Source organism: Pseudomonas sp. WS 5410, assembly GCF_012985645.1.
In the GTDB taxonomy this organism is placed as follows: domain Bacteria; phylum Pseudomonadota; class Gammaproteobacteria; order Pseudomonadales; family Pseudomonadaceae; genus Aquipseudomonas; species Aquipseudomonas shahriarae.
Genome location: NZ_JAAQWS010000015.1, coordinates 1 through 56384, shown reverse-complemented (window position 1 = coordinate 56384; position 56384 = coordinate 1). Strand labels below are relative to the sequence as shown.

Sequence of the window (56384 nt, the reverse complement as noted above, 5' to 3'; positions counted from 1 at the left end):
AAGGGACGCTGTAATGACCGCCATGACCCGTCGCCTGGATCGTCCTGGATTCATGCCACGTCTGTCTTCCCACCATTTGCTGCGCCCACGCCTGGCCGAGCCGTTGCGGGGTACCGAGGCGCGGGTCCGGTTGCTGTGCGCGCCGGCCGGCAGCGGCAAGAGTGCCTTGTTGGCCGAATGTGCCCTGCAGGCCCCGGCGAGCTGCCAAGTGTATTGGTTGCCGCTCAATGGCGCGGCTTTGGCCCCGCTGGATTTCTGCCAGCGCCTGGCCCAGAGCCTGGGCCTGGCGTTTGTCGACGAAGCCAGCTTGCTGCTGGACCTGAGCCGCTGGCAAGCGCCGGCCTGGCTGTTTCTCGATGACTATTGCCGGGTGTCGGCACCGGCCCTGGATGCCTTGCTCGACCGGGTGCTGACGGCCAGCAGCCCGGCTTTGGTCTGGTGGCTGGGGGCGCGTCGCCGCCCGGCCTGCAATTGGCCGCGGCTGTTGCTCGATGATGAATTGTGGGAGTGCGGCGGCACCGAGTTGGCGTTCGATCAGCGCGAGGTCCAGCAACTGCTCGAGCATCACGCCGCCGCCGGGCAGACTGCCGACAAGGTCCTGCAATTCAGCGCCGGTTGGTGCGCTGGGGTGCGTATTGCCCTGCTGGAAGGCGACAGCCATCCCGACAGCGGCGCCTGGCATGGGCGTTCCCAGACCCTGCTCGACTATCTGCAGCACGAGCTGTTCAGCACCCTGCCTGAAGAGCTGGAGGAGGCCTGGCGCGTACTGGCGCACTTGCCACGTTTTAACCAGGGGCTATGCGAACACCTGTTTGGCTTTGGCGATGGCGCCGACTACCTGCGTGAACTTCAGGCCCTGGGGGCGTTTATCGAGCCCTGGGAAGACTCGCCGGACTGGCTGCAGGTCTTCACGCCCCTGGCCCAGTTGCTGCGCGACGAACCCTGGCCGGCCCGGCGCTCCTGGCACCGGCGCGCCTGCCAATGGTTCAGCGCGGCCCAGGATTGGCAGGCGGCGTTCGAGCAAGCGCTGTTGGCCGAGGAGTACGAAGCGGCGGTGAGCCTGTTGGAGCACTTCAGTTTCGAAGACCTGTTCCGTCAGCAAAACGCCGTGTTGTTGTTGCGCCTGCATGAGCAGCACGGTGACGAGTTGATGCTCGGCTCGGCGCAACGGGTGGGGCTGGTCACCGCGGCCTTGCTGTTTGCCGGGCGTTTCGAGCAGGCCGCGCAATGTGTTGATCAACTGGCACGTTTCACCCCGCAACCCACGGCCGCCTTGCAACGGCATCTGCTGGCGCGCTGGCAGGCGCAGTGGGGGTGGTTGTTGCATCTGGGGGGCGAAGCGGTGCGGGCCCGCGCACACTTTCTCGATGCGTTGAATGATTTGCCGGACAGCGCCTGGACGTCGCGCCTGATGTGCCTGTCTGGGCTGACCCAGCAAGCGCTGTTGCGCGGCGAACTGGACGTGGCCCAGGCCCTCAACCGCGAGGCGCTGTGCCTGGCGCGGGCCCATGGTTCGCTGTTGCTGGAGGCGCTACTGGAACTTGATCATGCGCAACTGCTGGAGCAGCGGGGCGCACCGTACCGGGCCCAGAGCCTGCTGGAAGGCGTGCAGGCCATGTTGATCCAGCAGCGTCTCAAGACCGGGCCGCTGATGGGCCGGATTGCCTTGCGCCGAGGGCATCTGGCACTGCGCCAGGGGCATGACGCCCTGGCCACCGAATGCCTCGAAGCCGGCCTGGGCATGTGCCTGCATAGCCAGGACAAGCGCGTGCTGTATGGCTTCCTCGGGTTGGCAATGCTGGCGGCCAACCGCGGCGACTACGCCCAGGCGTTTATCCAACTGCGCGACGCCGAGCGCCTGATGCAGCGCCGGCAGGTGCCCGATACGGTGTACCGGGCGGTGTTGCTGTTGCTCAGCGGGCATTTCTGGCTGCAGCAGGGGCGGGCCGAACTGACCCTGGAAGCGGTCAGCCGGGTGCTGCGCCATTATCACGGCCCCCACGCCAAACAGGCGCCGCCGGCGACCCTGGAGTTGATCCCCCGGCTGGAGTATCTGCTGGTGCTGGCCCAGGTCAAACTGCGCCGTGCCGAGCACCCCATCCAGCGGCTCACCGCCTTGCTCGACACCGCCCGCGAGTCTGGCATGCAGTGCCTGGAAGTGGAGTTGCAGTTGGTGCTGGGCGAGGTGGCCTGGCAACTGGGGGAGAAAGCGCTGGCGGTGCGTGCGCTGCAAACCGGTCTGGCCCTGGCGGCGCGCTGTCAGGTGCAGCAGGCGGTGCGTGAACTGCGCCTGCGCCAGCCGGGGTTGCTCAGTGAATTGGGGCTTGAACCTCAGGAGACAGTGGCGGCGCCGGGGGAAAACCCGTTGAGCCAACGGGAGCTGGAAGTGTTGCAACTGATCGCACTGGGCAACTCCAATCTGGAAATTGCCGACCTGTTGTTTATCTCGCTGCACACGGTGAAGACCCATGCACGGCGGATTCACAGCAAATTGGGGGTGGAGCGGCGCACCCAGGCGGTGGCCAAGGCCAAGAGCCTGGGCCTGATGGCCTGAGCGACGGTACTACAGGCAATGGAGATCAACTGTGGGAGCTGGCTTGCCTGCGATGGCGGTGGGTCAGTTGATACATTCTGCGACTGACCCACCGCCATCGCAGGCAAGCCAGCTCCCACATTAACCTGTGTGCATTCAGTATTGGTGGATCAGGGTTGATAACCCATCCGCCAACTCACCGCCTGGCTCGCTGCCAGCAATTGCCGGGCCGCCGGTCCATCTTCATCGGCATGGAACAACGAGGTCGGCCCCACCACCGTCATCACCGCCACCACCTGCCCCAGCGCATTGAATACCGGCGCCGACAGCGCATCGACCCCCGGCATCAGCAAACCATGCACAAAGTGCAGGCCACGCTGGCGAATCTGCTCACAGGCCTGCACATACGCCTGGTCGTCCGCCAGCGCATGGGCGATGCCGGCCTGGATTTCCTGCGCGCGCAGGTCAACGGTTTCGCGCTCTGGCAAAAACGCACTGAACACCAGCCCCGTCGAGGAGCTGAGCAGCGGCAGCACCGAGCCCAATTGCGTCACCACCGTGACCGCACGCACCGCCGGTTCGATATGCACCACGGTCGCGCCGTGGTTGCCCCATACCGCGAGAAAGCAGGTTTCATTCAACTCGTCGCGCAGCTGCGCCAGGGGCAGGGTGGCGACTTTCAGTACGTCCATGCTGCCCAGCGCCGCCAGCCCCACGCGCAAGGCCTCGCGGCCCAGGCCGTAATGGTTGGTGGCCGCGTTCTGTTCGGCAAACCCCGAGGCAATCAGGGCCTGCAAGTAGCGGTGGACCTTACTGGCCGGCATCTGCACGTGCTCGGCCAGACGCGACAGGGATGTGGCCGGCGACAGTTCGGCCAGGGCCTTGAGGATGTCGGTGCCGACTTCGGCCGAGCGGACTTTCTGTTTACCGGTGTCGCGGGGGGCGGGCGGCTTTTCCATGGAGAGCGTGTGTCCGAAAGACGAATGGCGGTCTTTATAGCTTGACGGTCGATACGGAGCAAATTACGTTATGCGTAACTGGATTACGATAAAAACAACTTCCTTACTGAGGACGATCCATGACCCTCGATTATCAATCGGGCTTTGGCAATGAATTCGCCAGCGAAGCCTTGCCAGGTGCACTGCCGGTCGGCCAGAACTCCCCGCAAAAAGCGCCCTACGGGCTGTACACCGAACTGTTCTCCGGCACCGCGTTCACCATGGTGCGCAGCGAAGCCCGGCGCACCTGGATGTATCGCATCCAGCCGTCGGCCAATCACCCGGCATTCATCAAGCTGGACCGGCAACTGGCCGGCGGCCCGCTGGGCGAGGTCACGCCCAACCGCCTGCGCTGGAACCCGCTGGATATACCTGCAGAACCCACCGACTTTATCGACGGCCTGGTCGGCATGGTGGCCAACGCCGGCGCCGAGAAGCCCTCCGGCATCAGCATCTATCACTACCGTGCCAACTGCTCCATGGAGCGGGTGTTCTTTAATGCCGACGGCGAACTGTTGATCGTCCCTGAGCAAGGCCGCCTGCGCATCGCCACCGAACTGGGGGTGCTGGAGGTCGAGCCGCTGGAAATCGTCGTGTTGCCACGGGGCCTGAAATTTCGCATCGAGCTGCTGGATGCCCAGGCTCGCGGCTACGTCGCCGAAAACCACGGCGCGCCGCTGCGCCTGCCGGACCTGGGGCCGATTGGCAGCAATGGCCTGGCCAACCCCCGGGACTTCCTGACCCCGGTCGCCCACTACGAACATCTTTCGCAACCTACGCCCCTGGTGCAGAAGTTCCTCGGCGAGCTGTGGGGCTGCACCCTCGACCACTCGCCGCTGAACGTGGTGGCCTGGCATGGCAATAACGTGCCGTACAAATATGACCTGCGCCGCTTCAACACCATCGGCACGGTGAGCTTCGATCACCCGGACCCGTCCATCTTTACCGTGTTGACTTCGCCCACCAGCGTTCACGGCCTGGCCAACCTCGATTTCGTGATCTTCCCGCCGCGCTGGATGGTGGCCGAGAACACCTTCCGTCCACCCTGGTTCCACCGCAACCTGATGAACGAATACATGGGCCTGATCCAGGGTGCCTATGACGCCAAGGCCGAAGGCTTCCTGCCCGGCGGCGCGTCGCTGCACAGTTGCATGAGTGCCCACGGCCCGGATGGCGAGACCTGCACCAAGGCCATCGCCGTCGACCTGGCGCCGCACAAAATTGATAACACCATGGCCTTTATGTTCGAGACCAGCCAGGTGCTGCGCCCGACCCGCTTCGCCCTGGATTGCCCGCAATTGCAAAACACTTACGACGCTTGCTGGGCCACGCTGCCGGCAACCTTCAACCCGAATCGGAGATAAGCCATGACGCAGTCCACTCTCACCCGCAGTTGGGTGGCCTCGGCCAACGGTCACACGGATTTCCCCCTGCAGAACCTGCCCCTGGGCATCTTCAGCCACAACGGTTCGGCACCGCGCAGTGGCGTGGCGATCGGCGAGCACATTTTTGATCTGCAAGCGGCCCGTGACCTGTTTGACGGTGAAGCGCGCCGCGCCATCGACGCTATGGCGGACGGCCAACTGAACGCCTTCTTCGAACTGGGCCGCGGCCCACGGGTGGCACTGCGCGAACGCCTGCTGGAACTGCTCGCCGAGGGCAGCAGCCAGCAAGCCCAGCTGCAAGCCCTGGGCGCCCAGGTGTTGCCACTGGCCGCCGATTGCCAGATGCACCTGCCGGCGAAAATCAACGATTACACCGACTTCTACGTCGGCATCGAACACGCGCAGAACGTCGGCAAACTGTTCCGCCCGGACAACCCCTTGCTGCCCAACTACAAGTACGTGCCGATTGGTTATCACGGCCGCGCCTCGACCATCCGTACCTCCGGCACCGAGGTGCGCCGGCCCAAGGGCCAGACCCTGCCAGCCGGCCAGACCGAACCGACCTTCGGCCCGTGCGCACGCCTGGACTACGAGCTGGAACTGGGCATCTGGATCGGCCAGGGCAATGCCATGGGCGACTCGATTGCCATTGGCGATGCCGCCGAGCATATCGCTGGCTTCTGCCTGCTCAACGACTGGTCGGCCCGCGATATCCAGGCCTGGGAATACCAGCCACTGGGGCCGTTCCTGTCGAAAAGCTTTATCACCAGCATCTCGCCCTGGGTGGTCACGGCCGAAGCCCTGGAACCGTTCCGCAAGGCCCAGCCCGCGCGCCCGGCCGGCGATCCACAACCGCTGCCGTACCTGCTGGACACCCGTGATCAGGCCGCTGGCGGCTTTGATATCGAACTGGAAGTGCTGCTGACCACCGCCGCGATGCGCGAGCAGAACCTGGCGCCCCATCGCCTGACCCTGAGCAACACCCAGCACATGTACTGGACCGTGGCGCAAATGGTCGCGCACCACAGCGTCAACGGCTGCCAGCTGCAGGCCGGCGACCTGTTTGGTTCGGGCACCCTGTCGGGCCCCGAGGCCGGTCAGTTCGGCAGCCTGCTGGAAATCACCGAAGGCGGCAAAAAGCCGATCGAACTGGCCTCCGGCGAAGTGCGCAAGTTCCTTGAAGACGGCGACGAAATCATCCTGCGCGCCCGCTGCCAGCGTGAGGGATTTGCCTCCATTGGTTTCGGCGAATGCCGTGGCACTGTGGTCGCCGCGCGCTAAGGGGGCGAGGGGATGGAGCTCTATACCTACTATCGTTCCACGGCGTCTTATCGGGTGCGCACCGCCCTGGCGCTCAAGGGCCTGGACTTTACCGCGCTGCCGGTCAACCTGCTGGTGCCCAAGGGCGGCGCCAACCGCCAGCCCGAGTACCTGGCGATCAACCCCCAGGGCCGTGTCCCGGCGTTGCGTACCGACGAGGGCGAACTGTTGATCCAGTCGCTGGCGATCATCGAATACCTGGACGAACGTTATCCACAGGTACCGCTGCTCGCCAAGGACCTGGCGGCCCGCGCCCATCAGCGTGCAGTGGCGTCGATCATCGGTTGTGACATTCACCCGCTGCACAACTCCAGCACTCAGAACCTGCTGCGTCAGTGGGGGCATGACGAGGCGCAATTGCTGGAGTGGATCGGGCACTGGATCAGCCAGGGCCTGGGCGCCGTGGAGCAATTGATCGGTGACCAGGGCTATTGCTTCGGTGACCAGCCAGGGCTGGCGGATGCGTTTCTGATCCCGCAGTTGTATGCGGCAGAGCGCTTCAAGGTGGCGCTGGAGGGTTACCCGCGAATCCTGCGTGTCGCGGCATTGGCGGCCAAACACCCCGCCTTCATCCAGGCCCACCCCTCCAACCAACCTGACACCCCCTAGATCCATGTGGGAGCTGACTTGCCAGCTCCCACGAGTGATGCCCCATAAAAATAAAAAGGTCCTTGCGATGCACAATCAGATTGCCAGCTTTCGCGCGGCACTCGACGCCCGTCCGGTGTCGCGCTACCAGTGGTTGATTCTCCTGTTGTTAGCGTTGTTGCTGGTCACCGATGGTTACGACGCCCAGGTGTTGGGTTACGTGGTCCCGGCCCTGGCCCAGGACTGGGGCCTGGAAAAGGCCGCCTTCGGCCCGGTGTTCAGTGCCAACCTGCTGGGGCTGACCTTGGGCTCCCTGGCTGTGACGCCCCTGGCCGACCGTTTCGGCGTGCGCCGCATCCTGCTCGCCTGCGTACTGATCTACGCCAGCCTCACGGTGCTGATGGTATTCGCCAATTCCCTGAATACCCTGATGGCCGCGCGCTTTATCTGCGGCATTGGCATGGGCGGCGCGATGCCCAGCGCCATGGCCTTGATGTCGGAATATTCGCCACCGCGTATGCGCACGTTGATGGTGACGCTGGCGGCCTGCGGGTTCTCGTTCGGTGGGGCAGCAGGTGGTTTTGTCGCGGCGGGGTTTATCGACAGCTTTGGCTGGCAGGCGGTGTTCCTCGCCGGTGGCGTGACGCCGTTGCTGCTGTTTCCCTTTCTGGTATGGCTGCTGCCTGAATCCTTGCCGCGTTTGTTGCGCGATGCACCGCCCTATACGCGCCTGCAGAAAGTCACGGCGCGCATGCTGCCCGGTTGGCAGGCACCGGCGGCCAGCGAAGAACAGAATCGCCAGGAGCAGGGCAGCAAGCTGACTGTCGTGGAGTTGTTTCGCAATGGCTATGCACGGCCGACGCTGCTGATCTGGTCGACCTTTTTTGTCAGCCTGATCCTGCTGTATTTCATGATCAGTTGGTTGCCGTCACTGCTGCTGGAAAGTGGCATGGCCTTGAACAAAGCCAACCTGGTGACCTCGATGTTCCTGTTCGCCGGCACCCTGGGCGCGATTGGCATGGCCTGGTTTGCCGACCGCCTGAAAAGCAAAGTACGCCTGCTTTCCGGTGTATTGGCGGCAGCGGCGGTGTGCACGATTCTGTTGGGGCTCAACCATGACAACCCGCGTTACCTGGTGGCGTTTGTGTTTGCGGCGGGCTTTTGCATCATCGGCGGCCAGTTGACCCTCAATGCATTTGCCAGCAACTTCTACCCGGCCCATGTACGTGCCACGGGCACCGGCTGGGCACTGGGTGTCGGGCGGTTTGGTTCGATCCTGGGGCCGTTGTTTGGCAGCATGTTGCTGGCGATGCACGTGCCGGTGCAGCAGATTTTCTTCTTCTGCGCGATTCCGGCGGTGATCGCCGCGTTGTTGATCATTCAGGTGCGCTCGCCCGAGGCCAAGGCGCCGGTTGAGATCCTTCAGCACCCGCTTGAATCCTGAGGGGCAACCCCCTTATTTGTGGGGGCCGTCGAGCCCCAGCGAGGCTGCGATGGGGGCGACGCGGTTCAAGGTCAGCCCCCGTCAATGCACCACCGCCCCAGGCGGCAAATGCCCCAGCCGCTCCGTCAGGCGCAGCCGCTGCACCGGGTCTTCACTGAGCAACAGCGCATGCTCAAGATCGAAGCGCTCGGCATTCGGGCAATCCAGGTGCTTGTACAGACTGGCCCGCGCCAGATAGTCGGCGGCGCTGGCGTCGCCCAGCTCCAGCACGCGCTCGGCGTCGATCAGCGCCGCGAGGTGATGGTCATTGGTCAGGTGCAGTTGCCGCAGGTTGCGCGACAGCCGCTGCAGGATCAGCCGCGGCTCGGCGCTGCGCAGGTGTTCGGCTTGCAGCTTGAGATTGGGGCCGTACTGGCGTTGCAGCAGTTCGCGGCAGTCGTTGGGGTACAGCCGCCGCCCGCCGCAGGGGTCGAGCAAATGATCGGCACCGCTTACCCGCAGCAGGAAGTGCCCCGGAAAATTGACCCCCACCATAGGGATCTCCAGGCGCCGCGCCAACTCCAGGGCGATCAGGCCCAGGGCCAGGGGTTGTCCACGGCGGCGCTGCAACACCTTGTCCAACAGGGCGGCGGCGGGGCGCAAGGGGGTGAAGTCATCCTGGGCGAACCCCAGGTCATTCATTATCCGCAGCAACGGCTGGCCCAGTTCATCGGCCGGCAGCAGCGGCATGCCGAGGCTGACTTGCTGTTGCAGCACCGTGAAGTCAGCCAGGATCGCCTGCGGGTCCACGGCAGGGTCGTGCTCGGCAGCGATCCATAACGCGGCCTCAAACAGCGCCGGAGGCGAGCGGTGCAGGCATTCGAAAAAGGCTTGGCGGGGATTCATTGCATTCTCCGTCGGATGTCCCGTTTTAGCCTTGCCAAGAACTTTCGTCCAGCTTCTTGAGAACCGGCCTACCTGGATATGTCGCAAAGCCTGTAATTACGGGCTGCTTATTCCTGCACGCTCCGGCAACCTTTTCCCGGCAGCCTATACTTGGCGACTACAAGAAGTGATTCGGGAGCTTGACGATGTTTGCTCTCATGCACAGCACCCGCCTTGAATCCCTGCACCTGAGCGTTGACCCGGTGACCGGGTTGAAGGCGGTCATTGCCATCCACAGCAGTCGCTTGGGGCCGGCCCTGGGTGGCTGTCGCTACCTGGCCTACCCCGACGATGAAAGCGCCGTGGCCGATGCCGCGCGCCTGGCCCAAGGCATGAGTTACAAGGCCGCGCTGGCCGGTCTGCCGGTGGGCGGTGGCAACGCGGTGATCATCCGCCCGGCCCATGTGGAAAGCCGCGCCGCGCTGTTCGAAGCTTTCGGCCGGTGTATTGAGCAGCTCGATGGCCGCTATATCACCGCCATCGACAGCGGCACCTCTGTGGCCGACATGGACTGCATCGCCCAGCACACGCGCTTTGTCACCAGCACCACCGCCGCCGGCGACCCGTCACCCCATGCGGCCATGGGCGTATTCGCCGGCATCCGCACCGCCGCCATGGCCCGCCTGGGCAGCGACAACCTGGAAGGCCTGCGTGTGGCAATCCAGGGCCTGGGCAACGTCGGCTACGCCCTGGCCGAACAACTGCACGCCGCTGGCGCCGAATTGCTGGTGAGCGATATCGACCCTGGCAAAGTGCAACTGGCCATGGAGCAACTGGGCGCCCACCCGATTGCCAACGAAGCCTTGCTCAGCACCCCGTGCGACATTCTCGCGCCGTGCGGCCTGGGCGCCGTCCTCAACCGCCAGAGCGTCGCCCAACTGCGCTGCGCCGCCGTGGCCGGCTCCGCCAGCGCGCAACTGACCCACCTGCAAGTGGCCGACCAATTGGAGGCGCGTGGCATCCTCTACGCACCGGACTACGTGATCAACTCCGGCGGCCTGATCTATGTCGCCCTCAAGCACAACGGCGCGGACCTGGCGACCATCACCGCGCACCTGTCCAACATCGGCACCCGCCTGACCGAAATCTTCGGCCACGCCCAGGCCGAAAAACGCTCACCTGCGCGGGTGGCCGATGAACTGGCCGAGCGCCTGCTGTACGCCGAGCCCTTATTAAAAAGGCCCTGAATCAACGATTCAGGGCCTGTTCAATTCGGGCTTTATTCCGCCGCCGGGTTCAGCAACTCGGACAACGCATCCGGCTGGCTCTTGAACGCCTTGGCAAACACATCGCGATTCTTCGCCATGTAGATCCCGGCTTCTTCCACCTGCTGCTCGCTCAGGGACGGCACGGCTTTTTGCAACACTTCTGCGAGCAACTCAGCGAGTTCAAGCATCTTGTCATGACGGTCAGCTTCGGCTTTATCCATGAACAAACGCTCCAGATCTCGGCTGCTGCGGTATACCACTTCGACGGCCATTCACCACCTCACATGCCTTCACGATAGTTGTCTATTGCGACTACTGTATTTATATACAGCTAAAAGGATAAGCCAATCCATGGGGTTTGGGTAGCAGCTTTTTAATGTAGTTGGGAAATGGGGGTTTGCTACAACGGAAATTTCTGACAACTTGCCGGGGTTGCGCTGGATTTGTCCGGTGGCTTACCTTCCTCGGGCGCTGCGTATGCAGCGAGTGGGCTTGGCGGCCCGGTAGAAGGTAGCGCAACGACCCCCCAACAAGATTGCTGGCGTTTTAACGCCTGCTTTCCTATGTCATGGCGGGTTGCGCAGGGACCCTTCGGGGTGCTGGGTTTCTTCTTACCGGTCCGCCAACCTTGTGCAATCCGTCACCCAATCTGCTTGGCGGCAGACGGCGGTGGATCTCCATTCGATCAAGAAGAGATACGCCATGAAAAAGAACTCCCCCAACCCCCCAGACAACTCACGCAATGACGCTCGGCTGCAAGCGGCTGCCAATCGGGCCATTGATCACTACTTGCGGTCTGAATTGCTTCAACCTGCTCCGGAGCCCCCCGCGACGCTTTTCAGCGTAACGCCTCGGGCTGACACGCAAACCTTACTGGTCAACGCCAGCGAAACCTTGAATAGCGCCCGTGAAATGGCAAGCACACTGGCTTTTGATCTTGATGGCTCACAGCGCAGCTTGCTGTTGGCAATTCACCAGTTGGTGGAGATGGGTGGTTTACTGGTTGACCGCGCGCTAGAGCAGGTGGCATAGGCCGATCCCAATACACAGGAGCTGGCAAGCCAGCTCCTACAAAATCGGCATAGGCTTTGAATTTTTATCGAGACTTCTTTTCCCTCAGATATCCCCGCAGATACCCAAGAGCCCGCCGCCAGTTATGACCGCTGGTTCCGTTCCCAGGTGAACGCTGCCCTTGATGATCCAAGCCGTGGCGTCCCTCATGATCACGTCATGGCAGAAATGCGGGCGCTGATTGACGTCAAGGTCGCAAGACATTCAATTGATTGAAGTGCCTCATATCAAGCCGCCATCATCTCACTCTGCAATCCCTGGCCTTTTTTCTGCATGCCTAACTATCGTCACGCCGAACGGGCATTATCCGATCAGCCGTGAGGCACGACGCAGGTATTGGCCGGGTTGGTTATTTTTTAAACAGTGGTGGTGAGCAATGACAGAAATGAAGTGGGCCGACAAAGTGCGCAAAAGCCTGCACGCGAATGCAGATTCCCTGGGCAACCTGGCAGTGGAGGCGTTTCACTATCTGGCGCTTTTTGGTATCGGTGCAATCACCGCCTATGCGGCAATAATGACCTTTATCGACATGTTGCAAAAAGGCGGCATCAGCGTTGATGACATCCTGTTGCTGTTTATCTACCTGGAGCTGGGCGCCATGGTGGGGATCTACTTCAAGACCAACCACATGCCGATCCGCTTCCTGCTCTACGTGGCGATCACGGCGTTGACCCGCCTGCTGATCGGCGACGTGTCCCACCACAATGCCCCGGACCTGGGCATCATTTACTTGTGTGGCGGGATTCTGTTGTTGGCGTTCGCCATCCTGGTGGTGCGTTTTGCTTCGTCGCGCTACCCATCGGTCAAGGAAAAGTCCGAATCCTGAGTCAGAGCCCGGCCGCGATGGGCGGCCGGTTGCTCGGCGGGCGCTGCAGCAGTTTGTGACTGTCGCCGTCGGTCATCACTGCCAAAATCTCCATGGCGCTGTGCCCTTGTTCAATGGCAATGCCGAATTGCACACTTTGCACCATGCGTTTGAGGCGTTGCGGGTCGTTGCGTTGTTCGGCGCTGATCATGCGTTTGGCGACCACGCCGCTGTCGTCGGAGAGGGTCAGCATGATGCTGCCGTCCAGGCGCTGGATGCTCAGGTTGACCCGGTATTGGGGGGCGAACGTGTCGGTGATCAGTTGAAAAGGATTGTCCATGGTGCGTTACCGCCTGATAAGAACATGCACTGATTGACGACCGGTATGGCGATTGGTTCGTGTTGCCTGACCACCGGTCGCAAGCTCCGTTTTCCTTCAGTGGGTGTACAGCAAGGGGCGTGCCGTACAGCTATCTTTCTGACGACGAACTGCCCCTGTGGGAGCGGGCTTGCCCGCGATTGCGGTGGATCAGCCAACCATTCAGTGACTGATGCAGCGCTATCGCGGGCAAGCCCGCTCCCGCAGGTTGATCTGTGCAGTGAGCTGTTTCAGGGCACCAGCGAGAAAATGACCGCCGACAGCGCAATCAGCCCCACCAACACCACAAACACATTCGACACCTGGCCCGAATACTGGCGCAGCGATGGCACGCGGCGGATTGCGTACATCGGCATCAGGAACAGCAAGCACGCGATGATCGGCCCGCCGAGGGTTTCGATCATGCCCAGGATGCTTGGGTTGAACGTGGCCACGGCCCAGCAACTGAGGATCATGAACACCGCGGTGCAGCGTTCCAGCCAGCGCGCCGACAAGGTGCGGTTGCGCCCGCGCAGGGTTTTGACGATCAGGCCCTGGAAGCCTTCGCTGGCGCCGATGTAGTGGCCGAGGAAGGATTTGGTGATGGCCACCAGCGCGATCAACGGCGCCGCGTAGGCGATGACCGGGGTCTGGAAGTGGTTGGCCAGGTAGGACAGGATCGAAATGTTCTGCGCCTTGGCGGCGGCAAGATCAGCCGGTGACAGCGCCAGTACGCAACTGAAGCAGAAGAACATCACCGTCAGCACCATCATGCCGTGGGCCGTGGCCAGGATGCCGCTGCTCTTGCGTTCGGCTTGGGCGCCGTACACGCGTTTCTGGTCCACCGCAAAGGCCGAGATGATCGGCGAATGGTTAAACGAAAACACCATCACCGGAATCGCCAGCCACAGGGTCTTGAAGAACACCGGCAGGGGCATGCCCTCGCTGGCGGAGGCGAAGAACGCGCCGTTCCAGTTGGGGATCAGGCTTACGGCCAACAGCAGCAAGGCGGCGACGAACGGGTAGACCAGCACGCTCATGGCCTTGACGATCACGCCCTGGCCGCATCGCACAATGGCCATCAGGCCGAGGATCAGCACCAGGGACAGGATCGCCCGTGGCGGCGCAGTCATGTGCAGTTGGTGTTCCATGAAACTGCCGAGGGTGTTGGTCAGCGCGACGCTGTACACCAGCAGGATCGGGAAGATGGCGAAGAAGTACAGCAGGGTGATCAGCTTGCCGGCGCCGACGCCGAAATGTTCTTCCACCACGTCAGTGATGTCGCCGGATTTGCCCGACAGCACAAAGCGCGTCAGCCCACGGTGGGCGAAGAAGGTCATGGGGAAGGCCAGCAGCGCCAGTACGATCAGCGGCCAGAAGCCGCCGACCCCGGCGTTGATCGGTAGAAACAGAGTGCCAGCACCGATGGCGGTACCGTAGAGGCCCAGCATCCAGGTGGTGTCGTGCTTGCTCCAGCCGGTCGTTACGGTTTGCGTGACAGCAGCGGGATTTTCGGCAGCAGGTGTACGTACATCGGTCATCGTTATTGCCTCATTATTATTTTTGCGCGGGCTCACGTAGGGGGCAGGTAGCAGTGCTCCTCAGCACTCCACCCAGCTGACCGCCAGGCCGCCCCGTGAAGTTTCTTTATATTTGTCATGCATATCGGCGCCGGTATCGCGCATGGTGCGGATCACCCGGTCGAGGGAAATGAAGTGTTTGCCGTCGCCACGCAGGGCCATTTGTGTGGCGTTGATGGCTTTGACGGCGGCGATGGCGTTGCGCTCGATGCAGGGCACCTGGACCAGGCCGCCGACGGGGTCGCAGGTCAGGCCGAGGTTGTGCTCCAGGCCGATTTCGGCGGCGTTTTCCAGTTGCTCGGGGGTGGCGCCGAGAATATCCGCCAGGCCCGCGGCGGCCATGGCGCAGGCCGAACCGACTTCGCCCTGGCAGCCGACTTCAGCGCCGGAGATCGAGGCGTTTTTCTTGCACAGGATGCCGACGGCGGCTGCGGCCAGGAAGAAGTTGACTACATCATCGTCGGACGCGTCGGCATTGAACTTCATGTAGTAGTGCAGCACTGCCGGAATGATCCCGGCCGCGCCGTTGGTCGGTGCGGTGACCATGCGCCCACCGGCGGCGTTTTCTTCGTTGACGGCGAGGGCGAACAGGTTGACCCACTCCATGGCCGACAAGGTCGAGGTGATCACATTCGGTTTGCCGATTTCCAGCAGGCTGCGGTGCAGTTTTGCGGCGCGGCGCGGCACATCCAGGCCGCCGGGCAAGATGCCTTCATCACGCAGGCCTTGCTCGACGCACTCGCGCATTACCGACCAGATATGCAGCAGGCCACTACGGATTTCTTCATCGCTACGCCAGGCGCGTTCGTTGGCCATCATCAATTCAGAGACACGCAGGCCATGCTTGTTGCACAGGGCCAGCAGTTCGACGGCGCTGGAAAAGTCGTAGGGCAGCTCTACATCGCTGGTGGGAGCAATACCCGACTCGGCCTCGGCCGCCTCGATGATGAAACCGCCGCCCACCGAGTAGTAGGTCTGTTCGCTCAACAGGCCGTTTGCCCCGTAGGCATGCAGGGACATGGCGTTGGGGTGGTAGGGCAGGCTTTCTTCCAGCAGCAGGAGATCGTGCTGCCAGTGGAAGGCAATTTCTTTTTGGCCTGCAAGCATTAACCTGGAGGATTCGCGCAACTGCTGGATACGCGGCCCAATCGAGGTGGGGTCAACCCGATCTGGCCATTCGCCCATCAACCCCATCACGCACGCGCGATCGGTGGCGTGGCCCACGCCGGTGGCAGACAGCGAGCCGTACAGGCGCACTTCCACGCGTTGGGTGTGCTCCAGCAATTGTTGGTTGGTGAGGGACTGGGCGAAGGTTGCCGCAGCCCGCATAGGGCCCACGGTATGGGAGCTGGATGGGCCGATGCCCACCTTGAATAGATCAAAAACGCTGATAGCCATGCTAAAGCCTTACAAGCTATGGAGTAGGAAATCGCTGCCATGTTTTGTAGGACAAGCGGAAGAGGCGCGATACTGAGCCTCTAGATCGGCACTGACCAACGAATTATCCTAAGACACCCTTTAGCAGGACTAAACTCTATGGCTCGCCCCCTGCATGCCCAGACCTATGTCTGGTTGCACGTATTTGCCTGCGCTGCACGGCATTTATCCTTTACCCGTTGCGCCGAAGAACTGCACATCACCCCTGGGGCGGTCAGCCAGCAGATTCGCCAATTGGAGGAGCGTCTGGGCTTTCGCCTGTTCCATCGCCGGGCGCGTGGCGTGGAGTTGAGTGCCGAAGGGCAGCGGCTGGCGACCACGGTAAGCGAGGCCTACGGCAGCATTGATGCCGAGTTGCAGCGCCTGGATGCGGGGATGATCAGTGGCACCCTGCGGCTGCGCTCGATTCCGTCCTTTCTGGGCAAATGGTTGACGCCGCGTTTGCCGCGTTTGCAGCAGCGTTTCCCGGATATCCAGTTACGGTTGGTGGCCGAGGACAGCAGCATTGCCTTGCACGAAGGCGACTTTGATCTGGCCATCGACCTCAACGACGGCAGTTATCCCGGTTTGTTATCCACAGCCTTGCTCGACGAGCAGATATTCCCGGTGTGCGCGCCAAGCCTGTTGCGCGGGCGGCCGCCGCTGCACGGTCCGGCCGACCTGGCCCACTTCCCGCTGTTGCACGACATCACGGCCTGGCGTGGGAGTTATGAATACGCCGAGTGGGAGTTTTACCTGAATGCGATCGGCTATCCCGACGCCGACGTGCGACGTGGGCACACCTTTAACCGCAACCACCTGACCATCGAGGCGGCGATTGCCGGCATGGGCGTGGCGATTGCCCGGCGCACCCTGCTCAATGACGAATTGGAGCGCGGCACCCTGATCGTGCCATTCGGCCTTGCGGTGCCGAATCACAAGCGCTATGTGCTGCTGTATGCGCCAGGCGCGCTGAACCATCCCGGCGTGCGTGCGGTGCATGATTGGCTGGTGGAAGAGGCGGGGATTTTTCGCGGATTGCACCCCTTGGGAGAGGGTCAATTGTGAGGAATTACGCAGGTAGGTGGGGATACCCAACTCCCGAAGATAACAGCGCTTTGGGCGGCTGTCAGGCTTAATTTGTAATGTAGGATTTATCTTTGCATAGGGGTTGAATTGTTCCTTCAGGTGCTCAATTGTGTAGTTAAGAGGTCATGGTTTCACCGCATCGGTGTTGCAGTTGTGATCTCTGGCGAGCTAGCTGAAATAAGGGAAACACTATGCAAATCCAAGTCAACAGCGACAACCATATTGAAAGCAGCATCCGACTGGAGGAGTGGGTACGTACTACCATTGAGAGCACGCTCGAACGTTATGAAGAAGACCTGACCCGCGTCGAGGTCTACCTGCGGGATGAGAACGGCGACAAGCCGGGCCCCCATGATTTGAGTTGCCGCCTGGAAGCGCGGCCAAAGGGCCATCAACCGATTTCGGTCATCCATAAAGCCGACACCCTGGAACAAGCGATCGACGGGGCGGCCACCAAGCTGGATAACGCGCTGGAGCATCTGTTCGGCAGACTGCAAGGCAAGCCGCGTGCAGAGAAACGCACGCCCAACAACCAAGTCGATGAAGCCGGGCTTGAAGAGGAATTCCTGGAAAACGAACAGGCTGCGCTTAACAGCTGATTGCTGACTGTTTTTCAACCCCATACAAAACGGGCCTGCAGATGCAGGCCCGTTTTTTTTGTGGCTGATAGGTATCAAATGTCGGAGCTGGCCAGCAGTGTGTTCAGGATCTTTGCCGGCCCGTCAGAACGCGACTGAGGTCTGCACATACACGGTGCGCGGTTCTCCCACGTATTTGCCCTTGTTGTTATCGTCAAACGAACGGGTGAAGTACTGGGTGTTGAAGATGTTTTTCACCCCCACCGCCACATTCAGATCCGACAACTGCGGGCCGAAGTCGTATGCCGCGCGGCTGCTGAACAGCATGTAGCCGGGGATGCGCCCATTGCTGCCATCCACGCTTTCGGCCTGGGTGTTGGCGTTATCGGCGAATTGGCTGCTCTGGTAGGTGCTGTCCAGGTTCAACTTCCATTGGCCTTCGGTGTAGCCCACGCCCAGGGTGCCTTTGTGCTTGGACGAGAAGGGCACGCGGTTGCCTTTGTTCGGGCCGTCTTCGCGGATGGTTGCATCGACATAGGCGTAGCTGGCGTACACATCAAAGCCAGCCAGCGCCGGGCTCAAGCCGTCGAGGGCGTAATTGACGCTGGACTCGATACCCTGGTGCCGCGTTTCGCCCCGGGCGATCACCGAGTCGTTGGTCTGGTTGCTTTCGTACTGGTTGTCGAAGTTGATCAGGAACGCGCCGATTTCTGCGCGCAGCGCGCCATTGTCGTAGCGCGTGCCGACTTCCCAGGTGCGGGCCTTTTCTGGCTTGACCGCACCGCTGCTCACACGGTTGGGCATCTGGCTGTACTGCACGCTGCCGAAGGAACCTTCGGTGTTGGCGTACAGGTTCCAGTCGTCGGTCAGGTGATACAGCACGTTCAACGCCGGCAGGGCGGTGTTGTAGTCACCCTTGTATTTGACGTCGGTCAGGTTGTTGGTCTGCTGGGACTTGATCATCTCGTAGCGGATGCCCGGGGTCACGGTCCATTTGCCGATATCGATCCGGTCGTCGATAAAGAACGCGTTGGCTTCGGTGCCACCCCGGGTGTCGCGGTCGTTGCGGCTGTCGGTGTTGGGCAGTTGCTGGTTGGCGCTGATCGGCGTGCGGTAGCGCAATTCATGCCCGGCCTCGTTGATGTAGCGGTAGCCCACGCCCACCTCGTGGCTGCTCGGGCCGAGGTCGAAGCCTTGGGCCAGGCGGGTTTCCAGGCCGCGTACCCAGTATTCGCGCGGCGACAGCGAAAGGAAGCTGCCCTGGTCCAGATAACCGCTGCGCAAGGTCTTGGTAAAGAAGCTGTTGACGGTGAATTCCCGGCGATCTTCCTGGTAGCGATAGCCTACGTTGAACATCGTACGGCGGCCCCAGAACTTGTCGTAGGGCCGGGTGGATTGATACGGGTCGGCCTTGTAGGCCGCCGTGCTCAAGCCACCGGGCATATCGGCCTGACCCTCGTAGTACTGGGCCATGGCATTGAAGCTGTTGGCTTCGTCCAGCTGGTAGTGGCCCTTGAGGATCAGGTCGTCGATTTGGGTGTCGCTGTGTTCACGCCAGTCACCGCCGCGGGTGCCGGAATACAGCAGCGCGCCGCCCAGGCCATTGTCGGCGGTGCCGCCGGCCAGCAGGTTGCCGGTGGTCTTGAAGCCATCGTGGCTGGAAGACGGGCTGGTCTCGGTCTGCAGGCCGCCCTTGACCGTCGGTGCATCGGGAATTGCCCGAGTCACGAAGTTGACCACACCGCCGACGTTCTGCGGCCCGTAGCGTACCGCGCCACCGCCGCGCACCACGTCCACGGCATCCATGTTGCCCATGCTGATGGGCGCGAACGACAGCTGCGGCTGGCCATACGGCGCGAAAGGCACCGGAATGCCGTCCATCAATACCGTCGAGCGCGACGCCAGGCGCGGGTTGAGCCCGCGAATGCCGAAGTTCAGCGCCATGTCGTGGCTGCCGGTGCCGTTGTTTTCCGGCGCGTTGACCCCGGGAATACGGTTGAGCACGTCACGGGCCTGGGTTGCGCCCTGGCGCTCGAATTCTTCACGACGGATCACATCACGGGCGCCGGGGTGTTCGAACACATTGATCTGCGCCGCATCGCCGAGCCAGTCGCCCACCACATTGGAGGTGCCCAGCTCCAGGGGGGCCGGCGCGTTCAGGGGTTGCAGGCTATAGGCATTGTCACCTTCGGCGCGGGCTTGCAGGCCGGTGCCCTTGAGCAATGCGTTCAAACCTTGCTCGGTGGTGTAGTTGCCCTGCAGGCCCTGGCTTTGCGCGCCGGCAGTCACTTCGGAGCCAAACGAAATCAGCACGCCAGCCTCACGCCCAAATTGATTCAATGCCGCTTCCAGAGACGCCGGGGCGATGTGATAAGGCTTGGCCTCGGCCGCCAGGGCGTAAGGCAGGGCGCTGAAACTGAGGCTGGCGCCCAGCAGCAAGTGGCGCAGCGTACGGGCAAGTGGCGTCAGGCGAGTCGGTTGCTGGGGCATGAAGAACGTTCCTCAGAGGTGGGAAACAGGGTGGCTTTCCCTCTCTGTCACGCGAGGTACGGAAAACGGCTCACGGGTGTCGAAAATAATTCAGGCGCGGGCTTCGACGCTGACCCAATAGCGGGTAAACCGCCGCACTTTGACTGGCAGGCTGATTTGCAGCAGGTCGAGGATGCGTTCGCTGTCGTCCAGCGGGTAGCTGCCGGAGATCAGCAGGTTGGCCACCTGCGGATCACACTGCAATTGGCCGCGGCGATAACGGCTCAGTTCCTCGAGGAAATCTGCCAGGCGCATGTGCGATGCCACCAGCATGCCGTCGGCCCAGGCACCCGTGTTGGCATCGGTGAGGCGCGGGGTATCCCAACCTTTGCGGGTGAGGTTGACCTGGTGGGATTTTTCCAGGGGCAGGGGCAGGCCGCTGTAGGACCTGGGTGCAATCTCCACCTGGCCATCCAGCACCGCGACCTGGGTGTGATCGTTGAACTGACGCACATTCACCTGTGCCGCCTGGGTGCTGACGACGCCCTGGCCGGTGATGATCTGCAACGGGGTGCTGGTGCGCAGCAATATCTCGCCTTCGAGCAGGCGGATCAGGCGCTGTGGGCCATCGAATTGCACATCCACCGCACTGGCAGTATTGAGTTGCAGCTGGCTGCCGTCGGCCAGTTGTACCTTGCGGCGCTGGCCGAGGGGGCTGCGGTAGTCGGCGGTCAGCGGCGGGATCAAGTGCTGCTGGCGCAAGCCCCACGTAGCCGCCGAGCCGACGCCGAGGATCAGCAGCAGTTTCAGGGCCTGGCGCCGGCTGCTGGATTGCGGTGCGTTCAACGCCGCATGGGCCAGGGGCGAGGGCATGCCGCGCAGGCGTTGGTTGACCCGCTGAATATGCTCCCACGCCCGTTGATGCTCGCTGTGGGCCTCCAGCCAGTGTTGCCATTTGGCCTGTTGGCGCGGGTTGAGCGGGCCTTGCTGCATTTGCATCAGCCATTGCACCGCCTGTTCGGCGACCTGGGTCGAGAAGTGTGTGGTGGGGTTCATAGGGCGAAATAGCAGCGCATGGCCGCTTTGTTCAGATGACGTTTGACGGTGGCGATGGAAATCCCCAGTTCGGCAGCGATTTGCGCGTAGGTCAGGCCATCGAGCTGGGCCAGCAGGAAGGCGCGTTTGACCAGTACGGGCAAACCGTCGAGCAACTGGTCCAGCTCCATCAGGGTTTGCAGGATGATCGCCCGCTCTTCTTCTGATGGCGCAGCAAGTTCAGGCATTTGCGCCAGGGCGTCGAGGTAGGCGCGCTCCAGGTCCTGGCGGCGGTAGTGGTTGAACAGCACGCGCTTGGCGATGGTGGTGAGGAAGGCGCGGGGCTCGATCAGCGTCGGGGTTTCGCGGGCGCTCAACACCCGGATAAACGTGTCCTGGGCCAGGTCGGCGGCGCTGTGCGGGCAGCCGAGCTTGCGTCGCAACCAGCCGGTCAGCCAGTGGTGATGGTCGTGATACAGGACTTCGACGGTATTGGACGGCCGCAACGCGAACACTCCGGCAGCATCTGCATGCTTTAGATAACGAGAATTGTTCGCATTGTAGAGTGGCCAGGTGGCATTCGGCAATCAGCACAGGACCGATAGCCGTTTTAAAGCCGACACAAAACCCTGTGGGTATTCGCTTCATCCGTTCTCTTTTGCTTATAAGAATAATTATCATTAAACTCCCGCCCCTGATAACCAGGTGCCACTGGCATGAAAAGCAAAGCATCACTTCCTGTTTCCTATCGTCTCGGCGTGACGTCGCGGGTGCTGGCGGCTGTGGTCGGTGGCTATGTGCTGGCGTCCCTGGCCAGCGTGTGCCTGACCTTGTGGCTGCCAATCTCCCGCGCCGATGCGGTGGTCAGCGGCATGCTCAGTTCCTTTGTGTTCTACCTGCTGGCGGTGATCTGGTGTTTTGCCTGCCGCAGTGCCGCCCGCGCCTGGTTTGGCGTGCTGGTGCCCTGCGCGATACTGGCCACCCTGGCAGGCCTGGCCTATTGGATGGCGCGCCCATGAAAGAGGGTTTCCGTCAGGCCATGGCCTGGTTGCACACCTGGGCCGGGTTGATTTTCGGCTGGTTGCTGTTCGCGATTTTCCTCACCGGCACCCTGGCTTACTTCAAGGGCGAAATCACCCACTGGATGCAGCCGGAAGTGCCCGCCCATGCGGTGGACGATGCACGCAGTGTGGCCGTGGCGCAAAGCTATCTGGAACAGCACGCCCCCACGGCGGCGCGTTGGTTTATCGGCCTGCCCAACAGCCGCGACCCCGGTTTGTCGGTGATGTGGCAAGACAAGGTCGACCCTGGCCGGCGCGGCAATTTCATTGAAAAAATGCTCGACCCGGTCTCCGGCGAGCAACTCCAGGCCCGGGAAACCATGGGCGGCGAGTTCTTCTACCGGTTCCACTTCCAGTTGCAGATGCCTCACCCGTGGGGTCGCTGGTTGTCGACCATTGCGGCGATGGTGATGTTCGTCGCGCTGATCACCGGGATCATCACCCACAAGAAAATCTTCAAGGACTTCTTCACCTTCCGCCCGCGCAAGGGCCAGCGCTCCTGGCTCGATGGGCACAACGCGGTGGGTGTGCTGGTGTTGCCGTTCCACCTGATGATCACCTACAGCAGTCTGGTGATTTTCATGACCATGGTCATGCCCGCCAGCATCCTTGCGTCCTATGACGGCGACACCCGCGCCTTCTTCAATGAATTGTTCCCTTCCACCAACAACGCACCGGCCCTCGGCCAGCCGGGCAAGCTGCTGCCCTTGGCGCCGCTGGTAGAACAGGCACGGGCGCAGTGGGACGGTGGGCACGTGGGGCGGCTGGCGGTGAACAACCCCGGCGATGTGAATGCCGCAGTCAATGTCTCCCGCGCCGGTTCTGACCGGGTGGTGCATGATTTCGGCAGCACCGTGTCCTTTAATGGCTCCACCGGCGAACTGCTGCGGGTGAGTGCCGAACAGTCGCTGCCGAAGGCGATCAGCGGCAGCTTCTATGGCCTGCACATGGGGCACTTCGCCGGCCCGCTGCTGCGCTGGTTGTACTTTATCTGCGGCCTGGCGGGCACGGCGATGATTGGCACCGGCCTGGTGATCTGGCTGGGCAAGCGTCAGCTCAAGCATGTAAAGACCGGGGTGATGCCGTTTGAGTTGCGCCTGGTGGAAGTGCTGAACATTGCCAGCATGTCCGGGCTGGTCATCGCCATTGCCGCGTTTTTCTGGGCCAATCGCCTGCTGCCTGTGAGCTTCGCCGAACGCTCGGACTGGGAAGTGCAAAGTTTCTTTATCGCTTGGGGCCTGACCCTGCTCCATGCCATGTTGCGGCGTGGCCGCCGTGCCTGGATCGAGCAATTGGGCCTGGGCGCCGTGCTGTTTATGGCGGTGCCGCTGCTCAATGCGCTGACCACCTCCGAGCATCTGGGCGTGTCAGTGGCCAAGGGTGATTGGGCCATGGCCGGCTTTGACCTGACCTGCCTGGGCAGCGGCCTGTTCCTGGCCTGGGCCGCTTGGAAAATGCAATACCGCAGCGCCGCCCAGCCCCGGGCCGAGCGCGCCCGCCCACTGACCCTCAAAAGCGAGGTGCACTGATGTTGCTGGCCTTGTTGCTGTGCTATGCGGGCTTTGTTGCACTGTGCCTGTCCCTGGACCGTCACCATGGCGAGTTGCTGCACAGCAAACCTTCGCCACGGCGGCGCCTGGGGTTGCGCGTGGGCGGTTGGTTGTTGCTGGGGTTGTCGATCTGGCCGGCGGTACACATGGCCGGCTGGAGCCGGGGCCTGGTGGACTGGTGCGCGGTGCTGATGCTCAGCGGGCTGTTGCTGGTGCTGCTGTTGCCGTATCGGCCAAGGCTGGCCCTGGTTCTCGCGGGCGTCGGCCTGCTGGTCAGCCCCGTTGCGGCTTTCGCGACCCTCTGAGCGCCTTTTGATGATCGCCACGCCGCCCGAGTCCCAGGATCAGCCCCACGCAGAAGCGTCGGGCGGGCGCGCACATTTCCTGCAGGTATTTTTGTCCCAGCGTTCACAGATGGAGGCGTTGGTCAGTCGCCGCGTAGGCTGCCGGGCGACGGCAGCGGACCTGGTACAGGACCTGTTTCTGCGTTTCTGGCGCCGGCCCCTGGTGCAGGTCGAAGAACTCAGCACCTACCTGCTGCGCTGCGCCGGCAATATCGCCATCGACCACCTGCGCAGCGAAAACGCGCGGGTGCGCGGCACTGAAGGCTGGATGCCGGAGCAGCACGACCATCACAGCTCCGAGCCCCAGGCCGCGCTGGAAGCGGGCAACGATCTGCGCCATGTCGAAGCGGCGCTGCGCAGCTTGCCGGAGCGTACGCGGCAGATCTTTTTGCTCAACCGCATCCACGGGCGCAAATACGCAGAAATCGCCAAGGCCATGGGCCTGTCCCAAAGTGCCGTGGAAAAACATATGATGCGCGCCCTCGAGGCCTGCAAAGCCAGCCTTCGGCAAGCCCATCCGCCACGCTCGCCAGGGAAAGCACCGTGAACGTCACCCCGACACCCGCCCAGGAACAGGCCGCCCTGGCCTGGCTCAGCCTGCTGCACGATGCGCCGAGCAGTGGCGACCAGGCTACCTTCAGCCACTGGTTGCGTGCCGACCCGGCCCATGTCGAGGCGTATGCCCAGGCCCAGGTGCTGTGGGAACTGAGCGAAGTCCCGGCGAGTACTCTGGCTGACGAAGACGCGTTGGCCTTGCAGCGTTACCTCAAGGCCATGGACGGTGCGAAAGGCTCCCGCATGCGCCGCTGGTCTGCAGCGCTGGCAGTGGCGGCGTGCCTGGTGCTGATGGTGTCGCTGGGCGCGGGGTGGCAGCCGCAGCGCTGGGTCGATGACCTGGGCGCCGATTACGTCAGTGCGCCGGGTGAAGTCAAAACCGTGACCCTGGCTGATCAAAGCCAAGTCACCCTGGATGCCGACAGCGCGATTGCCGTGGATTTCAGTCACGGTGAGCGGCATATCCAATTGCGTCGCGGTGCCGGTTTCTTCAGCGTGGCCCACACCGGGCAAGCCTTTGTGGTGCACGCCGACAGCGGCGAAGTGCGGGTGCTGGGCACCCAATTTGAAGTGCGCCTGCAACCGGCGGGCGCCCAGGTGACGGTGCTGTCGGGGCGGGTAGGGGTTACGCCGTCGGCCCAGGGTCCTCAGCAAATACTGACGGCCGGCCAGCAAGTGGCCTACGCCGAGGGTGTGGCTGATGAGCGGCATGCGGTGGACAGTGAATCGCGCCTGGGCTGGCGCGATGGCTGGCTCAACTACTACAAGACCCCGCTGGCCGATGTGGTCAAGGACCTGGGCCGTTACTACCCCGGCCGCATCCTGCTGTTCAATGACGAACTCGGCGCCCGCCGGGTCAGCGGCAGCTTTCCGAGCAAAGACCCCGAGGCGGTGCTCAAGGCATTGCAAGCGGTGCTGGGCTTTGAGCAGCACAGTGTGTTGGGGCGGTTGATCGTGGTCCGCTAAAAACCAGCCCCACAGGAATCGTGAACGCCTGAAGAGAAAGTTGATAATTATTCTTATTTGCATTTATGATATGTTATTACATTCATGCAAAGGAGCCACCCTATGAAAGTCCTGTCCTCCCTCAAAGAAGCCAAGAACCGTCATCGCGACTGCCAGATCGTCAAGCGCCGGGGGCGGATCTATGTGATCTGCAAATCCAACCCACGCTTCAAGGCCCGGCAGGGCGGGGCGAAAAACAAGAATAAAGGCTGATGTTGAAATTATTTTCAATTTCACCTGAGGTAAAACCCCACGCCATCCGTGTAGTGCTTGAAACTGCGATCAATTCGCATTAACAGCGTTTTCTACACGGGTTCTCAAGCATGAAGTCCAGGGCAAAATCGGCGGTAGGCGGTTCGGTTAAACAGTGGCTGGGAGCCTCCCTTCTGGCCGCTTCAGGCCTGGCATTACAACCCCTGAGCCTGGCGCAAGCGGCGCAGGAGCAGAGCGCAGTCTTCAGCTTTGCGCTGCCGGCCAAGCCGTTGCCCCAGGCCCTGAGCGATTTCAGCCGGGTGACCGGCATCAGCGTGGTCTACACCGACGAAGCCCCCTACACCCTCAACGCCCCGGCCGTCAGTGGGCAGATGAGTGCCGCCCAGGCTCTGCAGCGCCTGCTGGGCAACTCCGGCTTGACCTTCCGCCAGATCGACGCCCGCACCCTGGCCCTGGAACCGCTGCCTAGCGAAGGCGCGGTCAACCTCGGCGCCACCACCATCAGCGGTGTCAACCAGCAGCAAACCACCAGCTACCAGCCACCGCCCACCAGCTCGGTGATGCGCTCCCAGGGCTTGCTGCTGGAAACCCCGCAAACCGTGAACATGGTGCCGGCCCAGGTGATGCGCGACCAGGTGCCGCGCAACCTCGATGATGCCTTGGCCAACATCAGCGGCATCACCCAGACCAACACCTTGGGCAGCACCCAGGATGCGGTGATGCTGCGTGGCTTTGGCGACAACCGCAATGGCTCGGTGATGCGCGACGGCATGCCCGTGGTGCAAGGCCGGGCGCTGAACGAAACCGCCGAGCGCGTGGAAGTGCTCAAGGGCCCGGCATCGTTGCTATATGGCATCCAGGACCCGGGCGGGGTGATCAACATTGTCAGCAAGAAACCCGAACTGACCCAGTCCACCGCCTTGACCGTGCGTGGCTCGACCTATGGCAGCGGCAAGAACGGCAGCGGCGGCAACCTCGACACCACCGGCCCGTTGGGCGACAGCGGCCTGGCTTACCGCTTGATCGTCGACCATCAGGATGAGGACTACTGGCGCAACTTCGGCACCTATCGCGAAAGCCTGATCGCGCCGTCCCTGGCCTGGTACGGCGACACCACCCAGGTGCTGCTGGCCTACGAGCACCGCGAATTTCTCTCGCCGTTCGACCGTGGCACGGCCATCGACCCCAAGACCAATCACCCGCTGGACATCCCCGCCACGCGCCGCCTGGATGAGCCCTTCAACAATATGGAAGGCCGCTCGGACCTGTATCGCGTCCAAGTCGACCACGACCTGAACGACGACTGGAAGGCCCACTTCGGCTACAGCTGGAACCGCGAAACCTACGACGCCAGCCAGGTGCGTGTGACTAAGGTCAATGCCAATGGCACCTTGACGCGCAACATGGACGGCACCCAGGGCGCGCTGACCACCGACCGCTTCACCACCGTGAGCCTTGAAGGCAAGGTGGACGTGGCCGGCATGCGCCATGACCTGGTATTCGGCCTGGATGACGAGTACCGCAAAATCTACCGCGCCGACCTGATCCGCCAGGCCAGCCGCAGCGTGTTCAACTACAACGACCCGGTGTACGGCCGCGAAGTGGCGGGCACCAACGTCAGCGCGCCGGACAGCAACCAGACCGACCTGCTGCGCAGCGATTCGGTGTTTTTCCAGGACGCCATTCACCTCACCGACCAGTGGATCCTGGTCGGCGGTGCGCGCTTCCAGGCATACGACCAATACGCCGGCAAGGGCCGCCCGTTCACGGCCAACACCAACAGCAACGGCCAGAAGTGGGTGCCTCGTGCCGGCCTGGTGTATCGCTACACCGATGAGCTGTCGTTCTATGGCAGCTACACCGAATCGTTCAAACCCAACTCCACCATTGCGCCGCTGGACAACAAGATGGTGATCGACGGCAGCATCGCCCCGGAACAGTCCAAATCCTGGGAGCTGGGGGCCAAGCTCGATATGCCAGGGCGTATTACCGCTAACGTGGCCTTGTTTGATATCCAAAAACGCAACGTGCTGGTGTCGATCACCGAGGGCGCGACCTCGATCTACAGCGTCGCCGGCAAGGTGCGCTCCCGTGGCCTGGAAATGGACCTGAGTGGGCAGTTGACCGACCAGTGGAGCCTGATCGGCAGCTATGCCTACACCGATGCCGAGGTCACCGAAGACCCGACCTACAAAGGCAAGGGCCTGCAGAACGTGGCGAAAAACTCCGGCTCTGTTTCAGCCGTATATGACTTCGGCACCATCGTCGGCGGCGACCAATTGCGCGTCGGTGCCGGTGCGCGTTATGTGGGCGAGCGGGCCGGCGATGCCCTCAACAGCTTCGACCTGCCGGGCTACACCGTGGCCGATGCGTTTGCCACCTATGACACCAAGGTTGACGGGCAGAAGGTCAAGTTCCAGCTCAATGTGAAGAACCTGTTTGACCGTACCTACTACACCTCGGCCGTCAGCCGCTTGTTTGTGTCCATGGGCGATGCGCGCCAGGTGTCGTTGTCCAGTACCCTGGAGTTCTGACCGTCGGCGATGACGCTGGCGGCCTGAGCTGCTAGCGTTGCGCTCTTTGATGATTGCCGGGACGGTTTGATGCAGTTGGGACGATGGATACACACCAGCGCCATGCTGGTGGGCGTGAGCCTGTTATTGGGTGGCTGTGCCACGCCTTCGAAAACCGGCGAACAGGCGCTGGACCAATTGTTGGCTGATCCTGCCTTGGCGGGTGCCAGTGTTTCGCTGATGGTGCGTGATGCTCGCAGCGGCAACACGCTGTACCAGCACAACCCACGCACGCGGCTGGTGCCGGCCTCCAGCCTGAAACTGCTGACCACTGCGGCGGCCATGGATGTACTGGGCCCGCAGTATCGGTTTTCTACGCAGTTGTTGAGCAATGGCAGCCAACAGGGCACGCGCCTGCTGGGCAACCTGTACCTGCGGGGGCTGGGTGACCCGACGATCCAGTGGGCGGATTACCAGGCGCTGGCGGCGAGCCTCGCCGCCCAGGGCATCCGTCAGGTCCAGGGCGATATGGTGTTCGATGACAGCTGGTTCGACGCCGAGCGCTTGGGTGTGGATTGGGCCCATGACGACGAAGACAAGTATTACGGCGCGCAGATTTCCGCGCTGACCGTGTCACCCAATGCTGATTTTGATGCGGGCACCTTGATCGTCACGGCCAAGGCGCCCACAACGGTCGGCCAGCCGCTGGATGTCACCCTGAGTCCGCCCACCGACTATGTACAGCTCAGCAACCTGGCCGTCAGCGGCCCGGGCAATAGCTATGGGCTCAATCGCCAGCATGGCAGCAACCTGCTGCGCCTGAGCGGCGCGTTACCGCCGGGCAAGCAAAGCCGCCAATGGGTCAGCGTGTGGGAGCCGACGCAACTGGTGGCCAATCTGTTTGCCCAGGCCTTGGCGGAGCAGGGGATCAGCGTGCAGGGGCGGCGGGTGATCGGTGGTGTGAGTCCGGCGACCGCCACTGTCCTGGCAACACACCAGTCGGCACCGTTGCAGGAGCTGATCAGGCCCTTGCTCAAACTGTCCAATAACAGCATGGCCGAAGCGCTGCTCAAGGCCATGGGGCGCCAGCAGGCGAATGCTGGCACGGCGGCGGCCGGGGTTGCGGCGGTGGCCGACTTTATCAAGCGCCAGGGCCTGGACCCGGCAACATTAAGCCAGGTGGATGGCTCGGGTTTGTCGCGACGTAATCTGGTGTCGGCGCAGAACTTCACCGACCTGTTGCTGGCCATTAACAAGCAGCCGTGGTTCAACGCCTGGTACGACGCACTGCCCATCGCCGGCAACCCGGACCGCCTGGACGGCGGCAGCCTGCGTTACCGCCTGCGCGGGACAGCGGCGCAAAACAACCTGCAGGCCAAGACGGGGTCGATGGGTGGGGTGTCTTCGTTGACGGGCTACATCACCGATGCGGGTGGGCGGCGGTTGGTGTTTTCGATGCTGACCAACAACTATGTGGTGCAGGGGAGCCGGATCAAGGCGCTGGAAGATCGACTCGCCGTGGTCCTGGCACAAAGCCTCGATTGAAACCCGCACGCATTGGTTTTGTGTAAGGCCTCTAGGGCTGGAACGCCTGCCGGTATTCCCCCGGTGTCGCTCCCATTGCCTGGCGAAACCGGTTGGTAAAGTGGCTGGCGCTGGAAAACCCACACGCCAGGGCAATTTCCCCCAGCGGCAGTGAGCCGCTGCGCAACAGGGCCTGGGCCCGGGACAGGCGGCGGGCCAGTACATATTGATGGGGCGGCAGGCCAAAGCTTGTGCGAAACATCCGCGCGAAGTGGTATTCCGACAAGGCGCACAGCCCCGCCAGTTGCCCAAGGCTGATCGGCTCGGCCAGTTGCTGGTCGATGTACTCCACCAACTGCCGGCGCTGGTGCGCCGCCAGGCCGCCCTTGAGTCGCAACCCCTCACGCAGGCCGACCTGGCTCAGCAGGGTATGGTTGAGCATTTCAAAGGCCAGGCTGCTGGTCAGCAAGCGTTCTGCCGGTTCCTGCCAATTGAGGCGGATCAGTTGATGAAAACGTCGCGCTTGCTGTTCGTCTTCCAGAAAGGTGCTTTCGCGCAGTTGCAAGGCGCGGGGTTCACGGTCCAGCAGGGTGACGCAACCCAGGGCAAATTGCTCGGGGCTGAAGTACACATGGGCCAGGCGGATTTCACCATTGATCACCCAGGCCGACTGATGCTCGGCGGGCAGGATGCACAGCTTGTCGGGGCCGCCCTTGGTGTCGGGCTGGTTGCGCCGGAAAGTGCCGGTGCCGCCGGCCACATAGCAAGACAAGGTGTGATGGCTGGGCGCCTGGTAATCCTGGGCGTCGTGGTGGTTGCTCCACAAAGCTGCAGACAAGCCGTCCCCAAGCTCGGCAGACAGCTCCAGGCGAGCGTTGGGCGAGCTGTTCAGGGCTTTGAAGACTTGCAGGTTTTCCAGTGCAGACATGGGGTTCTCTCCGACGCCTTGCATCCTACTCCCGGCGGCTGGCGCTGTGATCCCTCGGCCCGACAAAAGCGCAAGAATCTGCAAGTGCCCAGCAGCAAGGCGGGGTGAAACTGTGGCTCAACCACCGGAGTGCGCCATGAACCTATCCCTGTATTTACTGACCGTGCTGATCTGGGGCACCACCTGGATTGCCCTCAAGTGGCAATTGGGCGTGGTGGAAATTCCGGTCTCGATCGTCTATCGCTTCGGCCTGGCGGCACTGGTGCTGTTTGGGCTGCTGTTGCTCAGCCGCAAACTGCAGGTGATGAACCGTCGGGGTCACCTGATCTGCCTGGCCCAGGGCTTGTGCCTGTTTTGTGTGAACTTCATGTGCTTCCTCACGGCCAGCCAGTGGATCCCCAGCGGCCTGGTGGCCGTGGTGTTCTCCACCGCGACACTGTGGAATGCGTTGAATGCGCGGGTGTTCTTCGGCCAGAAAGTTGCGCGCAATGTACTGCTGGGCGGCGGCCTTGGGTTGTTGGGGCTGGGGCTGCTGTTCTGGCCGGAACTGGTCGGGCATACCGCTAGCCCCGAAACACTGTTGGGCCTGGGCCTGGCGCTGCTGGGCACCCTGTGTTTCTCGGCAGGCAATATGTTGTCGAGCCTGCAACAGAAAGCCGGGCTCAGGCCGTTGACCACCAACGCCTGGGGCATGGCCTATGGCGCGTCGATGCTGGCGCTGTACTGCGTGGTCCAGGGCATTCCGTTTGAGATGGAGTGGAGCACCCGCTATATCGGCTCGCTGCTGTACCTGGTGATCCCCGGTTCGGTGATTGGCTTTACCGCGTACCTGACCCTGGTCGGCCGCATGGGCCCGGAGCGGGCGGCGTATTGCACGGTGCTGTTCCCGGTGGTGGCATTGAACGTTTCGGCGCTGTTCGAGGGCTACCAATGGAGCGCCCCGGCGCTGGCCGGGTTGGTATTGGTGATGCTGGGGAATGTGCTGGTGTTTCGTAAGCCCAGGGCGGTTGCGCCTGTGAGCCCGCTTTTGCAACCGAAGCAAACCTAATGTGCAAGAAGATCTAATGTGGGAGCTGGCAAGCCAGCTCCCACAGTGTGATCCGCGTTACTTCAGGCCCAGGCGCTTGGCCATGCGCCCCAGGTTGGCGCGGTCCAGGCCCAGTTCGCGGGCGGCGCTGGCCCAGTTGTACTGGTGGCGCTCCAGGCAGGCGCTGATCACTTGCCTTTGGTAGTGCTCGGTGGCCTGGCGCAGATCGCCAGTCACCACGGGGATTTCGCCAGGCTCTTCTATCAAGGGTGCAGAGTCATTGGGCAAGTCCAGGTCCTTGGCACTGAGGCTGAGGATCTTCGGCCGCTCGCGGCAATTGCCCAGGGCCTTCAACGCGCTGCGGCCGATCAGGTGTTCCAGCTCGCGCACATTCCCGGGCCAACCATAAGTCAACAACGCCGCCTGGGCATCGCTGGTCAGGCGCAGGCTGCCCAGGCCCATGCGTGAACGGTTCTGTTCGAGGAAAAATCCCGCCAGCAACAACACATCGCGCCCGCGTTCACGCAGGGCCGGCACTTGCAGGGGGTACACGCTCAAGCGGTGATAGAAGTCGGCGCGGTAGCGGCCGTTGCGCACCTCGGCGGCCAGGTCGCGGTTGGTGGCGGCGATCAGGCGCACGTCCACTTGATGCTCCTTATCCGAACCCAGCCGCTGCAACTGCCCGCTTTGCAGGACGCGTAACAGCTTGGCCTGGACCGTCAGTGACAACTCTCCCACTTCGTCGAGGAACAGGGTGCCACCGTTGGCCAATTCAAACTTGCCCCGACGCTCGTTCAGCGCGCCGGTAAACGCGCCGCGCACGTGGCCGAACAGCTCGCTTTCCACCAGGGTTTCCGGGAGGGCGGCGCAGTTGAGGCTGATCAGCGGCTTCTCCGCGCGGGGCGAGGCAGCGTGGATGGCCTGGGCCACCAGCTCCTTGCCGACCCCGGTTTCACCGGTGATCAACACGGTCATGTCGCTGCCGCCCACCAGTTTGATTTCTTCCACCAGGCGCTTGTGGGTCTTGCTCTGGCCGATCATTTCCTTGTGCTGATGGCCGCTGGCCTGGCGATAGATTTCCGCACGCTGGTGTTCGTCTTCGGCGCGCAGGGCCAGGTGCTCCATGCGTTCGGCCACATTGACCGTGGCGGCGGCGAGGCTGGCGAAGGCCTGCAAGGCGTCCAGTTCGACCCGGTCAAACCGCTCGGTGTCCAGGGCATCCAGGGTCAGCAGGCCCCAGGGATGGTCGTCGACAAACAGCGGGCAGCCCATGCAGTCGTGGACCTCCAGATGCCCGTGCAGGCCATCGACCAGGCCGTCGTAGGGGTCGGGCAGTTCGCTGTCACTGTCAAAGCGGGTCGGGCCGGGGCTGCTCAGCAGCACGGCAAAGCGCGGGTGTTCGCTGATCTTGAAGCGACGGCCCAGGGTGTCCGGGCTCAGGCCGTCCACGGCCAGGGGTACCAGCCATTCGCCGTCCAGGCGCAACAGCGCGGCGGCATCACAGGGCAGCAGGGTGCGCATGGCTTGCAGCAGGCGTCGGTAACGCTCGCCTTCCGGCAGTTCACGGGACAGGTCAGCCACCAGTGGCAGCAGGGTGGTGAGCAGGGAATGTGCAGTCATAATGACTCCTTGTAGTCCTAATGACTATAAGGTGTAGGAAGTCATATTGACTATGTTTAATTTAACTTGTTGATAAATAAGGGTTTGCTAGTTGGCATGAATACTGATTGCTACAGGGTAATCATTCAGAAGCCTTAAAGGCTCAGGAGTCTCCCCATGCTTAGCGTTCAAGACCGTGCCATCATCAAGTCCACTGTGCCGCTGCTCGAAAGCGGTGGCGAAGCCCTGATCACCCACTTCTACCGCATGATGCTCTCCGAGTACCCCGAAGTGCGCCCGCTGTTCAACCAGGCCCACCAGGCCAGCGGCGACCAGCCCCGCGCCCTGGCCAATGGCGTGCTGATGTACGCCCGGCATATCGACCAACTGGATCAGTTGGGCGACCTGGTGGCCAAGATCATCAACAAGCACGTGGCCCTGCAAATCCTCCCGGAGCACTACCCGATTGTCGGCAACTGCCTGCTGCGGGCGATTTCCGAGGTGCTGGGTGACGAAATCGCCACCCCAGAAGTGATGAGCGCGTGGGGCGCGGCTTATGGTCAGTTGGCCGACATCCTGATCGGCGCAGAAAGCGCCATCTACGACGAAAAAGCCCAGGCCGTTGGCGGCTGGCGCGGGGCGCGTGCGTTTCTGCTGGTCAAGCGTGTGGAGGAGAGCAGTGAAATCGTCTCCCTGTACTTTGCCCCGGTGGACAATGGCCCGATCCTCGCCGCCGAGCCCGGCCAGTACATCGGCTTGAAGCTGATCCTCGATGGCGAAGAAGTGCGCCGCAACTATTCATTGTCGGCGCGCACCGAAGCGGGCCTGTACCGCATCAGCGTCAAGCGTGAAGCGGGCGGGCGCGTGTCCAATTACCTGCATGACCAGATGCACGTGGGCGCGACCATCGACCTGTTCCCGCCATCGGGGGAATTCACCCTGGTGCCCAGCGACAAACCCCTGGTACTGATCAGCGGCGGGGTGGGCATCACCCCGACCTTGCCGATGCTGGAAGCGGCCCTGGCCACCGAGCGCCCGGTGCATTTTATCCACTGCGCACGCAATGGCGGCGTGCATGCGTTCCGCGATTGGGTCGATGCCCTGGCTGCGCGCCATCCGCAATTGCAGCGCTTTTACTGCTATGCCGAAGACGACGGCATCAGCCCGGCGGCGGACAAGCTCGGTTTGCTGACCCAGGAGCAACTGGCGGCGTGGTTGCCCGAAGAGCGTGATGTGGATGCCTACTTCCTGGGGCCGAAGGGTTTTATGAGCGCGATCAAGCGTCACCTCAAGGCTTTGGGTGTGCCTGAGAAGCAGAGCCGGTATGAGTTCTTCGGGCCGGCGGCGGCGCTGGAATAAGCGGCCGCTCTTCAACACCGTATTGGCCTCTTCGCGAGCAAGCCCGCTCCCACATTTGATCTGTGAATACATTCAAATGTGGGAGCGGGCTTGCTCGCGAAGAGGCCCGAAAGACCACCACATTAATGTGTCGTTAACCCGCCTGCGCCTAAGATTGCGACGCCTACTGCTAAATTTTCACCACCTGTGTGTAAACTTGCGGCCATTGGCATACCCATCATTAGGCAAAGGGAAACGGGGATGATTGACGAAATGCGGTTGGGCCGTGAGCGGCGCTTCCTGGTGTTGCTGGGCATCATCTGCCTGGCGCTGATTGGTGGCGCGCTTTATATGCAGATAGTGCTGGGCGAAGCGCCATGCCCTTTGTGCATCTTGCAACGCTATGCCTTGTTGCTGATTGCGCTCTTTGCCTTTATTGGCGCGGCCATGCGCACCCAGCGCAGTGTCACGGTCTTTGAAGTGCTGGTCGTGCTCAGCGCCCTCGGTGGTGTCGCTGCCGCCGGGCATCATGTGTACACCCAGTTCTATCCAACCATCAGTTGTGGCGTCGATGTGCTGCAGCCGATTGTCGATGACCTGCCCCTGGCGAAGATCTTCCCCTTGGGCTTCCAGGTTGATGGGTTCTGCAGTACCCCGTACCCGCCGGTCCTGGGCTTGTCCCTGGCCCAGTGGGCGCTGGTGGCGTTTGTGTTGACGGTGATCCTGGTGCCCCTGGGCATTTACCGTAATCGCAAGCAAAACGCTTAAATCGTCCTACAAAACGCCCCTGTCCTGCTGATGCAGGCAGGGGCGTTTTTGTGTGTGGGCATTTTGTGAAGGGGTCATGACGCTGGACAAGATTGGCTGCGCGCAACGTGCGACACGTTGTCACACTGAGGGCGCCGCAGGACATTTCATACCCCATGGCACAGCGCTTAATCGACCATGTGTTGGGCGCTTTTGCCTGTCATTTTCCACCCTGGCCGACCCCGCGCGCGGCGTGCTCTACAGAACATCCAGTGATGGGCGAATGCCTTGTTTTTAGCGGGCTTGCCTGGGGTTTGGCGACCCTGGAAGAGGTCTCTGGGTGCGACAGAATGGGCAATAACACGGCTTTTTTTGGGGTTTTTGTTGAGAATCAAACGCGATACGATCCCAAACCTTTGCAACAATGGCGCAGGATTATTGCTGGAAACGATAAAAATTATTTCTTTATAGGTCATGGTTTATACATCGCCAGCTAACTACAATCGCCCGCACTGAGTGTCCGGTGCTGCTCAACCCTGAGCAAATAGGGCGGTCGAGAGGCGGAAACAATGCTTCATGCGACCCCAGGTGCCGGCAGCCTTTCAACTATCCGCACCAAATGGAATTGGTCTGTAACAAGGCCTTTGACCAACGAAATCGAATAAGAATTCACCGCCAGACCTGGACGTGTCGATCAGCGCATGAAGCGCCGGGCAGGCCCTTATTCAATCGAAGAGAAATGCCAACCCTTGGCAGGGTGAAGTGTTGGCGATCAAAACCCAACTGCATTGCGCAAGCTGCTTTAGAGGTCGTGAGATGAGTAAAAACAGGTACACCCGATTACTAGGCATAGTGCCGCTTTTCGGCATGTTATTGCTGGGAGGCTGCAACTGGACGCTGCTCGACCCTGTGGGTCAGGTCGGCGTAGAGCAACGTAACCTGATCATCACGGCCACCTTGCTGATGCTGTTGGTCGTGGTGCCGGTGATCGTGATGACCTTCGCGTTCGCCTGGAAATACCGCGCATCCAACACCAAGGCGACCTACGCGCCGAAGTGGTCGCACTCCACCAAGATTGAAATCGCGGTGTGGCTGGTACCTGTACTGATCATTATCGCCCTGGGTTACATCACCTATAAGTCGACCCACGAGCTGGACCCTTACCGTCCGCTGGAATCCGACGTGCCGCCAATCACTATCGAAGTGGTCGCGCTGGACTGGAAGTGGCTGTTCATCTATCCCGAGCAAGGGATCGCCACCGTCAACAAGATCGTGTTCCCGGCCAACACCCCGATCAACTTCAAAGTGACCTCGGATGCGGTGATGAACTCGTTCTTCATCCCGGGCCTGGGTGGCCAGATCTACGCGATGGCGGGCATGCAGACCAAGCTGCACCTGATTGCCAACCAGAACGCCGAGCTCGACGGTATCTCCGCCAACTACAGTGGCGCGGGCTTTACCGGCATGAAATTCAAAGCAATCGCCACCACCCAGGAAGACTTCAACGCCTGGGTACAAGAAGCCAAGAGCTCACCAAAACAGCTTGAAAAAGCTGAATACGAAGCCCTTGCCAAGCCAAGCCAGAACAACCCTGTAGAGCTGTACTCCTCGTACACGCCGGACCTGTTTCAGAAAATCATCGACAAGTATGAAGGGATGAAACCAGGCAAGCCGGTCAAGCACGAGAAGAAAGAAGTGGCTGCTGTGGAAGGGACGGACGCAAATTCGCATTCAGCTGCCGGGGCAGAGGAGTAAACGATGTTTGGTAAATTAAGTTGGGAAGCGGTCCCATTCCACGAGCCGATCGTGATGGTGACCATCGCCATGATCGCGCTGGGTGGTCTGGCACTGTTTGCGGCAATCACCTACTTCAAGAAGTGGACCTACCTGTGGACCGAGTGGCTGACGTCGGTCGACCACAAGAAAATCGGCGTGATGTACATCATCGTCGCCATGGTCATGCTGCTGCGTGGTTTTGCCGACGCAATCATGATGCGTACCCAGTTGGCCATGGCCACCGAGGGTTCGCCTGGCTACCTGCCGCCTGAACACTATGACCAGATCTTCACCGCCCACGGTGTGATCATGATCATCTTCATGGCGATGCCTTTCTTCACCGGCCTGATGAACCTGGCAGTGCCGCTGCAGATCGGTGCGCGTGACGTTGCGTTCCCGTTCCTCAACTCCCTGAGCTTCTGGCTGCTGGTTTCCGGCGTGGTGCTGATCAACCTGTCCCTGGGCGTCGGCGAATTCGCCAAGACCGGTTGGGTTGCCTATCCGCCGTTGTCGGGGCTGCAATACAGTCCGGGCGTGGGGATGGATTACTACATCTGGGCGCTACAGCTATCCGGGTTAGGTACGACGCTGACGGGGGTCAACTTCCTGGCCACCGTGCTGAAAATGCGTACCCCAGGCATGAAGCTGATGGACATGCCGATCTTCACCTGGACCTGCACCTGGGCCAACGTTCTGATCGTGGCTTCGTTCCCGATCCTGACCGCTACCCTGGCACTGTTGACGCTTGACCGTTACATGGATTTCCACATTTTCACCAATGAACTTGGTGGCAATCCAATGATGTACGTGAACCTGTTCTGGGCATGGGGTCACCCTGAGGTGTACATCCTGATCCTGCCAGCGTTCGGTATCTTCTCCGAAGTGATCTCGACCTTTACCGGCAAGCGCCTGTTCGGTCACCACTCGATGGTCTACGCCTCGGGCGCGATCTCCGTACTGGGCTTCATGGTCTGGCTGCACCACTTCTTCACCATGGGTTCGGGGGCCAGCGTCAACGCCTTCTTCGGCCTGGCGACGATGCTGATTTCGATCCCGACGGGGGTGAAGCTATTCAACTGGCTGTTCACCATCTACCACGGCCGCCTGCGCTTCACCAGCCAGGTTCTGTGGACCCTGGGCTTCATGGTGACGTTCGCCATCGGCGGCATGACCGGCGTACTGCTGGCCATCCCGGGTGCTGACTTCGTGCTGCACAACAGCCTGTTCGTGATCGCGCACTTCCACAACGTGATCATCGGTGGTGCGGTATTCGGCTACATCGCTGGTTTCAGCTTCTACTTCCCGAAAGCGTTCGGCTTCAAGCTGCACGAAGGCTGGGGCAAGGCTGCGTTCTGGTTCTGGATCACCGGCTTCTTCGTCGCGTTCATGCCGCTCTATGCACTGGGCTTCATGGGCATGACCCGTCGTCTGAACGCCACTACCAACCCTGAGTGGGTGCCGTACCTGTACGTCGCCATGTTCGGTGCGGTGATGATCGCTGTCGGCATCGCCTGCCAGCTGATCCAGCTGTACGTGAGTATCCGTGACCGCAAGCAAAACGCCTGCGACTCCGGCGACCCATGGAATGCACACACCCTGGAATGGTCGACCTCGTCGCCACCGCCGTTCTACAACTTCGCTGTACTGCCGAAGGCCGAGACCATCGACCCGTTCACCGAAGCCAAGGAAAACGGTACTGCGTACCAGCGACCTGTGCGCTACGAACCGATCCACATGCCGAACAACACCGCCACTGGCGTGGTGATGGGCGCGCTGTTGACGGTCTTCGGTTTCGCGATGATCTGGCACATCTGGTGGCTGGCCATCGCTAGCCTGGCTGGCACCGTGATCTACTTCGTGATCCACGCGGCGCGTGATGATCAAGGCTACATGGTGCCGGTCGACGTGATCGAGCGCATCGAAGCCGAGCAGCACGCTCGCCTGGTAGCCGAGAAGAAGATTCCGGCCAACCGTGTTGAAACCTCGTTGGAACAGGCTTAAACCATGTCGAACTTAGTGACCAATGCTGGACACGCCCATGTCGATGACCATGGGCACGATGACCATCACCACGACTCGGGCGAGATGACCGTATACGGTTTCTGGCTCTACCTGATGACCGACTGCATCCTGTTTGCGTCGATCTTCGCGGTGTACGCGGTACTGGTAAACAACGTAGCGGGTGGCCCGTCGGGCCACGACATCTTCGAACTGAATTACGTGCTGGGCGAAACCGCCTTGCTGCTGTTCAGTTCGATCACCTACGGCTTCGCCATGCTGGCGTTCTTCCGTGGCAACAAGGCAGGCGTGCTCAAGTGGCTGGGCCTGACCTTCCTGCTCGGCCTTGGCTTTATCGCCATGGAGATCAACGAGTTCCACCTGCTGATCTCCGAAGGCTACGGCCCTAGCCGTTCCGGCTTCCTGTCGGCGTTCTTCACCCTGGTCGGTACCCACGGTCTGCACGTAACCGCCGGTCTGATCTGGATGGCGATCATGATGTACCAGGTCAACAAGCATGGCCTGACGTCGACCAACAAGACCCGCCTGAGCTGCCTGAGCCTGTTCTGGCACTTCCTGGACGTGGTCTGGATCTGCGTCTTCACCGTTGTCTACTTGATGGGGACTCTGTAATGGCTAATGCACACTCCCATGACAGCCATGATGCGAGCCACGGCAGCGTAAAGTCTTACGCTATCGGCTTCATCCTGTCGGTGATCCTGACGATCATCCCGTTCGGCCTGGTGATGTACCCAACCTTGCCGAAGGCCACGACACTGGCCATCGTGCTGTTGTTCGCGGTGATCCAGGTGGTTGTCCACCTGTATTACTTCCTGCACCTGGATCGCTCCCAGGCCCAGCGCAACAACGTGATTGCGTTTGTGTTCACGGCCATTGTGATCCTGCTGCTGGTTGGCCTGTCGTTGTGGATCATGTTCAGCATCCACACCTACATGATGGCGAAGTGAGGTAAGACCCGATGTCGCTTAAGCACTTTATCCAAATCACCAAACCGGGGATCATTTTCGGTAACGTGCTTTCTGTGGCAGGCGGTTTCTTCCTGGCCTCCAAGGGGCATGTCGATCTGGCCATCTTCCTGGCGGCAATGATCGGCACTTCCCTTGTTGTGGCGTCCGGTTGCGTGTTCAACAACTGCATCGACCGTGACATCGATATCAAGATGGAGCGCACCAAGAATCGCGTGCTGGTCCAGGGCCTTATCTCCCTGAAACTGGCACTGATCTTCGCGACCGTCCTCGGTGTTGCCGGCGTGGCATTGCTGTACACGGTGGCCAATCCGCTGGCGGCGTTGTTTGCCGTGATCGGTTTTGTCATCTACGTCGGCCTCTACAGCCTGTACCTCAAGCGCAAGTCGGTTCACGGCACGCTGGTGGGCAGCCTGTCGGGGGCGATGCCGCCGGTGATTGGTTATGTGGCTGTGACCAATAGCTTCGACATGGCTGCGCTGGTGCTGCTGGTGATGTTCAGCCTGTGGCAGATGCCGCACTCCTACGCCATTGCGATCTTCCGTTTCAACGACTACCTGGCGGCTTCGATTCCGGTATTGCCGGTCAAGCGTGGCATCCAGGTGGCGAAGAAACACATCCTGCTGTACATCCTGGCCTTCCTTGTGGCGACCTTGATGTTGACCTTCAGTGGTTATGCCGGCATGAGCTACCTCGCCGTCGCCGCGGCCATGGGCATGTACTGGTTGTACATGGCCTGGACCGGCTACAAGGCGGTGGATGACACTGTCTGGGCGCGTAAGTTGTTTGTCTTCTCGATCTTCACCATTACGGCTTTGAGCGTGATGATGTCCCTGGATTTCCAGGTGCCGAAAGAGTTGTTGCTGACTTACGCCCACTGAGTTGGGATGTCATGAAAAGCCCCGCCTTTGAGAGAAGAGCGGGGCTTTTTTGTGGGGGGGGGTATGGGTACATATCCATTTCTGCGGTCACGGCGGCTATTGGTTCCGCCCTTACGGCGGCTCACTTTGGAAGAGCGCCAAAGTAAGCAAAGCGCTCTTGCCCCACCACTCGGTGCCTCGCCTAGGCTCGGCATGCCCGCAGTCAGGCATTGCTCCGTGGGCCCGCCGCGATCGGCCATCCATGGCCGTGTCGCGGCTACCCCGGCATCCATGCCGGGGTGCCCACTGCGCAATACCTGCCTGCGGCCATCGTGGTTTAACGGGGCGCCTCAGATCAAAAGCCAGATCAAAAGCAGAGCAACAGCAACAGCAAAGCCGGGGTGCGAAGCTGCCTTCCCCTGTGGGAGCTGGCTTGCCTGCGATGGCGGCAGGTCAGTCAATAGATTTATCGACTGATACACCGTGGCCCCCCCAAATTAATGTCGGATGAGGGGCATGCCGAGTCTAGGCGAGGCACCGAGTGGTGGGGCAAGAGTGTTTTGCTTACTTTCGCGCTCTACAAAAGTGAGCCGCTGTAAGAGCGGAACCAATAGCCGCCATTACAAAAAACGGATATGTACTCAATCAAGACCTATTGCTGAGCAATGCTATACCCATCAAACGCCGTCTGCTGTTGCAGCGCCGTCACAATACTCTTGCGCGTCAAAGGCTGCTCGGCACCGGAGTTATCCACAAAGCTTTCACTCTCAAGCTCCGCCTCATCCCCTTCACCCACAAAACTAAAGCCCAAAAACTCCAGCGCCTCGCGGTCAACATTGAGCTTGGAGCGCGGCGTGCGCATCGGCAGGGTCACGCTGACCCCGTCCTTGCTGATCACAAACACCTCAACTTCCTTCTTCGCCCGCGCAGCCTTGCCCTTGCCGGCGCTCGGGTTGCTGATGGCCTGGTGGGTCTGGTTCAACACCTTGAGCGCCAGGCCATACACCAGTTCCTGGAACTCGGGGTCGTCCTTGAAGCTGGAAAGGATTCGGCTGATCGAAAACTTGCTGCTCAGGTCTTCCAGGGCTGCGTTGTCGGCGGCTTCGGCGTCTTTGAGCTGCTTGAGCTGGCCCATCAAGTCATAGGCCTGGTCATCGTCAAAGGCATCGTGGGCCTGGCGGATGGCGACGCGCAATTCGCGGATCTGGTCGCTTTCCTTGGAGGTGTGGAACGCGTCCAGCACCATTTCACTGATGTTCTTGGCCGCTGGCACATGCTGTGAAAGATTGATGGCGTTTTCGTATTCAGCTTTGGACTGCAAAGTGACTACGGATTCTTCAGTACGGGAATCTGACATTGAAATTTCACTACTTCTGTAAGCGGGGAGACGGGAAAAACGTCGGGCATTTTCAAGGGCCGGGGTAGCAAGGTCAAGGCGGCACTCTGCCTTCATCGTCATCCGCGCTTACAGTTCCTGCATCTCCTGCAATTGCGCCTCCAGCGTTTCCCGCAGCCCGCTATCCCGTCGGGCGATAAACACCAGTTGCGCCGAGTACTGCGCGTGCTCGCCGCTGGCCAGGCTGAACTGGCTGCGGTTGCCCACATGTTGCAACCAGAAGGGTTGCTCATTGCCCTGTAAATGAACCAGGCCTTTAAGGCGGAACAAGTCCTTGGGCAGTTGCCCCAGCCAATCGCGCAGGGCTTTGGCCGGCAGGGCCTGGGTGGCTTGCCAGGTCCAGCTTTCGAACAGTTCGTGGTGCGGCGTCGGCACGGGAGTGAAGCCGTTGCGCGGGGTGCGCTCGCCCAGCAGCAGGGCATCGGGGATCTGCGCCTGCACGGTGCTGATCACGCGTGTGCGGGCACCGATAGTTGCGCGCAGGCTTTGCAGTTCGGCGGCGCTGACCAGGTCGGCTTTGTTCAGCAGCACCAGGTCGGCACAAGCCACCTGAGCCCGGGACAAGCGTGCGAACTCACCTTCCAGGGCGCCATAGCCGCTGGCGTCCACCAGGGTGATCACCGTATCCAGATGCAGGTGCGCCTTGAGCTGTGGATAACCCAGGGTTTGCACAATGCGTTGCGGGTCGGACACGCCGCTGCACTCGATGACGATACGGTCCAGGCGGGGGCGCAGTTGGCTCAGGCTCACCAGCTGCGCCAGCAGGTCCTCCTGCACAGTGCAGCAGATGCAGCCGTTCTGCAGGCTGAACACGGCGTCGGTGACTTCGGCGATGATCGCCGCATCGATGTTCAGCTCGCCGAAGTCATTGACGATCACCGCCATGCGCCCATGTTGCGGCTGCTGGGCGATGCGGTTGAGCAGGGTGGTCTTGCCTGCGCCGAGAAAGCCCGAAACTACCGTGACTGCAATGCTCTCGCTATTCATTCGATCACCGGCGGCAGGCCTTGCCACACGGCTTGCAGCGCCGTGCCTTCAAAGGTGTTGAAACGGTCGTACACCGGCCGACCATCGACCAGGGTCAGCAGCACCTGGGTCTGGTGGATGTAGTTGCGCGCCGGCTGGGCGAACAGGTCGCGGTCGATCACGATCAGGTCGGCGCACTTACCCACTTCCAGGCTGCCGGTGGAGTGCTCCAGGCCCATGGCGTGGGCGCCGTTGAGGGTCGCCACTTGCAGTGCCTGTTCCAGGGTGATCGGCTCGCCGAAGCAGTCCGGTTCCTGGTTCCAGGGGTTCTGCCGGGTGACCATGGTTTCCAGGGCCAGCCACGGGTCAATCGAGGCCACCGGCCAGTCGGTGCCCATTACCGCCAGGCCGCCTTCGGCCAGCACGCCTTTGAAGTCGTAGATGCGCTTGAGGCGCTCGGCGCCATAACCGGAGCGGGCGCCGCTGGCAAACGGCGTCGGGTACCAGGCCGCCGGGGAGAACTCGGCGATCACATTCAGCGCCTTGAAGCGCTTGAGGTTGCCCGGATGCAGCAAGGTGCTGTGGGCGCATTGGTGACGAATGCCGCTGTCACCGTTGACCCGCCGCGCTTCGGCGACCGCATCAAGGAATACATCGGAAGCGCCGTCGCCGGTGCAGTGAGCGATCACCCGCAGGCCACGGCGGTCCATGTCCACCACCATGTCGGTGATATGTTCCGGGGTCAGGTTGAGCTTGCCGCGCCAGGTGGAGTCGGCCGCCCAGGGGGTCATCAGGTACGAAGACTTGGGCTCCACGGTGCCGTCGAAATGGAACTTCACCGCGTTGGCGTTCAGCCGCGCGCTGCGATAGTAGTGACGCTCGCCGCCGAGCAGTTCCCAGCGCCGGCGCACCGGGAAGATATCGTCCTGCCAACTGATCGCGGCTTCCACGCGCAGGCTCAATTCGCCCGCATCGTCTAGCTCCTTGAGGGCGTCCAGGCGCCGCTCGCAGACGTGAACATACTTGGTCGCGGTAACGCCACGCGAGCTCTGGAAATGCACGCCGTCGCGATAGGCCCGGCGCAGCACAGCCACCGGGGTCGGCGGCATGGCCGCGTGGATCAGTGCGTAGGCACCGTCGATCATCAGGCCGTTGGGCTCGCCGCTGAGTTCGTCGCGCTCCATATAGCCGTTGCGCGGGTCGGCGGTGTGGCGGTCGATGCCGGCCAGTTTCAAGGCGCAGGAGTTGACCATCATGGTCCCCCACATACGGTCCAGCAGCGCCACCGGGCGGTCCGGCATGATGCTGTCGAGCCATTCACGCCCTGGGGTCAGCCCGGCTTCGCGGAAGGTGTAGCGCACCCAGTATTGGCCGTAGATCCAGCCATCGCCGGGGTGGGCATCGGCGTAGGCGTGGATCGCCGCCGCCAGTTGTTCGGGGGTGGGATCTTCGATGCCCACATCCAGGTCATCGCTGTAGCGTGGCGCCAGGGCGAGGTCGGGATGGGTGTGCATATCGTGCAGGCCGGGCATGCAGAATGCGCCCAGCAGATCCTGTTGGCGGGTCTGCGGGCCGATCAGGTGTTGCAGGTCGGCGAATGTACCGACTGCGATAAAACGTCCCCCGCGAATCGCCACCGCGTCGGCCCACGGCTGGGCCGGGTCGAGGGTGTAGAAGCGGCCGTGGTGCAGCACCAGGTCAGCGTGCTCGCCGACAACGGAGTGGGTGGAAGTGAATTGGTCGGAAGCGGTCACGGGGGAAACCTCAATATTCAGAAGCGGCGACGATCAAAGGGTGGGAGCTGGCTTGCCTGCGATGGCATCACCGCGGTGTGCCTATGGGACCGAGTTGCCCGCATCGCGAGCACGCTCGCTCCCACATAAAGCTCAGCGGTTGGCGCGCAGGCCCTCGACAAACCCGGCAATCCGCTGGCAAGCGTCTTTGAGGGTGTCGTCGGCGACGGTAAAGGAGATGCGCACAAAGCCTTCGGCACTGGCGCCAAACGCCTGGGCATCGAGCACCGACACCCCGGTGGCGCGGAACAGCTGCCAGGCAAAGTCCATGCTCGACAGCCCGGTGCGGCGCACGTCCACCAGCATAAACATGCCGGCCTGTGGCACCCGGCAATCAAGGTCGGCGATGCCACCCAGGCCGGCCACCACCAGGTCGCGCCGGCGGCGATACACCGTGCGCGCGTCGCTCACCACCTCATCATCCAGCTCCAGGGCCTTGATCGCCGCTTCCTGGATAAACCCGGGCAAGCCATAGAGCATGCACAGCAGCAGGTTATCCAGGTGGCCGACCAACGCGGTCGGCGCCACCACCCAGCCCACGCGCCAGCCGGTCATGGCGTGGGTTTTCGACAGGCTGTTGAGCACCACGGTGCGCTCGGCCATGCCTGGCAGCGAGGCAATGCTCAGGTGCGGCTGGTCGTAAGTGATCTGGCCGTAGACCTCATCGGAAATTACCCACAGGTCGTGCTCACGGGCGACTTCGGCCACCCACTCCAGCTCTTCACGGCTGTAGACGTTCCCGGTGGGGTTGCACGGCGTGGCCAGGGCAATGCCCCGGGTCTTGGCAGTAATGGCTTTTTCCAGAGCCGCGCGGGTCAGGCGAAAGCCGTTGGCTGCCGGTTGCTCGATGGTCGCGATGCACGCACCGGAAGCGTGGATGCACGCCTCATAGGTCAGGTACATCGGCTCCGGCACCAGCACTTCGTCGCCATGGCTGAACAGGCACAGCGAGGTGGCGAACAGGCCGTTTTGCGCACCGGCCACCAGGGCCACGTTATCGGCGTGTACGGCGATGCCTTGCAGACGGCTTTGCTTGGCCGCAATCGCCTCGCGCAGGGCCGGTCGGCCGAGGACATGGGTGTAGTGAGTGTCGCCGGCGCGCAGGGCGTCGACGGCGGTTTCGCAAATGGCACTGGTGGTGGCGAAGTCGGGATCGCCGACGCTCAACACAATCACATCTTCGCCACGGCCACGGGCTTCGACGGCCGCGTAGTGAATATCCCAGGCGCTGACGGACTCGCCACTAATGCGCTCGACAAACGGTGAATAACGCATCCTTGTTCTCCTAAAATTGATTCAAGCCTGGCGCTGCGGGACTTTGCCCCAGCGCGAGAAGACGTGTTCGATCACGAACGCCAGGACAATGTAGATCACCGCCACGGCCAACAGTGGCTCATACACCCGCAGCGTCTGCGCCCGCACCAGGTTGGCGGCGCCGAGCAGGTCGGTGACGGCCACGGTGGAGGCCAGCGCGGTCGCCTTGAGCAGCAACACGGTTTCGCCCACCAGGGTCGGCTTCACCAGCTCCAGGGCCCGTGGCAACCAGACCCGGCGCAGCACCATCAGGCGCTTCATGCCAAACGCCCGCGCCGCTTCCAGCTCGCCCCGTGGCACCGCACGCAGGGCGCCGCGCAGCACTTCGCCGACATACGCGCCGACACACAGAATCAGGGCCAGGGCCACGTACCAGAAGCCTTCACGCAAGTACGGCCAGAGGAAGCTGCCGCGAATCAGCGGGTAGCTGGCAAACACGCTGCCCACGCCGTAATACAGGATGTAGATCTGCACCAGCAGCGGCGTGCCTCGGAACACCGCGGTATAGGCGCGCAACGGCCCACTGATCAGCGGGTTGGACGACAAGCGCCCCAAGGCCACCAGCACCGCCAGCAAAAAGCCAAACACCCCGGACAAGGCCAGCAACTTCAGGGTGATACCCAGGCCGTGCAGCAGCTCGTTGCCAAAACTGTTGATCCATGAAAAGTCCATCGGCTGCGCTCCTTAGTGCTGGGGCATCCAGCGGTTGATCCGTCGCTCGAACACCCGGAAGGCGCCGTTGGAAATCAGGGTGATGATGAAATACACCGCCGCCACCGCCAGGTAGAACACCAGGTAATGCTTGGTGGAGCCGGCCGCCTGTTTGCCCACCGAGAGCAACTCGCTGTAGCCGACGATGCTGATCAGCGCGCTGTCCTTGACCAGCACCAGCCACAGGTTCGACAGGCCGGCCATGGCAAACGGCAACATGCTCGGCAGCAACACCCGGCGCACCAGCAGCCAGCGCTCGATGCCAAAGGCCCGCGCCGCTTCCAGCTGGCCGACGGGAATGGCCTGGATCGCGCCGCGAATGATCTCCGCCGAGTACGCGCCCTGAACGATGCCCAGCACCAGCACGGCGGCGATAAAACCGTTGACCGTCACGCTGTCGCGGCCCATGGCGGCCATCGCCATATTCAGCAGGTCGGTGCCGGCGTAATACAGCAGCAAAATCAGCAGCAGCTCCGGCACCGCGCGGTACAGCGTGGTGTACAGATTGGCCAGGCGCACCATCCAGCGTGGGCCCTTGAGCTTGATCATGGCCACCAGCAAACCGATGCCCAGGCCCAGTACAAAGGCGCCGGCGGAAATCTGCAAGGTCACCACCGCGCCCTGGAGCAGCGCGTTGAGCCAGCCGTCGGCGACGAACAACTGGGTGAGTTCGGACAAAGAAATCATGGCGCGTTCCGTTGGACGTTATTGCGCGGAAATATCGACGCTGAAATAGCGGCTGCGAATTTTGTCGTAGGTGCCGTCGGCCTTGATTGCCGCCAGCGCGGTGTTGAGCTGCTCGCGCAGGCTGTCGTCACCCTTGCGCACGGCGGCACCGATACCGGAACCGAACAACGGGTCTTTGGGCGCCAGGCCCTTGTCAGCCAGGCCACTGCCGGCATTGGACTTGAGCATCGGCTCGATGGTCAGCGCGTCGGCCAGCATCACGTCGATACGCCCGCTTTGCAGGTCGGCGGTCATGTCGTCCTGGGTGTTGTAGTAGCGCAGGGTCGAGCCCTTGGCGTAGTAGGTCTTGAGGTAGGTGGCGTTGGAGGTCGAGCCCTGCACACCAATCAACTTGCCCTTGAGACCTTCGGGGGTGGTGACCAGATCCAGGCTTTTGTCGGCGACCCACATGGCCGGGGTCTGGTAGTAGGGGGCCGTAAAGGCAATGACCTTTTCGCGCTCTTCGGTGATGCTCAGGGAGTTGAGGATCACGTCGATCTGGCTCGATTGCAGCGCCGGGATCAAACCGTCCCAGGACACTTCCTTGAGCGGGCATTGGGCTTGCAGGCGTTCGCACAGGGCCTTGATCAGGTCCGGTTCGAAACCGCTCCAGGCGCCATTGCCGGCTTTTTCGGAGAACGGCGGGTAGGGTTCCAGGGCGATGCCGAACACTATTTTTTCGGCGGCCACTGCACTGTGGGAAAGCACGGCGAGCACGCAGCCGGCGGCGAGGGATTTCAGAGAGTTATGCATGGCTTGACCCTTTCGAAGTTATTGTTTTGAAGGATGGAAGCGGCAGTTCAAACGCGATTGTCCTGGGCCATGACGAACTGGCGGCAACGCTCGCTGGTGGGGTTCTGGAAGACTTGCTGGGGCGTGCCTTCTTCTTCAACCAATCCCTGGTGCAAAAACATGACCTTGCTCGATACATCCCGGGCAAACGCCATTTCGTGGGTGACGAGGATCATGGTGCGGCCTTCTTCGGCGATGCCCTGGATCACCTTCAGCACTTCGCCGACCAACTCCGGGTCGAGGGCCGAGGTGGGTTCATCCATCAGCAATACACGCGGGCGCATGGCCAGGGCGCGGGCGATGGCCACGCGCTGTTGCTGACCACCGGAGAGGAAGGCCGGGAAGGTATCGCGCTTGCTCGCCAGGCCGACTTTTTCCAGCAGGTGCTCGGCGTGGGCGATGGCGTCCTTGCGGTCTTCACCCAGCACATACACCGGTGCTTCGATGACATTTTCCAGCACGGTGCGGTGGGGCCACAGGTTGAAGCTCTGGAACACCATGCCCAGTTGCGTGCGCAGGCGTGCCACCTGGTCGGGATCGGCGATCAGCGGGTTGCCGGCGCGGTCCTTTTTCAGGCGCACTTCTTCGCCATTGATGCGCAGGCTGCCGCTGCACGGGATCTCCAGCAGGTTGATGCAACGCAGCAGGGTGCTTTTGCCCGAACCGCTGGAGCCGATCAGCGACACCACATCGCCTTCGTTGGCGCGCAGGGAAATGCCTTTGAGAACATGGTGCGCGGCATAGCTCTTGTGCAGAGCATCAATGGCGACCACCGGGGTGACTGGGTTCAAGGGTTATCCCTCTTTATTTTTGTAGATGAGGCAGTTTTCTGCAGGAGCCGGCTCCTGCGCAAAGCTGCACAGGCATGCAGTGATGAGGATCGAGAATAGCCACTGGCCACATGAGGTCAATCGAGCATTTTTCGCTCGATATTGAAATTTAATTCAACTGTCCCGCTCGCCGGTGGCTATGTCTGACGGCTGATTCCGGCTATGGTGCGGGTATCTTCGAGCAGGTGAACATCCATGCGTTACCCCTCCATGACCGCCTTGCGGGCGCTGGACGCGGTGGCCCGGCTGGGCAGCGTGTCCGAGGCAGCCGCCGAGCTGAACCTCACCCCCAGCGCCATCAGCCACCAGATCAAGAGCCTGGAACAGACCCTGGGGTTTGCCCTGACCGAGCGCACCGGGCGCAACATCCGCATCACCTGGCAGGGCGAGCGCTATGCCCGGGATATCCATGGGCTGCTGGCCAATATCCTTGAAGCCGGGCAGCGTTTCGATGGCCAGCAGGTCAGCGGGCGCCTGTGTATCAGCAGCCCGGCGGGGTTTGCCACCTATTGGCTGTGCACCCATATCGCCGACTTCCAGGCACTTTATCCACAGGTCGAACTGCACCTGATATCACCGCGCACCCCGGACGACACCAGCGACCACGGCGCCGACCTGTTTATCGCCTACGGCATGGGCGACTGGCCTAACCAGCATGTGCAGAAGATCGTCTCGCTGCGTTATTTCCCGGTGTGCAGCCCGCGCCTGGTCAACACCATGGGCGGCCTGAAGAACCCGGAACACCTGGCCGGCGCACCGCTGCTGCATATGATCGACTACTCCGACTGGCGCGTATGGCTGGCCGCCGCCGGGGCGCCGAATGTGGATGTGCAGCGTGGCATCGTGTTTGCCGATGCGCACTTTGTGCAGTCGGCGTGCATCGCCGGCCAGGGCATCGCCATGGGCGACAACCTGATCAGCGGCGAGGCCCTGGCCAGGGGCTTGCTGGTGCGGCCGTTCGAGACCGAGATCGAATCCAACCGTGGTTATTACCTGGTGGCCGATCACCAGAAAGTCGAGCGCCCGGTGGTGCAGGCGTTTGGCGAGTGGGTGAAGTCGCAGCTGGGTGGCGGGCTGTAGTGCGCGGCAATCCGTGAATTTTTTTTGCCAATGGTCGGCAAATTTTTTGCTTGTCCGCCCTCGGAGCGCCCCCTAAGGTCTGACCAATCGACACAGAACAATAAGAAGGAAATGAGCAATGACCACCTGTGCCCAGTCCCTGGTTCGCCTGCTGGAAGGTTATGGGGTAGATACCGTGTTCGGCATCCCCGGTGTGCACACCGTCGAGCTCTATCGCGGCCTGCATGGCAGCCGTCTGCGGCATGTCAGCCCGCGCCATGAGCAGGGCGCCGGGTTTATGGCCGACGGCTACGCCCGCGCCAGTGGCAAGCCGGGCGTGTGTTTCATCATCACCGGCCCCGGCATGACCAATATTCTGACCGCCATGGGCCAGGCCTATGCCGACTCGGTGCCGATGCTGGTGATTTCCACCACCAACCGCCGCGAACATCTGCGCCTGGGCCACGGGTATCTGCACGAGCTGCCGGACCAGCGGGCGATGGTCGCCGGTGTGTGTGCCTTCAGCCATACCCTGCAATCACCGGAGCAATTGCCGGAACTGCTGGCCCGCGCCTTCGCGGTGTTCAAGTGCGCGCGCCCGCGCCCGGTGCATCTGGAAATCCCCCTGGATGTGCTGGAGATGCCGGCCATCGACCTCAACCTGATGCCCCGCAGCCTGCCCGGCGCCCCGGCTCCGGCGCCGGCCTCGCTACGGGCGGCGCTGAGCCTGCTCAATGAAGCGCGGCGGCCGCTGATCCTCGCCGGCGGCGGCGCCCGTGATTGCGCTGAGGTGTTGCAGCAACTGGCCGAACGCCTGCAAGCGCCGGTGGCCCTGACCACCAATGCCCGTGGCCTGCTGCCCATGGGGCACCCGCTGTTGCTGGACGGCGTGCAGTCGTCCAGGCATGGCCGCTCGTTGTTTGACGAGGCCGATGTGATCCTCGCCGTGGGCACTGAATTGGGAGAAACCGACTACGACTTCTTCGGCCTTGGCCCACTGAAATTCAAGGCACCGCTGATCCGCCTGGATATCGACCCGATGCAAGTCATGGGCGTGCAACGCGCCCATGTCGGGCTGCTGGGCGATGCCCGCGAAGGCTTGCAGGCGTTGCTGGCTGCGGTCAGCCCGCCAGCGCCGAGCGGGCGTTGGGCACAGGACAGCGTGCAGCGCGTCAACCGTCTGGAACGCGAGAGCTGGAACGCCAAGCAACAGGGGCTGCAAGGCTTGCTGGACCTGCTGCGCGACAGCCTGGTCGACCCGCTGATCGTTGGCGATTCGACCCAGCCGGTGTACCAGGGCGCGGTGGGCTACCAAGCGCCGGCGGCCAACAGTTGGTTCAACGCCGGCACCGGCTACGGCACCCTCGGCTACGGATTGCCAGCGGCGATCGGTGCCAAGCTGGCCAAGCCTGAACGGCCAGTGGTGGCACTGGTCGGCGATGGCGGCCTGCAGTTTGCCAGCAACGAACTGATCGCGGCCCGTGAGGCCGGCATCGGTGTGATCCTGGTGGTGTGGAATAACCAGTGCTACGGCGAGATCCGGGACTATATGCAGGCCCGGGAAATCGTGCCGCTGGGGGTGGATATCCTGACCCCGGACTTTGCCGCGATGGCCCGCAGCTGCCACGTCGCCTATCACACGGCCGACACGCCACAGGCCTTGCACGCGCTGTTGCAAACCCTGGTCGATAGCCGTCAACCGGTGATGATCGAGCTCGACGCCGCGCACTACCTGCAAAACGCCTGAACCGCCCTCGGCCTGATCCATATCAACGGGCTCCCCTCGAAAATCCGCTACAACAAACCGGGGCTTACAAAGCCCCGGTTGTCCGCCTGATGACCTCATAAAAACGCAGACAAACCTGTACCCAGGGGCCAACCCCCAGGCCAGGTTATTAAAGGAATAATGCGATGGCCCTTTCTCTGTCACGTTTGGCCTGGATGGGGGCGACGCTGTGTCTTGCGCTTCCCCTGCACGCCAACGAACCCGCCAAACCCGATACCGAACTGATTGCCCAGGGCAAATACGTTGCCCAACTGGGTGACTGCATCGCCTGCCACACCGCCAAGCAAGGCCCCGAGATGGCGGGTGGCCTGGAGCTGAGCACGCCCATGGGCATCATCTACTCCAGCAACATTACCCCGGACCGCGAGACCGGGATTGGTGCCTATACCTTCGAACAGTTCGACCGTGTGATGCGCGAAGGCGTGACGCCGGCGGGTATGAACCTGTACCCGGCGATGCCGTATCCGTCTTACGCGAAGATGAGCGAAGAGGACATGCATGCCTTGTTCGCCTACCTGATGCACGCCGTCGAGCCGGTGAAACAGGCCAACCTCGAAGCCGACATGGGCTTCCCGTTCAACCAGCGCTGGGGCCTGGCGTTGTGGAATTTCATGTTCCTCGACAAGCAACCGTTCCAGCCCGACCCGGCCCGGGATGCCGTGCTCAACCGGGGCGCCTATCTGGTCCAGGGCCTCGGCCACTGTGGCTCGTGCCACACCCCGCGCGGTATCGCCTTCCAGGAAAAAGCCATGAGCGACGCCGGCAGCAGCGGCGAGCATTACCTGGGCGGGGAAACCGTCGAGCATTGGCGCGCCTTGAGCCTGCGCAACCTATGGACGGTGCAAGACACCGTGCAACTGCTCAAGACCGGGCAGAACCGCTTTGCCACGGTATCGGGCAACATGGTGGACGTGATCCGGCACAGCACCCAGCACTTCACGGATGCTGACCTGACGGCCATTGCGACCTATCTCAAATCCCTGCCACCGGGCAAGGATGACCTGCCGATGCCGGCCGTCGCCAAAGGCCCGGCCGAACTGCCCAAGGACTTGTTCACCAGCCGTGGCGGCCTGGGCTATATGCAGTTCTGCAGCGATTGCCACCGCAGCGATGGCGCGGGCGTGAAGGGCCTGTTCCCGGCATTGGCCGGCAACACCGGCGTGGTTGCCAGCAACCCGACCTCGTTGCTGCACATCACCCTGACCGGTTGGGAAACCGCCGAGACCGCCGCCCATCCACGGGTCTACACCATGCCGGGCTTTGCCAGGCTTGCGAACAACGAAGTGGCGGAAATCCTCACCTTTGTGCGCACACGCTGGGGCAACGAAGGCACGCCGATCAGCACCGCCCAGGTGAAGAAAATGCGTGACCAACTCAACCCGGTGAGCACCGACTCCTCGGCGTTCGAGACGCCGCGCCTGGCCAACCTGCTGGCAGCATCCAATGCCGATCAAGTGGTCCGCGGCATGCGCCTGCACCTGCAGACCAAGGAGCTGCTGCCAGACAATGTCGGCAACGCGCTGAACTGCACCAGTTGCCATCTCAACGCTGGCACCGTGGCAGATGGCTCGCCGTTTGTGGGCGTGTCGGCCTTCTTCCCCAGCTACGCCCCACGTGCCGGCAAGGTGGTGAGCCTGGAGGAGCGCATCAACGGCTGCTTCCGCCGCTCGATGAACGGCAAGCCAATACCGCCTCAATCGGCGGATATGCAGGCGATGGTGGCGTACTTCGACTGGATGAAAAACAACACCAAGCCCGAGGATAAAGTCCCTGGCCGTGGTGTCGGCAAGATCGACCCGGCCATCAAGCCTGACCTGGCCAATGGCGAGCAGGTCTACGCCAAGCAATGCGCGGTGTGCCACGGCAGCGACGGCGAGGGCCTGGCCCGTGCCGACGGTAGCCTGGTGTACCCACCGTTGTGGGGCGACCAGTCCTTCAACATCGGCGCTGGCATGGCCCGCACCTACACGGCGGCCGCGTTCGTCAAACGCAATATGCCGATCGGCTTCCACGAGAAATTCCCGTTGGGCCAGGGCGGCTTGTCGGACCAGGAAGCGGTAGACGTTGCCGCCTACTTCTCGCAAAAGCCACGCCCGGACTTCCCGGACAAGGTGAAGGACTGGCCGAACGGCGGTAAGCCGGTGGACGCGCGTTACTGACCTCAACCCTGTAGGGGCCGACTTGTCGGCTCCTACAGCGCCAGCCTGAATTCCCGGCTCATCCGTATACCCAGGGCGTTGGCCAATGTCGGCCATTGGCGATCCGCAGGTGGCCGTCGTATTGGACGTGCGCCGCCCAATGTTCTGCCTGGAGCAATCAGCATCCGTAGCCAATCGATGCCTTTGGCGGCGATATTGGCTATGTCCTGTCCCAAACCCAGTACCTGCAGCACAGACAGGCCGAGGGTGACACCCGCAGCGCCTCGCTCCAGAGCCCGCTGGGTCATCTGCGACATGCCGGCGCGTCGAGCTGTGCCAGGCATTTCTCCAGAATATCCAAGCCTTCCTCCAACACCGCCGGCTCGATGGTCAGCGGGGCCAGTAAGCGGATGATATGCCGGGCCTTGCCGCTGGGCATCAGCAGCAATCCTGCGTCGCGGGCCAGGTTCAGCAGTTGTTGGAGTTGGGCGCTGGCTGGGCTGCCGTCGGGGTTGACCAACTCGATACCGCGCATGGCGCCGACGCCGGTCAGGCGGCCGAGGTAGGGCGAGATTTTTTTCGCCTGCCAGGCGGCATGGCGCCCGCAGATCGCGGCTTCCTGTTGTTCGCCCCAGGCTTGCAGGTGTTCGTCGCTCATCACATCCAGGGTGGCCAGGGCGGCCGCGCAGGCGATCGGGTTGCCGGAATAGGTGCCGCCCAGGCCGCCTTTGGGCAGGTTGTCCAGCAAGGCCTTGCGCCCGACCACGGCGCCCAGGGGCACGCCGCCGGCGATGCTTTTGCCCAGCAGGATCAGGTCGGGTTCGATGCCCAGGCGTGAGAAGGCGAAACGCTGGCCAGTGCGGCCAAAGCCGGATTGGATTTCGTCGGCGATCAACAGAATGCCGTGTTCATCGCACAGGCGCCGCAGGGCTCTGGCGAAGGGAATATCGAGGGCCAGGAAGCCGGCTTCGCCCTGCACCGGTTCGAGGATGAAACAGGCCACGTCGGCGATGTCGATTTCGACGCTGAACAGGCGCTCCATGGCTTTGAGTGCATCGTCTGTGGTTACGCCATTGTCTGCGCTGGGGTAGGGCAGGTGATAAACCGGGCCGGGTAGCACGCCGACTTTTTGCTTGTAGGGCGCCACCTTGCCGTTGAGGTTGAGGGTGGCCAGGGTGCGCCCGTGGAAGCCGCCGTCAAAAGCAATCACGGCGGTGCGGCCGGTGGCGCCACGGACGATCTTCAGCGCGTTCTCGGCGGCTTCGGCGCCGCTGTTGGTCAGCATGCCGCTGACTGGGTAAGCCACCGGGATAAAGGCGCTGAGGCGTTCCATCAACTGGATATAGGGCGCGTGCGGCGCGGCATTGAAGGCGTAATGGGTGAGCCGGGTAGCCTGCTCGCGAATCGCCTCGACCACAGCCGGGTGGCAATGGCCGAGGTTGAGCACGCCAATGCCGCCGACAAAGTCGATATAGCGCTTGCCCTCGGTGTCCCAGACTTCGGCGTTGCGCCCGTGGCTCAGGCAGATGGGATGGACGATGGAAATCGACTGGCTGATGGTTTCGTGGCTCATGGATCACGGGCTCGCAAAGGGGCGGTTTGCGCCTATCTAAGCCGCGAGCGCGGTGGCCCGGCAAACGAAATAAAGTCGCCGGGTCATTCGCAAAAATCGGGATGTGGCAATGGCTTTGCGGTGGGAGTGGGCTTGCCCGCGATGGTGGTGTATCAGTCAGCAGATGGGTTGGTTGATTTGGTTGTTGGGGATGTGTACATATCCGTTGCTGCGGTCACGGCCACTTAGGGTTCCGCCCTTACGGCGGCTCACTTTGGAAGAGCGCCAAAGTAAGCAAAGCGCTCTTGCCCCACCACTCGGTGCCTCGCCTAGGCTCGGCATGCCCGCAGCCAGGCATTGCTCCGTGGGCCCGCCGCGATCGGCCATCCATGGCCGTGTCGCGGCTACCCCGGCATCCATGCCGGGGTGCCCACTGCGCAATACCTGCCTGCGGCCATCGTGGTTTAACGGGGCGCCTCAGATCAAGATCAAAAGC

Annotated in this window: 50 protein-coding genes and 3 pseudogenes; 31 read left to right on the top strand and 22 right to left on the bottom strand. The window is 62.0% G+C overall.

Translation table 11 applies throughout. The features are described from left to right. Positions 1-13: 13 nt before the first annotated feature. Positions 14-2554, top strand: a complete 2541-nt coding sequence (locus tag HBO24_RS20675; protein ID WP_170060210.1) for a LuxR C-terminal-related transcriptional regulator — start codon at positions 14-16, stop codon at positions 2552-2554. Between the two features lie 149 nt (positions 2555-2703). On the opposite strand, the gene HBO24_RS20670 is transcribed toward HBO24_RS20675, so the two are convergent. Then, entirely contained in the window at positions 2704-3492 is a 789-nt protein-coding gene (locus tag HBO24_RS20670; protein WP_057958335.1) for an IclR family transcriptional regulator, read from the bottom strand. A 119-nt stretch (positions 3493-3611) separates the two neighbouring features. Between HBO24_RS20670 and hmgA the strand changes: the two genes are divergently transcribed. The 4 genes from hmgA to HBO24_RS20650 all read left to right on the top strand — a co-directional run bounded on the left by hmgA (position 3612) and on the right by HBO24_RS20650 (position 8268). Further along, positions 3612-4895, top strand: a complete 1284-nt coding sequence (hmgA, locus tag HBO24_RS20665; RefSeq protein WP_170060209.1) for a homogentisate 1,2-dioxygenase — start codon at positions 3612-3614, stop codon at positions 4893-4895. Between the two features lie 3 nt (positions 4896-4898). Next, positions 4899-6197 carry a fumarylacetoacetase gene (gene fahA, locus HBO24_RS20660; protein WP_057437832.1) on the top strand — a complete coding sequence of 433 codons (1299 nt, stop codon included), beginning with the start codon at positions 4899-4901 and terminating at the stop codon, positions 6195-6197. Positions 6198-6209: 12 nt separating this feature from the next. Continuing rightward, complete coding sequence (maiA, locus tag HBO24_RS20655; RefSeq protein ID WP_170060208.1) at positions 6210-6845, top strand: maleylacetoacetate isomerase; 636 nt, start codon at positions 6210-6212, stop codon at positions 6843-6845. Between the two features lie 67 nt (positions 6846-6912). Beyond that, on the top strand, positions 6913-8268 hold the full coding sequence (locus HBO24_RS20650) for an aromatic acid/H+ symport family MFS transporter (protein ID WP_057437836.1): 1356 nt from the start codon (positions 6913-6915) through the stop codon (positions 8266-8268). Between the two features lie 81 nt (positions 8269-8349). On the opposite strand, the gene HBO24_RS20645 is transcribed toward HBO24_RS20650, so the two are convergent. Next, positions 8350-9153: a tetratricopeptide repeat protein gene (locus HBO24_RS20645; RefSeq protein ID WP_057437838.1), complete on the bottom strand. Its 804-nt coding sequence runs from the start codon at positions 9151-9153 to the stop codon at positions 8350-8352. A gap of 185 nt (positions 9154-9338) precedes the next feature. On the opposite strand from HBO24_RS20645, the gene HBO24_RS20640 reads away from it, so the two are divergent. Continuing rightward, the gene (locus HBO24_RS20640) at positions 9339-10379 is read left to right on the top strand and encodes a Glu/Leu/Phe/Val dehydrogenase dimerization domain-containing protein (protein ID WP_057958339.1); all 1041 of its coding nucleotides are present in this window, start codon (positions 9339-9341) and stop codon (positions 10377-10379) included. 32 nt (positions 10380-10411) lie between these two features. Here HBO24_RS20640 and HBO24_RS20635 read toward each other — a convergent pair whose 3' ends face one another. After that, the gene (locus HBO24_RS20635; protein WP_003188807.1) at positions 10412-10672 is read right to left on the bottom strand and encodes a YebG family protein; all 261 of its coding nucleotides are present in this window, start codon (positions 10670-10672) and stop codon (positions 10412-10414) included. Between the two features lie 430 nt (positions 10673-11102). On the opposite strand from HBO24_RS20635, the gene HBO24_RS20630 reads away from it, so the two are divergent. From HBO24_RS20630 to HBO24_RS20625, 3 genes are all read left to right on the top strand, one after another. After that, positions 11103-11432, top strand: a complete 330-nt coding sequence (locus HBO24_RS20630; protein ID WP_170060207.1) for a DUF6124 family protein — start codon at positions 11103-11105, stop codon at positions 11430-11432. A gap of 66 nt (positions 11433-11498) precedes the next feature. Next, positions 11499-11687 carry an antitoxin gene (locus HBO24_RS29655; protein ID WP_262153157.1) on the top strand — a complete coding sequence of 63 codons (189 nt, stop codon included), beginning with the start codon at positions 11499-11501 and terminating at the stop codon, positions 11685-11687. A gap of 160 nt (positions 11688-11847) precedes the next feature. Continuing rightward, entirely contained in the window at positions 11848-12297 is a 450-nt protein-coding gene (locus HBO24_RS20625) for a phosphate-starvation-inducible PsiE family protein (RefSeq protein WP_032857668.1), read from the top strand. A 1-nt stretch (position 12298) separates the two neighbouring features. On the opposite strand, the gene HBO24_RS20620 is transcribed toward HBO24_RS20625, so the two are convergent. From HBO24_RS20620 to HBO24_RS20610, 3 genes are all read right to left on the bottom strand, one after another. Next, positions 12299-12616, bottom strand: a complete 318-nt coding sequence (locus tag HBO24_RS20620) for a DUF3509 domain-containing protein (protein ID WP_170060206.1) — start codon at positions 12614-12616, stop codon at positions 12299-12301. Positions 12617-12885: 269 nt separating this feature from the next. Beyond that, positions 12886-14175, bottom strand: coding sequence for a serine/threonine transporter (locus HBO24_RS20615; RefSeq protein ID WP_057437841.1), 1290 nt, complete (start codon positions 14173-14175; stop codon positions 12886-12888). 60 nt (positions 14176-14235) lie between these two features. Further along, positions 14236-15612, bottom strand: a complete 1377-nt coding sequence (locus HBO24_RS20610; protein ID WP_170060205.1) for an L-serine ammonia-lyase — start codon at positions 15610-15612, stop codon at positions 14236-14238. Between the two features lie 138 nt (positions 15613-15750). Here HBO24_RS20610 and HBO24_RS20605 point away from each other — a divergent pair, with 138 nt between their 5' ends. Beyond that, positions 15751-16698: a LysR substrate-binding domain-containing protein gene (locus HBO24_RS20605; RefSeq protein ID WP_057437845.1), complete on the top strand. Its 948-nt coding sequence runs from the start codon at positions 15751-15753 to the stop codon at positions 16696-16698. Positions 16699-16910: 212 nt separating this feature from the next. Next, on the top strand, positions 16911-17318 hold the full coding sequence (locus HBO24_RS20600) for an HPF/RaiA family ribosome-associated protein (protein ID WP_057437847.1): 408 nt from the start codon (positions 16911-16913) through the stop codon (positions 17316-17318). Positions 17319-17441: 123 nt separating this feature from the next. Here HBO24_RS20600 and fecA read toward each other — a convergent pair whose 3' ends face one another. The 3 genes from fecA to HBO24_RS20585 all read right to left on the bottom strand — a co-directional run bounded on the left by fecA (position 17442) and on the right by HBO24_RS20585 (position 21307). Then, positions 17442-19787: a TonB-dependent Fe(3+) dicitrate receptor FecA gene (gene fecA / locus HBO24_RS20595; RefSeq protein WP_120731692.1), complete on the bottom strand. Its 2346-nt coding sequence runs from the start codon at positions 19785-19787 to the stop codon at positions 17442-17444. Between the two features lie 90 nt (positions 19788-19877). Beyond that, on the bottom strand, positions 19878-20822 hold the full coding sequence (locus HBO24_RS20590) for a FecR family protein (RefSeq protein ID WP_057958344.1): 945 nt from the start codon (positions 20820-20822) through the stop codon (positions 19878-19880). Next, the gene (locus HBO24_RS20585; RefSeq protein ID WP_057438029.1) at positions 20819-21307 is read right to left on the bottom strand and encodes a sigma-70 family RNA polymerase sigma factor; all 489 of its coding nucleotides are present in this window, start codon (positions 21305-21307) and stop codon (positions 20819-20821) included. The genes HBO24_RS20590 and HBO24_RS20585 overlap by 4 nt, the downstream gene beginning before the upstream one ends. A gap of 210 nt (positions 21308-21517) precedes the next feature. On the opposite strand from HBO24_RS20585, the gene HBO24_RS20580 reads away from it, so the two are divergent. The 8 genes from HBO24_RS20580 (at position 21518) to dacB (ending at position 29587) form a co-directional block, all read left to right on the top strand. Further along, on the top strand, positions 21518-21820 hold the full coding sequence (locus tag HBO24_RS20580; protein ID WP_057437853.1) for a DUF3649 domain-containing protein: 303 nt from the start codon (positions 21518-21520) through the stop codon (positions 21818-21820). Further along, entirely contained in the window at positions 21817-23391 is a 1575-nt protein-coding gene (locus HBO24_RS20575) for a PepSY-associated TM helix domain-containing protein (RefSeq protein WP_170060204.1), read from the top strand. The genes HBO24_RS20580 and HBO24_RS20575 overlap by 4 nt, the downstream gene beginning before the upstream one ends. Beyond that, positions 23391-23717 carry a DUF3325 domain-containing protein gene (locus HBO24_RS20570; protein WP_057437857.1) on the top strand — a complete coding sequence of 109 codons (327 nt, stop codon included), beginning with the start codon at positions 23391-23393 and terminating at the stop codon, positions 23715-23717. Before HBO24_RS20575 ends, HBO24_RS20570 begins: the two co-directional genes overlap by 1 nt. A 7-nt stretch (positions 23718-23724) precedes the next feature. Then, on the top strand, positions 23725-24303 hold the full coding sequence (locus tag HBO24_RS20565) for an RNA polymerase sigma factor (RefSeq protein ID WP_115127456.1): 579 nt from the start codon (positions 23725-23727) through the stop codon (positions 24301-24303). Further along, positions 24300-25277: a FecR family protein gene (locus HBO24_RS20560; RefSeq protein ID WP_057958349.1), complete on the top strand. Its 978-nt coding sequence runs from the start codon at positions 24300-24302 to the stop codon at positions 25275-25277. Before HBO24_RS20565 ends, HBO24_RS20560 begins: the two co-directional genes overlap by 4 nt. Positions 25278-25379: 102 nt before the next feature. After that, positions 25380-25529, top strand: coding sequence for a type B 50S ribosomal protein L36 (gene ykgO / locus HBO24_RS20555; protein ID WP_020297337.1), 150 nt, complete (start codon positions 25380-25382; stop codon positions 25527-25529). Between the two features lie 110 nt (positions 25530-25639). Beyond that, a complete protein-coding gene (locus HBO24_RS20550; protein WP_170060203.1) occupies positions 25640-28063 on the top strand; it encodes a TonB-dependent receptor in 2424 nt (807 codons plus the stop codon). 69 nt (positions 28064-28132) lie between these two features. Further along, positions 28133-29587 carry a D-alanyl-D-alanine carboxypeptidase/D-alanyl-D-alanine-endopeptidase gene (gene dacB, locus HBO24_RS20545; RefSeq protein WP_115127458.1) on the top strand — a complete coding sequence of 485 codons (1455 nt, stop codon included), beginning with the start codon at positions 28133-28135 and terminating at the stop codon, positions 29585-29587. A 31-nt stretch (positions 29588-29618) separates the two neighbouring features. Here dacB and HBO24_RS20540 read toward each other — a convergent pair whose 3' ends face one another. Beyond that, entirely contained in the window at positions 29619-30494 is an 876-nt protein-coding gene (locus HBO24_RS20540; RefSeq protein ID WP_170060202.1) for an AraC family transcriptional regulator, read from the bottom strand. A 136-nt stretch (positions 30495-30630) separates the two neighbouring features. Here HBO24_RS20540 and HBO24_RS20535 point away from each other — a divergent pair, with 136 nt between their 5' ends. Continuing rightward, entirely contained in the window at positions 30631-31542 is a 912-nt protein-coding gene (locus tag HBO24_RS20535; RefSeq protein ID WP_170060201.1) for a DMT family transporter, read from the top strand. Positions 31543-31599: 57 nt separating this feature from the next. Here HBO24_RS20535 and norR read toward each other — a convergent pair whose 3' ends face one another. Beyond that, positions 31600-33141 (bottom strand): nitric oxide reductase transcriptional regulator NorR, encoded by a 1542-nt coding sequence (norR, locus tag HBO24_RS20530; protein WP_170060200.1) that lies wholly within the window; start codon positions 33139-33141, stop codon positions 31600-31602. A gap of 156 nt (positions 33142-33297) precedes the next feature. Between norR and hmpA the strand changes: the two genes are divergently transcribed. The 3 genes from hmpA (at position 33298) to HBO24_RS20515 (ending at position 35702) form a co-directional block, all read left to right on the top strand. Continuing rightward, positions 33298-34479 carry an NO-inducible flavohemoprotein gene (gene hmpA / locus HBO24_RS20525; RefSeq protein ID WP_169960558.1) on the top strand — a complete coding sequence of 394 codons (1182 nt, stop codon included), beginning with the start codon at positions 33298-33300 and terminating at the stop codon, positions 34477-34479. A gap of 240 nt (positions 34480-34719) precedes the next feature. Further along, entirely contained in the window at positions 34720-35226 is a 507-nt protein-coding gene (locus tag HBO24_RS20520) for a disulfide bond formation protein B (RefSeq protein WP_115127460.1), read from the top strand. A 155-nt stretch (positions 35227-35381) separates the two neighbouring features. Next, the gene (locus HBO24_RS20515; protein WP_170060199.1) at positions 35382-35702 is read left to right on the top strand and encodes a hypothetical protein; all 321 of its coding nucleotides are present in this window, start codon (positions 35382-35384) and stop codon (positions 35700-35702) included. A gap of 77 nt (positions 35703-35779) precedes the next feature. Here the strand turns inward: HBO24_RS20515 and HBO24_RS29845 are convergent. After that, positions 35780-35994: pseudogene (locus HBO24_RS29845) on the bottom strand (hypothetical protein). A 27-nt stretch (positions 35995-36021) separates the two neighbouring features. Between HBO24_RS29845 and cyoA the strand changes: the two are divergent. The 5 genes from cyoA to cyoE are packed head-to-tail and all read left to right on the top strand — an operon-like array spanning position 36022 to position 40846. Further along, on the top strand, positions 36022-36960 hold the full coding sequence (cyoA, locus tag HBO24_RS20510; RefSeq protein ID WP_029300208.1) for a ubiquinol oxidase subunit II: 939 nt from the start codon (positions 36022-36024) through the stop codon (positions 36958-36960). A 3-nt stretch (positions 36961-36963) separates the two neighbouring features. Continuing rightward, a complete protein-coding gene (gene cyoB, locus HBO24_RS20505; RefSeq protein ID WP_057444528.1) occupies positions 36964-38982 on the top strand; it encodes a cytochrome o ubiquinol oxidase subunit I in 2019 nt (672 codons plus the stop codon). 3 nt (positions 38983-38985) lie between these two features. Further along, positions 38986-39612 carry a cytochrome o ubiquinol oxidase subunit III gene (cyoC, locus tag HBO24_RS20500; RefSeq protein WP_038446230.1) on the top strand — a complete coding sequence of 209 codons (627 nt, stop codon included), beginning with the start codon at positions 38986-38988 and terminating at the stop codon, positions 39610-39612. Continuing rightward, positions 39612-39947, top strand: coding sequence for a cytochrome o ubiquinol oxidase subunit IV (gene cyoD, locus HBO24_RS20495; protein ID WP_029300215.1), 336 nt, complete (start codon positions 39612-39614; stop codon positions 39945-39947). Before cyoC ends, cyoD begins: the two co-directional genes overlap by 1 nt. Positions 39948-39958: 11 nt before the next feature. After that, on the top strand, positions 39959-40846 hold the full coding sequence (gene cyoE / locus HBO24_RS20490; RefSeq protein ID WP_029300217.1) for a heme o synthase: 888 nt from the start codon (positions 39959-39961) through the stop codon (positions 40844-40846). Positions 40847-41477: 631 nt separating this feature from the next. Here the strand turns inward: cyoE and HBO24_RS20485 are convergent. The 8 genes and pseudogenes from HBO24_RS20485 to HBO24_RS20450 all read right to left on the bottom strand — a co-directional run. Then, positions 41478-42182: a hypothetical protein gene (locus HBO24_RS20485; protein ID WP_057437869.1), complete on the bottom strand. Its 705-nt coding sequence runs from the start codon at positions 42180-42182 to the stop codon at positions 41478-41480. Between the two features lie 108 nt (positions 42183-42290). Continuing rightward, positions 42291-43208 (bottom strand): GTP-binding protein, encoded by a 918-nt coding sequence (locus HBO24_RS20480; protein ID WP_057437871.1) that lies wholly within the window; start codon positions 43206-43208, stop codon positions 42291-42293. Beyond that, a complete protein-coding gene (locus HBO24_RS20475) occupies positions 43205-44941 on the bottom strand; it encodes an amidohydrolase (protein ID WP_170060198.1) in 1737 nt (578 codons plus the stop codon). Before HBO24_RS20475 ends, HBO24_RS20480 begins: the two co-directional genes overlap by 4 nt. A 132-nt stretch (positions 44942-45073) precedes the next feature. After that, positions 45074-46255: an aminotransferase class I/II-fold pyridoxal phosphate-dependent enzyme gene (locus tag HBO24_RS20470; protein WP_170060197.1), complete on the bottom strand. Its 1182-nt coding sequence runs from the start codon at positions 46253-46255 to the stop codon at positions 45074-45076. A gap of 21 nt (positions 46256-46276) precedes the next feature. After that, positions 46277-46966 (bottom strand): ABC transporter permease subunit, encoded by a 690-nt coding sequence (locus tag HBO24_RS20465; RefSeq protein WP_057437876.1) that lies wholly within the window; start codon positions 46964-46966, stop codon positions 46277-46279. Positions 46967-46978: 12 nt separating this feature from the next. Continuing rightward, complete coding sequence (locus HBO24_RS20460; protein WP_057437878.1) at positions 46979-47692, bottom strand: ABC transporter permease subunit; 714 nt, start codon at positions 47690-47692, stop codon at positions 46979-46981. An 18-nt stretch (positions 47693-47710) separates the two neighbouring features. After that, complete coding sequence (locus tag HBO24_RS20455; protein WP_170060196.1) at positions 47711-48484, bottom strand: transporter substrate-binding domain-containing protein; 774 nt, start codon at positions 48482-48484, stop codon at positions 47711-47713. 47 nt (positions 48485-48531) lie between these two features. Next, positions 48532-49296 (bottom strand): annotated as a pseudogene (locus HBO24_RS20450) (ATP-binding cassette domain-containing protein); the annotation flags it as partial. A gap of 252 nt (positions 49297-49548) precedes the next feature. Between HBO24_RS20450 and HBO24_RS20445 the strand changes: the two are divergent. From HBO24_RS20445 to HBO24_RS20435, 3 genes are all read left to right on the top strand, one after another. Continuing rightward, complete coding sequence (locus tag HBO24_RS20445; protein ID WP_057960590.1) at positions 49549-50433, top strand: LysR substrate-binding domain-containing protein; 885 nt, start codon at positions 49549-49551, stop codon at positions 50431-50433. A gap of 118 nt (positions 50434-50551) precedes the next feature. Further along, on the top strand, positions 50552-52159 hold the full coding sequence (locus HBO24_RS20440; RefSeq protein WP_170060195.1) for a 5-guanidino-2-oxopentanoate decarboxylase: 1608 nt from the start codon (positions 50552-50554) through the stop codon (positions 52157-52159). A gap of 164 nt (positions 52160-52323) precedes the next feature. Next, positions 52324-54357, top strand: a complete 2034-nt coding sequence (locus tag HBO24_RS20435; protein WP_170060194.1) for a c-type cytochrome — start codon at positions 52324-52326, stop codon at positions 54355-54357. A 185-nt stretch (positions 54358-54542) separates the two neighbouring features. Here the strand turns inward: HBO24_RS20435 and HBO24_RS29650 are convergent. After that, positions 54543-54668 (bottom strand): annotated as a pseudogene (locus tag HBO24_RS29650) (XRE family transcriptional regulator); the annotation flags it as partial. Continuing rightward, positions 54641-55909: an aspartate aminotransferase family protein gene (locus HBO24_RS20425; RefSeq protein WP_169990159.1), complete on the bottom strand. Its 1269-nt coding sequence runs from the start codon at positions 55907-55909 to the stop codon at positions 54641-54643. The pseudogene HBO24_RS29650 and the gene HBO24_RS20425, both read right to left, overlap by 28 nt. Positions 55910-56384: the final 475 nt, after the last annotated feature.

What these genes read in the sequence shown, in the direction of transcription:
- HBO24_RS20625 (WP_032857668.1), top strand. Translation starts at nt 11,848, where the DNA reads ATGACAGAAATGAAGTGGGCCGACAAAGTGCGCAAAAGCCTGCACGCG.
- HBO24_RS20610 (WP_170060205.1), bottom strand. Translation starts at nt 15,612, where the DNA reads ATGGCTATCAGCGTTTTTGATCTATTCAAGGTGGGCATCGGCCCATCC.
- cyoD (WP_029300215.1), top strand. Translation starts at nt 39,612, where the DNA reads ATGGCTAATGCACACTCCCATGACAGCCATGATGCGAGCCACGGCAGC.
- cyoC (WP_038446230.1), top strand. Translation starts at nt 38,986, where the DNA reads ATGTCGAACTTAGTGACCAATGCTGGACACGCCCATGTCGATGACCAT.
- HBO24_RS20640 (WP_057958339.1), top strand. Translation starts at nt 9,339, where the DNA reads ATGTTTGCTCTCATGCACAGCACCCGCCTTGAATCCCTGCACCTGAGC.
- HBO24_RS20590 (WP_057958344.1), bottom strand. Translation starts at nt 20,822, where the DNA reads ATGAACCCCACCACACACTTCTCGACCCAGGTCGCCGAACAGGCGGTG.
- HBO24_RS20600 (WP_057437847.1), top strand. Translation starts at nt 16,911, where the DNA reads ATGCAAATCCAAGTCAACAGCGACAACCATATTGAAAGCAGCATCCGA.
- HBO24_RS20550 (WP_170060203.1), top strand. Translation starts at nt 25,640, where the DNA reads ATGAAGTCCAGGGCAAAATCGGCGGTAGGCGGTTCGGTTAAACAGTGG.
- HBO24_RS20580 (WP_057437853.1), top strand. Translation starts at nt 21,518, where the DNA reads ATGAAAAGCAAAGCATCACTTCCTGTTTCCTATCGTCTCGGCGTGACG.
- maiA (WP_170060208.1), top strand. Translation starts at nt 6,210, where the DNA reads ATGGAGCTCTATACCTACTATCGTTCCACGGCGTCTTATCGGGTGCGC.
- HBO24_RS20445 (WP_057960590.1), top strand. Translation starts at nt 49,549, where the DNA reads ATGCGTTACCCCTCCATGACCGCCTTGCGGGCGCTGGACGCGGTGGCC.
- cyoA (WP_029300208.1), top strand. Translation starts at nt 36,022, where the DNA reads ATGAGTAAAAACAGGTACACCCGATTACTAGGCATAGTGCCGCTTTTC.
- HBO24_RS20515 (WP_170060199.1), top strand. Translation starts at nt 35,382, where the DNA reads ATGGCACAGCGCTTAATCGACCATGTGTTGGGCGCTTTTGCCTGTCAT.
- HBO24_RS20620 (WP_170060206.1), bottom strand. Translation starts at nt 12,616, where the DNA reads ATGGACAATCCTTTTCAACTGATCACCGACACGTTCGCCCCCCAATAC.
- HBO24_RS20670 (WP_057958335.1), bottom strand. Translation starts at nt 3,492, where the DNA reads ATGGAAAAGCCGCCCGCCCCCCGCGACACCGGTAAACAGAAAGTCCGC.
- HBO24_RS20455 (WP_170060196.1), bottom strand. Translation starts at nt 48,484, where the DNA reads ATGCATAACTCTCTGAAATCCCTCGCCGCCGGCTGCGTGCTCGCCGTG.
- hmgA (WP_170060209.1), top strand. Translation starts at nt 3,612, where the DNA reads ATGACCCTCGATTATCAATCGGGCTTTGGCAATGAATTCGCCAGCGAA.
- hmpA (WP_169960558.1), top strand. Translation starts at nt 33,298, where the DNA reads ATGCTTAGCGTTCAAGACCGTGCCATCATCAAGTCCACTGTGCCGCTG.
- HBO24_RS20570 (WP_057437857.1), top strand. Translation starts at nt 23,391, where the DNA reads ATGTTGCTGGCCTTGTTGCTGTGCTATGCGGGCTTTGTTGCACTGTGC.
- HBO24_RS20650 (WP_057437836.1), top strand. Translation starts at nt 6,913, where the DNA reads ATGCACAATCAGATTGCCAGCTTTCGCGCGGCACTCGACGCCCGTCCG.
- HBO24_RS20465 (WP_057437876.1), bottom strand. Translation starts at nt 46,966, where the DNA reads ATGGACTTTTCATGGATCAACAGTTTTGGCAACGAGCTGCTGCACGGC.
- HBO24_RS20635 (WP_003188807.1), bottom strand. Translation starts at nt 10,672, where the DNA reads ATGGCCGTCGAAGTGGTATACCGCAGCAGCCGAGATCTGGAGCGTTTG.
- HBO24_RS20575 (WP_170060204.1), top strand. Translation starts at nt 21,817, where the DNA reads ATGAAAGAGGGTTTCCGTCAGGCCATGGCCTGGTTGCACACCTGGGCC.
- HBO24_RS20435 (WP_170060194.1), top strand. Translation starts at nt 52,324, where the DNA reads ATGGCCCTTTCTCTGTCACGTTTGGCCTGGATGGGGGCGACGCTGTGT.
- HBO24_RS20480 (WP_057437871.1), bottom strand. Translation starts at nt 43,208, where the DNA reads ATGAATAGCGAGAGCATTGCAGTCACGGTAGTTTCGGGCTTTCTCGGC.
- HBO24_RS20645 (WP_057437838.1), bottom strand. Translation starts at nt 9,153, where the DNA reads ATGAATCCCCGCCAAGCCTTTTTCGAATGCCTGCACCGCTCGCCTCCG.
- HBO24_RS20425 (WP_169990159.1), bottom strand. Translation starts at nt 55,909, where the DNA reads ATGAGCCACGAAACCATCAGCCAGTCGATTTCCATCGTCCATCCCATC.
- cyoB (WP_057444528.1), top strand. Translation starts at nt 36,964, where the DNA reads ATGTTTGGTAAATTAAGTTGGGAAGCGGTCCCATTCCACGAGCCGATC.
- HBO24_RS20470 (WP_170060197.1), bottom strand. Translation starts at nt 46,255, where the DNA reads ATGCGTTATTCACCGTTTGTCGAGCGCATTAGTGGCGAGTCCGTCAGC.
- ykgO (WP_020297337.1), top strand. Translation starts at nt 25,380, where the DNA reads ATGAAAGTCCTGTCCTCCCTCAAAGAAGCCAAGAACCGTCATCGCGAC.
- fahA (WP_057437832.1), top strand. Translation starts at nt 4,899, where the DNA reads ATGACGCAGTCCACTCTCACCCGCAGTTGGGTGGCCTCGGCCAACGGT.
- HBO24_RS20460 (WP_057437878.1), bottom strand. Translation starts at nt 47,692, where the DNA reads ATGATTTCTTTGTCCGAACTCACCCAGTTGTTCGTCGCCGACGGCTGG.
- dacB (WP_115127458.1), top strand. Translation starts at nt 28,133, where the DNA reads ATGCAGTTGGGACGATGGATACACACCAGCGCCATGCTGGTGGGCGTG.
- HBO24_RS20675 (WP_170060210.1), top strand. Translation starts at nt 14, where the DNA reads ATGACCGCCATGACCCGTCGCCTGGATCGTCCTGGATTCATGCCACGT.
- HBO24_RS20615 (WP_057437841.1), bottom strand. Translation starts at nt 14,175, where the DNA reads ATGACCGATGTACGTACACCTGCTGCCGAAAATCCCGCTGCTGTCACG.
- norR (WP_170060200.1), bottom strand. Translation starts at nt 33,141, where the DNA reads ATGACTGCACATTCCCTGCTCACCACCCTGCTGCCACTGGTGGCTGAC.
- HBO24_RS20630 (WP_170060207.1), top strand. Translation starts at nt 11,103, where the DNA reads ATGAAAAAGAACTCCCCCAACCCCCCAGACAACTCACGCAATGACGCT.
- HBO24_RS20440 (WP_170060195.1), top strand. Translation starts at nt 50,552, where the DNA reads ATGACCACCTGTGCCCAGTCCCTGGTTCGCCTGCTGGAAGGTTATGGG.
- fecA (WP_120731692.1), bottom strand. Translation starts at nt 19,787, where the DNA reads ATGCCCCAGCAACCGACTCGCCTGACGCCACTTGCCCGTACGCTGCGC.
- HBO24_RS20605 (WP_057437845.1), top strand. Translation starts at nt 15,751, where the DNA reads ATGGCTCGCCCCCTGCATGCCCAGACCTATGTCTGGTTGCACGTATTT.
- cyoE (WP_029300217.1), top strand. Translation starts at nt 39,959, where the DNA reads ATGTCGCTTAAGCACTTTATCCAAATCACCAAACCGGGGATCATTTTC.
- HBO24_RS20520 (WP_115127460.1), top strand. Translation starts at nt 34,720, where the DNA reads ATGATTGACGAAATGCGGTTGGGCCGTGAGCGGCGCTTCCTGGTGTTG.
- HBO24_RS20540 (WP_170060202.1), bottom strand. Translation starts at nt 30,494, where the DNA reads ATGTCTGCACTGGAAAACCTGCAAGTCTTCAAAGCCCTGAACAGCTCG.
- HBO24_RS20485 (WP_057437869.1), bottom strand. Translation starts at nt 42,182, where the DNA reads ATGTCAGATTCCCGTACTGAAGAATCCGTAGTCACTTTGCAGTCCAAA.
- HBO24_RS20535 (WP_170060201.1), top strand. Translation starts at nt 30,631, where the DNA reads ATGAACCTATCCCTGTATTTACTGACCGTGCTGATCTGGGGCACCACC.